Raw genomic sequence first — 41,993 nt, forward strand, 5'->3', positions numbered from 1 at the left:
ACTGACATAAATCCCGATGGTGAGAAGCGCACCCTCTCTGCTGGTCAGCCTGCTCAACCAGGAAATCAGCAGCAGCTTCGACAATCAGGCCTTTCGCCGTCTGGACTGATAGCGCCCCAGCGGGCACAGGATCCGCCAATATAACAAGGCCCCGCAACCTGACAGGTTGCGGGGCCTTCTCGTTGTGGATCAAGTCATTGCAATTCGAAGCGGCTGATCGCCAGACTGAGCCGCCCCGTGTCTTGAGCGAGGCGGGCAACGATGGCCTCCCCTTGCTGGCTATGGTGGCTTGACTGGGCGCTGAGCCCAGCTATCTCCTCCACGGTGCCCGCCACTTCCCGGGCGGTGCGCGATTGCTGCTCAGTGGCCGTGGCGATGGTGGCAAGCTGAAGGCAGAGCGCCTGTACCTGGCCGATGGCCCCCTGCAGGGTCTGACTGACGCTGCCGACCGCGCGGCTCCCCTCCTCCACCAACAGGGTGCCACCGCGCACCGTGGCCACGGTCTGACGGGTCTGCTGCTGGATACTGGCGATGGTCTGGCTGATTTCGGCGGTGGATTGGCTGGTGCGGCTGGCCAACTGGCGCACCTCGTCGGCCACCACGGCGAAGCCTCGCCCCTGCTCACCGGCCCGCGCCGCCTCGATGGCGGCATTGAGAGCCAATAAATTGGTCTGCTCGGCGATGGTGGCGATCACCTCGGTGACTCTGCCCACCTGCTCGCTCTGGGCGCTAAGCCGCATCATGGCGTCATTGGCCTCGGCTATCATGGCGGCGATGGCGCCCATGGTATCCACCATCTGGCCGAGTGCCTGATCCCCGCCCCGGCTCTGCATTTCGGCATCCGCCGCGGCGCGGGCGGCCTGGGCAATGCTGCCTGCGACCCCTTCGCTGGTGACCGAGATCTGGTCAATGGCTGCGGCGACATTGCCCACCCGCTGATGCTGGCTGGCGAGATCCGCCACTATGGTGCGAGTCGTGTGACTCACTTCACCGCAGACCCCCTCCACCTGATTGACCGCGCCCTGGATATCGGCCACCAGCTGGCGCAACTGGGCCGACATCTGGTTCAGAGAACCGGTCAGCCCCCCCAGCTCATCACGGCGGCGCAGCGGCAGTGGTTCGGCGGGCAGGCAGCCGGATGCCACCAGACTGGCACGGCGCTCGAGCAGACGGATGTCCCCCGTCAGATGGCGACTGAGCCAGAGGGCCACCAGGGTGCTGAGCAGCAAGACGGCCAGGGTAGAGGCGATCAACATGGTGCGAATACGGCTACTGGCACCATCCATCTGCGCCCCCATTCGCGCCACCTCGGCATGGGTCTGACTGACCTGATCCGCAAGCTGGCCGGCCAGCTCGTGCAGCGCAGGCTCTATCTCTTTGGCCATCAGATAGTTGGCTCTGTTCCAGTCCGGTGCCTGACGTTTGGCGATCACCTGCCCGACCAGGTCACTGAAGGGGGTCGACATCTCCTCGAACAGCCCCCAAAGCCTCTTCTGCGCCTCGGTGAAGTCGGCAGCCTGCCCCCCGATCTCCGCGACCCGCTGGCGGTGGAACTGGTAGTAATCCTGATACTTCTGACGGTAGTCAGCCTCCCCCGAGATGAGGTAATCACGCAGCGCCGAGAGTGCGTTGGATAGACCGTTATAGGCATCCCCCACCTGTTTGAGCAGGCGGCGTCTGTCTCCGGGCAGCAGGCTCTCCTCGCTCGCCACCTCCTCGTTGGTGAAGGATTGCAGCTGATCCAGGGCAGCCTCCGCCAGGGGACCGGCTTCTTGCAGCATCAGGGTATGGGCAGGCAGGTTGTCATCGGTGTGGGCCAGATCCCACAGCTGCTGCTGACTCAGCTTGAAGGCGGCCAAGCGCTCACCCAGCGCCGGGGCCATGGTCTGCCCCTCGATGCGCTGCCAGGCATCCTGCCACTCCTGCTTGAGCCGCTGTGCCTGGGCGGGATCCTCACCGAGGATGAGATAACCACGCAGGGCTGAGACGGTGGCCACCAGCGCCTTCTGACTCGCCTCATCTCGCTGCAAGGCGGGCAGGGCCTGGTGCATCAGTGCCTGTTCCGAGGCACTGATCTTGTTTTGTTGATGATGAATGAGTACCGCTGACAGCAGGATCAGCAGATTGACGAAGCCGAAGGCGAGTAACAATTTTGCGGCAATTTTCATGAACATCCTTGTTCCGGGGAGAGCGCTTGAGCGCTGCGTCGATGAGTCTGGCGACCAGCGGACGCTACCTGTAGCGAGCTCTGCTGATGGCGGGGCGGCTCCTTGCCAACCAGGTTCGAGACTATCACAGTCACAACTGGCAGGGGCAGCCACTGACCTCACTACCGGGTGGCCCTTCAGGACTTATCGGACCGATGGCGGGGGTTCATGAGGGAAAACACCGGGGAAGATAGAATGATTTTCGGCGAAGCGGGCCCCGGGGGCCCGCTGTTAGCCGGGATGGGGGCAAGGCCCCCATCCATCAGGTTATTCGATTCCCAAGCCGGTAATCGGTTTGGTATTCCCGCTCACGCAGGTGGGAAACCTGCACGGCCTCTCCTTCCAGCCCAATGTCTTTGAGCAGGGCGGGCGAGAGATTGAGCAGGGTACGGCGCTGCTCGATACGGGTGATCCGAAACTCGATGAGGCGCGCGGCGCCACGCAGCAGGGTCAGTTCGATAGACATATGATCTCTCCGTTTGAACGTTGCAGTTCTCCCGAAGAGCGGGGAAATTCACCCGGCGGAAGAACCGCGGGTGATAAATAGTGACAGTGTTACCTGCTCACTCCACGCGGTAAAAGGGTACGAACGGACACACGGTCAGTGCCGTGTCGAGTCGCAACGTTGAACATTGAATGTTGCATATTCGTCTCCTTAACGTGAAAAGTGGAACAAGTGTCGAGAGTGTAAAAAAGCAGCGGATTCAATTCAAGCGTCCCCCTGGCCCTCACCCCCATCTGGGGAGGGAGACCACTTAAACCTGTCACTGCGGGGATGACCGCCTCAGATGCCGGAGAGCAGCCGGTACTCCTCCAGCACATAGGTATCCGTCATGCCGCTGACGTAATCGAGCAGCAGCCGCATCCGGTAATACCACTCCTGCTCGGCGCGACTCTGGAAACGCGCATCCAAGCTTGCCACCGCCAGGCGGTATGCCTTGAGGTGGCGCGCCGACAAGCGGTGGAACAGGCGACGGGCGAAGAAGAGTTCGGCCCCCCCTGCTCCTGCCAGCAAGCGGGCAAACTGGGGCTCTGGCAAGGCCAGCAGGCAGGAGTAGGTCGACAGCACGCCACGCAGGGCGGCATAGCCTTCAAGCTCCAGCGCCTCCACTTCCGGGCGCATGAACACCTGTTCACGGGCCACTTGCTTCAGGGTCTCGAGCACCCGGGCCGCCGGGGCCTGGCCACTGAGCAGCGCATGGGGGTAACTGCCGCAGAGGATAGCCTCATGCTCGGCCAGATAGGTCTGCGCCGCCAGGGCCACCAGATCATCGGTCAGCCGCTGCCGGAAATGAGGGAAGAACCCCTCGGGCGCCTGTCGGGATTCTTGCAACAAGGCCTGCATATACTCCCCCTCGTCGGCCCGCGCCAAGGCGCGCCTCAGCTCGCTCTGGCTGAGGATGCGCCTGTCCACCGCATCCTCGAGATCCGCGATGCAGTAGGAGATGTCATCCGCCGCCTCCATGATGTAGACCAAGGGGTGACGACAGCCAGGGGCCAGCCCCAGGCTCAAGCTCAACTGTGCATAGAGGGGTTGCTCACTGAAGAAGATGCCGCGCTTGGTCGCCCAGCCATGATGCTGGGCCTGGCCGCCGGCGTGGCTGAGCTGCTCCGGGTATTTGCACAAGGCAGCCAGCTGCCCTAGGGTCAGGTTGAGCTCATGCAGGCTGTGCACCAGGCGCAGGCTCTGGGCATTGCCATCAAAGCCGAGCAGGTCGGCGCGCAATAGCGGCCACTGCTCGCTCCCCTGCCCCACGGCCATCGCAAACAGAGGATCGAGCTGTTCGCCGAGCCACTGCCCCATCACCTGCTCACCAAAATGGCCGAATGGCGGGTTGCCCACGTCATGGAGCAGGCAGGCCATCTCCACCAGATTGATAAACGACCAGGGGCAGACGGCATCCAGGGGCAGTGCCCCTAAAATTTGGCGACTGATCTGGCGGCCGGTCTCCTGCACCTCCAGGGAGTGAGTCAGCCGGCTACGCACCGAGGCCTTGACATCAAGAGGGAACACTTGAGTCTTTTGCTGCAGGCGGCGCACCGGCGCCGCCTGGACGATGCGGGCCCGGTCAAACTCGGTCGCCGCCAGCAGGCTCTCCTCCCCCTCAGGCAGGATCCGGGGATGGATGCGCAGGGCCGGGATCAGGGTCTGGTACATGGGGTCACTCCTGCAGCCAGCTGCGTAGTCGGGCTATGTCGCCGGGATAGGCAAGGCGCAGCGATTCAATCCAGTCTTCCACATTCTCCCACCAGGCGGGCTGATCCGGGGTCTGGATAAGTTGGGCCAGCTGTTGCAGGCGACGCAGGCCGATGGAGCCGGCGGCCCCCTTGATCTTGTGGGCCTCCTCCACGACTCCCGCCTGATCCCTGGCAATCATGTTCGAGTCGAGCACGGCCATGTAGTCCGGCATCATCTTCTCGAATAGATCCACGCTCGACAGCAGGATCGGCTTGCCGACCGTGTCGGCGTAGTCAGTCAAAAAGCCCAGATCCAGCAAGTCGTTCTGCAGCGTCTGCTCGGTGGCGGCCTCAGCCTCCTCGTCGGTCAGATCGGCAAACAGGTGAGCGATCACGGCGCGCACCGCCTGGGAGCGCAGCGGCTTGTTGATCACATCCTGCATGCCGCGCGCGAGGTAATACTGGCGATCGCCGGTGACGTTGGCGGTCAGCGCCACCATGGGGGGCAGGCTGTCGCCATACTGGTCCAGCAGGGTACTGGCGACATCGAATCCGGTCATGTCAGGCAGCTGGATATCGAGCAGGATCAGATCGAAGTCATCCGGATTGGCCATGGCGATGGCCTCACTGCCGGTGCGGGCCACCTTGACCTCATGCCCCAGTTTACCGAGCAGGGCGCAGGCGACGGTGACATTGAGCTCGACATCCTCCACCAGCAGTATGTCGAGGGTGAGACCACTGTCGGGGGACTCGGGTTCGCTCACCGGCTCGACGCAGGCCACCTCCAGCTCGGCGGTGAAGCAGGAGCCCTCCCCAACATCGCTGTCCACATAGAGCTGACCGCCCATGGATTGCACCAACTGGCGGGAGACCGCGAGACCGATACCGGTGCCGGTGGCATGCTTCTGCCCCTCCACCTGGTAGTACATGGCGAAGATCTTCTCCTGCTGGGGACGGGGGATGCCGATGCCGGTGTCTTCCACCTCGAAGTGCAGTGCCAGCTTGCCCGGCGCTTCGGCCTCATGGGCGAGGCAACGGATGGTCACCCCCCCCTCGTCGGTGAACTTGACCGCGTTGCCCACCAGATTCCACAGCACCTGACGCAAGCGGGTGCCGTCGGCCATGACGAACTGCGGCATGTCGCCATCCCGGTCGAAATGCAGATAGAGCCCCTTCTGCTCGGCCTGGATGCGCGACAGGGTCTCCAGCTCATCGAGGAAGGCGGGCAGGTCAATGCGGGTCGGTACTATCTCCAGCCTGCGCCGGTCGAGTTTGTCGAGATCGATGATGTCGTTGAAGATGTTGCCGAGGGTCACGGCGCTCAGGTGGATGGTCTTGAGCTGCTGGTGCTGGGCGGGAGAGAGCGGCGTGTCCATCAGCATCCGGCTCAGGCCCACTATGCCATTGAGGGGGGTGCGCAGCTCGTGGCTGATGGTGGCGATGAAGGTGGTCTTGTCGCGACTCGCCTTCTCCAGCTTGTCCTGATACTGCTTGCGCTCGGTGATGTCACGGCCAAAGCCGAGCAGGCCGAGCCGCTTGCCGAAACGGTCGAAGAAGGGCACCTTGCGCAGTTCGAAGTAAGCCTTGCGGCCATCGGGATATTCGAGCCACTGCTCATAGGTCATGGGTTCATTGGTGGCGAATACCTGTCGGTCGGTCTCCACCACTTTATTGGCGATATCCAGCTTGTAGACATCAAATGGCGTCAGACCGATCAGCTCAGCCTCGACCCGGCCGGTGAGCTGCTCCATGGCGGTATTGCAGCCGGAGAACTGCTCGTCCTCGTTGCGGTAATAGACCAGATCCGGGGAGCAATCGATGAAGGATCGCAACAGGGCGGTGCGCTCCCCCAGGTGCAGCTGGGCCTTCTCGCGCTGAAACACCTCATTCTCCAGATCTTCGATGGCCTGCTGGCGCAAGGTCTCGGCCCGGTTGGTCTCGGCTATCTGGACGTTGAGACGACTGATGTTCTCCTGTAGCTGGCTGTTGAGTTCGAGGTCGCGCTCGCGCATCTCTTGCAGCTTGCGCACCATACGGCTCAGCCGTTGCCGGGAGTCCTCGAGTTGATCCACCACGATGGAGAGAAAGTAAACGGCCCAGGGGGTGACCAGCAGACCGAAGAAGACGGAGCGCACCAGATCGACCACATCGATGGTGCCGCGCAGAAACAGGGTCACCCCCATCTGGATGGAAACCGCCAGCACTATGATGGCCGCCGCCAGGAACATGCTGAATCGCACCAGTCCCAGCTTGGTCATCAGATCCACATAATACTGGGCCCAGGATTTAATCTGCTTCATCTCGTTGTTTTCTCCCCGTTATTCGCTTCCCAGAATACCAGCCTCAACGCCGGAACGCTTGCCCTCCCTCACGGGGATGGCGCCTCGCCCCCGCCTTTGTGAGCCAAGCCCCACTGGCGTCCATGCGGCGATCTGCTCCTGGTCAGCCCCGGAGGAAGCAAGAGCCCGGCTCCCCCGCCCTTTACCTGACAAAAAACTCAGTAGAATGGGGCATCACGCCTCGGCCAAAACAGCCTCCATTGGCGCAGACAGCCGCCCATCAGCGCCCTATAATGCCCATCGCTTATTAGTTTGAAACGTTCTCGTTTGAGGAGTGAGAAATGCACAAGAGTCTGTTGCTCGGTCTCGGCTTGTTGGCCGCAGGTCCCCTTCATGCCGAGATCATCGAGATCCCGGCACAGTCTGGTTTCTCCGGCTTCCTGCTCGGTGGCATCAACGCCAGCAGCTACGAATCCAACTTCTACAAGGGACATGACAGTCATGACCGCATCGACAACCTGGGCTCGGCCGAGCGCTCCGATGGCCTGACCCCCCTGATCAATGCGGATCTGCGTTACACCTTCGCCGACTCCCGTACCCAGTTGTTCCTCGGTAACCTTATCCAGGATGCGGTGCGTTTCGACTTCACCCAGCAGTTCGGGGTGCGGCAGCAACTTGGCGACAAGGGCATCATCGCCGGCTCTTACGTGTTCAGTGCCCTGCCCACCGAACAGTGGCAGGATCCCTTCGCCACCGGGGTAGACAGAGAGACTACGGATCGCAGCTCCCGCGGCATACGTCTGAGCTGGGACAAGATCTGGGGCTCGAATTTCAACGGCAAGGCGACGGTGCGCAAGATTGATATCGACAACGAACACAGCGGCGAACGCTATGGCCACGATGTCGCCCAGCAGCTGGATCGCAACGGTCATGAGTATGCATTTGAACTCGGTTACCTGTGGCGCTTTGCCCCGGGTCAGCTGCTCGAGCCTGCACTGGTCTACAAGCAGGCGGATCTCGATGGCCGCGCCGAGAGCTATGACAGCACAGGTGTGCAGCTGAGCTATGGCGTCAAGGGCAGCCAATGGTCTCTGGTCAGCAACCTCTATCTGGGCCAGCGTGACTACGATGCCGTCCAGCCCATCTTTGGCCGACGCGCCGATGCCAAAGAGTTCGCCCTCGGTGGATCCTTCTTCTGGCACCAGCTGTTCGGGGTCGCCCCCCTGTCCGGAGTGGTGAGCGCCAGCTATGCCAAGGCCGATTCGGACATCAGCTTCTATGACAGTAACGCCAGCTCCCTGAGCGCCGGCCTGCTCTACAACTTCTGAGTGCTGAGCTCATAGCAAGAAGGCCACCCTGGGGTGGCCTTCTTGCATCAGGGGTGGGCGGTCGGCCCACGCTGGCGAGCACTCGCTAACCCGGAACTAGAGGCCGAGGGAGTCGAGCAGATCGTCATGATCGTTGGCCATTGCGGCCTTGGGAGCGGCGCTCGGCGGCGCCACCTGGCCCTGTTTGGTGAGGGCAATCAGCTCGTCCGGGCTCAGCTCCTCCTGATCCCGTCCCTCATTGTGCAGACGGATGAACTCCGCCTTGTCCATCGCCAGCTCCAGATAGAAGATGTTGTTGCGGGCGGTGAAGAAGGTGACACGGCGCGACTCAGGATTATCCAGGTTGGTATCGACGCTCAACATCACCTGCTTGTTCAGGGCCAGCATCTTGGGCTGGTTCTGGGTGATGTGAGTCTCCAGATCGCGACCCACCTTGTGGGTGAAGTTGCCGACTATCTGGTTCATCAACTCCCCCATCACGTTGCTCACCTCGTCGGAGGTGTGGGAGATGGCGAGATCCGCCTTGGAGAGGCCCATGCTCAGCATGTAGCTCTCGTAGAGCTCCATGGCCGCGGCGGCAGAGAAGTTGATCACCACCAAACCGGAGAAACCGCCGTCGAACAGCACGAAGCAACCGATGTCGGGCTTGAGACAGGTCTTGCTTATTTTCTGCACCATGCCGGAGAAGCGCACCTGACTCTGGCTGGCGGCACTCAGCACCTTGGTGACCGAGTTGCACAGGCTCAGTAGTACATCTTCCGTGGTCAGCACGGTATCGTCATCGGCTCTCGTTACTATCATGATCTCTTCCTGAACGGCGAAAATGGGCTTATCTATAGCACAACTCGGCGGCGCGCACTGCTCCTTGCCATCAGGCTGGGAGCCAGAGCCCTCTTGAGTCACTCATCAGCATTGACTGGAGTGAAATCGGCGAGGGTGGCGAGCGCCGTCCGCCATGTATCGGCCTCGCTCGCCAAAACTTGTGGATCATAGGCGATGACCGGGTGAGCCCCCCAGATGGGACCCGGCCAGGCCTTGTCGGCGATGAAGCGCGCCACATGATGCAGGTGCAGTTGGGGCACCAGATTGCCGAGGGCCGCCACATTGAGTTTGTCAGGGCGCAGGCGCTGCTCCATCAAGGTCGCGACGGCGCAGGACTCCTGCATCAACTGCTGCTGCTGAAGGGGAGCCAGATGATGGATTTCCCGCAGATCGGCAACCCTGGGCACCAGGATCAACCAGGGATACTGACTCTCTTTGGCGAGCAAGACACGGCACAGGGGCAAGTCGCCGAGCACTCGGGTGTCGGCGGCCAGGCGGGGATGCAGTTCGAACATGAAAACCTCGGCGCGGTTAAGGGGGCACTGATGTGGGCCCACCTTACTGTATGCGCTTTGGCAAGGAAAGCAGGAGAGCGGACGGCAAGCGCGCTCTCCTGCTCGCCACGACACTAGAGCTGAGGAACGGCCCAGCCGATGAAGCGCTTGCGCAGCGCCGGATCGGCCTGCAGGAACAGTTGCTGCAACTGGGCTTCCAGGCCGCTGGCGCTCAGCGGCCGAGGGCTCACCCCCTGCACGGCCTGCGCCGGGGCGATCAGTGCCAGCGCCGCAACCCCGCCATCCCGGTTGTAATCGGCCAGGCGCTCGGGCCAATCGATGCCCAGTTGCAGACCCTGGCTGGCCAGCTCATCCTGAGTGAAGGCGACCGGCTGGCCCTGACCATCGTCCAGGCTAAGCTTGGGCGCCTTGGCAAAGGCGGCCATCTGCTCGCCACTGTTCAGTGCACCGGCGGCGACATCCGGCAGCAGTTGCAGCTGACCGCTGTGGCGTTCGACCCGAACCACCTGCGGCTCCGAAAGATGATGGGTGTCGTTGTCGCTGCTGGTGCGGCTCTCTTCCACCCCGTCATAGCGGATCAGCAGCTGAGCGACCCCCTCCTTCAAGGTGGCGCTGTGCTCATCGAGGATCTTGCCCTCTTGCACCGCCAGCAGCTGAAACGGCGCAGGCACCGATACCCTGATCTCGGCCAGCGCGGCCGCACTCCATGACCCTGCGCCCAATAACAGGGCAAGGCCCCATGCTCTGTTCATCTTGTCATCCATTATCTGTTGCACTCATGGCCCGCTACCTTAACGAGCCTTTGTGACAGGCAGATAACAGCCAGGAGTGGCCATCTGGCCGGGGGGATTGTTATTTGAGCACTGTGCGGCGGATATCCTCATCCCCCCTGTTTTACCCAACGCTTGCGCGCCCTCACACCAGATAGTGCGGATGCTCTTGAAACCACGCCTGCAACAGTTGCTTGAACAGTTTGATCTTGCGCGGTACCCGCCGCCGCTGGGCATGGAGGATGTGAATGGGATGCAGCGCGCTTTGCCAGTCGGGCAGCAGCAAGCTCAGTTGGCCCCGATCCAGCAGGGGCTCGACCAGCATCAACGGGCACTTGGTGGGCCCCATGTCGGCCACCGCCAGTTGCACCAGGGTGCTGTAGTGATTGGCGCGTACCCGGCCCTGCACCAGTATGCTGACCTCCTCCCCTTCCCTGTTGAAATGCCACTGCTCCCAGGCAGGATTATGATCCTGCAGCAAACAGGAGTGGGCGGCGAGTTCATAGGGGGTCGTCGGCAGACCATGGCCCGCCACCCAGGCCGGGCTCGCCACCACCACATCCCTGAGCCGTCCCAGAGAGAGGGCGACCAGATTGTCCGGGATCCGCTCCATGGCACGCAGGGCGATGTCATGTTCCCCCTGGCGCATGTCGAGGGCGGTATTGGTGAAGTTGAACTCGACCGTCACCCCGGGACAGAGGCGCGCGAAGCGCTCAAGCAGCTCGGCCGCCATCCTGTCTCCAGTGCTGACCGGGCAGGTGAAACGCAATCGGCCGCTGTCCTCTTCCGTCAGTGCCTGTATGTCCTGCTGAGCCTGCTGGGCCAGGGCAAAGATCTGACCCGCCTGCTGGTAGAGGGTCTTGCCTGCCTCGGTCAGGCTGAGCCTGCGGGTGGTACGCTGCAACAACTGGGCATTGAGGCTGCGCTCCAGGCTGCTGACATGGCGGCTGAGCATGCCTTTGCTCACCCCCAGTGCGTCGGCTGCCGCCGAGAAACTGCCCCTCAGTACCACCTGATAGAAGCTCGATAGATGGCCTATCTCCACTTAATTAACTCCAAAATGACAACAATTGGTTTATTTTAAGCGCTTTTTATTCTTTTTTGGCGCGCTATCATCAACACATCCCAACAAGGAGTGCAGCCATGAAAATAGTGATTGTCGGTGCCAGTGGCACAGTCGGTTCCGCCGTCAGCAGCCTGCTGGCAACTCAACATGAGATTGTCCGGGTCGGTCGCAGCCAGGGGGATGCCACCGTCGACATGACGGATGGTGCCTCCATCGCCGCCCTGTTTGCAGGCATCGGCCGGTTCGATGCCCTGGTGGTCGCCAGCGGCAATGTGGCCTTCGCCCCTCTCACCGAGCTGACCGATGAGCAGTGGCAGCTCGGCCTGGAGAGCAAGCTGATGGGCCAAGTCAAACTGACCCGCGCCGCCATTCCCTATCTGAACGAAGGGGGTTCCATCACCCTGATCAGCGGCATATTGAGCGAAGAGCCCATCAACTGGGGCTGCAGTGCCACCACCATCAATGGCGCCATAGAACACTTCGCCAAGGCGGCCGCCTGCGAGCTGCCCAAAGGGCTGCGCATCAATGTGGTGAGCCCGACCCTGTTGACCGAGTCGATGGATAAGTACGCAGCCTTCTTCCCCGGCTTCGAGCCCGTGCCGGCCGCCCGAGTGGCTCTGGCCTATCAGAAATCCGTGCTCGGGGTGCAGACCGGTCAGGTGTTCAGGGTCAATGCTTGATCCCTGCGGCCTCGCTGCCAAGCCAGATCAGCAATAAAAAACGGGCCCCGCAATGGGGCCCGTTCATTTATCAGCTGGTTGCTTTCATCGCCAGCAAACGTTTGTTTTTCGGCGATAAAAAAGCGTAGCCTCAGTCGATCAGGCCGTACTGCTCACGCAGCACCTCGATGATCTCCTGCTTGGGATTGGCACTGCGCACCAGCTTGTGGCCGATGATCTTCTCGGCGATACCCACGTAGGTGTTGGAGATATCCATCATCACCTCGGTGGGCAACTTGTTGTCCCGAGCCAGGGCAAAACGTTCCGGCATGCGGTGCTTGTTGAGCAGTATGTCCGGATCCGGGAAGTGGTTCAGCAGCCACTGACGGAAACCCTCTTTGGATTTCTCGATGATCTCGCCTTCGCGCAGGGCCGGGCCGTCCCAGATGCGGGAGCTGTCCGGGGTGCCCACTTCATCCATATAGATGAGCTTCTCGCGGCCTTCGGCATCATGGACGTAACCAAACTCGAACTTGGTGTCGACAAAGACCTGATCCAGCGCGGCCAGGGCATCGCTGATGACACTGAAGCCTTCCTTGAGCAGCACTTCGTAGCGATCTATGTCATCCAGACTGCTGAAGTTGAAGCCCTGGTAGTGGCGCTCGATGTCGGCACGGGAGACGTTGACGTCATCGGCCTCGGGCACCCCTTCCAGACCGGTCAGCACACCCTTGGTAGAAGGGGTGATCAGGGTCTCAGGCAGCTTCTGATCCTTATTCAGACCTTCCGGCAGTGTGATACCGCAGAATTCGCGCTCGCCATTCTTGTAGGCACGCCACATGGAGCCGGTGATGTACTGGCGGGCAATGGCCTCGATCATCACGGGACGGGCTTTTTGCACTATCCAGACGAAGGGGTGCGGGATGTCCAGGATGTGGCTGTCGGCCAGTCCCTTCTCCTTGAACAACTTGAACCAGTGGCTGGAGATGGCATTGAGTGCCGCGCCCTTGCCCGGTACGCCGTTCAGTCCGTCCACCCCCTGCCAGATGCAGTCGAAGGCAGAGATACGGTCACTGATCACCATGATGGCCAGCGGCGCATCGGCCGGCACATCATAGCCTTTCTCTCTGATGAGCCGGGCACTGTCTGCCTGGGTCAACCAGTAGACGCTGCGCACTTTGCCGGAATGGACAGGTTTATCGGTACGGATCGGTAAATCGTCATTCACCGCCAATACTTGATCTGCAAGACTCATGGCTTTTAACACTTCCTGTTGTGGGGGTTGATAAAACACACATGCCAGGCCCCTGTTGCTGGGGACTAGCCAAACACACGCACCAAGCAAGCCCCCAGTTTGTAGGGGATTAACCTAATAAAACAGGGGCACTAGGCCCCTGTTTCTATTCTGCTGTTGCTGCGGCTTGATCGGCCTGGGCCTTGGCGAATGCCTCGGACAGACTGATATACATCTGGGAGATAGTCCCGGACGACACAGGTTTTTTATCCTTGTCGAACAGGGTGATGGAGGTCTTGCCCCCCGCCATCTCGCCGAGCTGGAAGCGGTATTTATCCTCCTCCAGCTTGAAGGGCTCAGCCCCCTTGGCTTGCCAGAAATCGCTGCCCGGATCGTCATACTCGACGTCGATCCAGCCCAGAGACTGTTGGGTATCCTTGATGACGAAACCGTAGCCAGGCAGGATCTGGTTGAGGCGACGCCACACCTGATCGAAGGATCCCCCGGCAATCCAGGCGCTCAAATCGTTGTTGTCCAGACCGAGCTGCAACGCCATGCCATCGCTAGATTTGTGCTGCTCGCGCGCCTTGAGCTCTTTGTCGTAATAGAGGGAGAACTGGTTCAGGGCGCGGGTCGCGTAGCGTTTGGCCTCGGCTGGCGTCAGGCTGGTCGTGGTCTCACCGTCGAGGATCTCTTCATGATCGACCACCTTCACCGACATGTTGACCGCATGGCGCTGGAGATCATTTTTCAAGACGAACTGGTAACGCTGACGGATCTGATAATCGTCATCTTCCTCACCCCAGCCATCGAGCGCCAAGGTGTTGTCGAACCAGCCGGTCTCCAGTACACCGCTCTGGCGATCCAGCGTCTCGGTAGTGACCTTGTATTTGGCCAGGAAGTTCATCAGGAAGGCCCAGGTATCATTCTGAATATCCTGCTGGGTGCTCAGGGCATAGAAAGAGACCGTGGGGTCGGCCGCATTGGCCACCACCTGGCTACCCGGTACCACAGTCAACAACTGGGCGGGTGGACGCACGTCCACCTTGGCACCAATGGCGCCTTCGCGGCTGCTCTCGGGCAGGGCGGGGATATTGAAATCGCTGTTAAAGGCGGGGCTCTGCAACCCGGCAGGTATCAGGAAAGCGCGGCCTTCCAGGCGGGCTTCCTCATACTCGAAACCACGGTTGGCCATCTTGCGTTCTGCCGGTGAGCTGCAACCGGCCAGTACGGCCAGGGTCACCACACTCATGGCCAGACGCACTGCACTTCCCTTTCCGTTTGTTTTAAACACTCGCCATCAACTCCGCAGTCGTCAGAGCCTGCGTCATCGCCTGTTCGCCCTCGGGGGTGAGGTCGGTCAGCGGCAGACGCAGGGTCGCCGTCGCTATCAATCCCAATCGGGCACAGGCCCACTTGACGGGGATGGGACTCGGCTCGCAGAACAGAGTCCGATGCAACGGCATCAATCGATTGTTGATGTCATGGGCCAGACCGGCATCGCCAGTCAGGGCAGCACGACACATGTCGGCCATCTGGGCCGCCGCAATATTGGTGGTGACGGAGATGACCCCATCGCCCCCTTGCAGCATAAAATCACATCCAGTCGCATCATCGCCACTGTAGAGAAGAAAATCGGATCCACACAACTCGCGCAGCAGCGGCGTGCGCGTCAGATCGCCGGTTGCCTCTTTCAAGCCGATGATCCCCGGCACCTTGGCCAGCCGAGCCACTGTCTCGGGTTTGAGATCGCAACAGGTGCGCCCCGGCACATTATAAAGAATTTGAGGCAGACCACTAGCCTCGGCGATCGCACAATAGTGACGATAGAGACCTTCTTGGGTCGGTTTATTGTAATAAGGGGTGACAGAGAGACCCGCTACCACGCCAGTTTGGGCGAGACGTTGAGAGAGTGCGATAGCGTGAGCCGTGCTGTTGGAGCCACAACCGGCGATGACAGGCACGCGTCCGCCAGCCAGGGCCACGGTCCTTTCCACAACGGCGATATGCTCCTGCTCACTCAGGGTAACCGACTCCCCCGTGGTGCCGACCGAGACGATGGCCGAGGTCCCGGCAGCCACGTGGTACTCGACAAGACGGGCCAGACTGGCCCAATCGACTTCACCTGAAGCCAGCATAGGGGTGACAAGAGCGACAAGACTACCGCGTAACATGGATATTTCTCCCGATTTTCAGGGGCGTAATGGTAAAGCTGACCCCTTTGAAAAACAAGGGAGGCAGGTGGCAAGCCGTGTTACCATCCGCCACAAAACGGCGCTATGTCCGCAATGGTGTTCCCCTGCGTGGACCCCGGCTCACCCGAGCCTTCTTGCGCCAGAATAATGAATGGACGAGAGAGGACTTATGACGCATTACCTGGTCGTAACGGCCATCGGCACGGACAGGCCTGGCATAGTAAACGAAGTGACTCGCCACGTGAGTGGCTGTGGCTGCAACATTGTCGACAGCCGCCTTGGCATCTTCGGCAACGAATTCACCTTCATCATGCTGCTGTCCGGTGACTGGAACAGCCTGATGCAGCTCGAAATAAGCCTGCCCCTGCGCAGTCAGGAGTGGGATCTCATCACCATGATGAAGCGCACCGAGCGCCACCACTCCCTGCAATATGACACCAATGCCAGTGCCGAGATCCTGATCCGTGACGAGCCGGGCATCGTCAGTCAGTGCACCCAGTTCTTCATTGATCACGGCTGGGACATCCAGGCCATGCAGACCGAAACCCGGGAGCAGCAGCCTTACAACCGTTTCAAGGCCGCCTTTCAACTCAACCTGACCCGCGCGGGCGAGGTCACCGATTCCGAGGCCGCCTTCGCGACCTTTTGTCAGAACCTGGGCGCCGAGTCGTTCGAATTTATCATCCACCGCAAGCATGCTTGAGGTGGGATCCCCCGATTGCCCGCTTCACCAAGGAGCCAAGATGTCCGCCATTGAACCCATCAACCCCTTGTCAGCCGGTGCCATGGCACCCGATTTCACCCTGCAAGATCAGGATGGCCAACCAGTTCGCCTGAGCGATCTGCGCGGCAAGAAGGTACTGGTCTACTTCTATCCCAAGGCGATGACCCCGGGTTGCACCACCCAGGCCTGCGGCCTGCGCGACGTCAATGCGGAGCTGACCGCCCTCAATGTGGAGGTGCTTGCCATCAGCCCGGATGCCAGCACGCGCCTCAAAAAATTCGCACAGCGCGACAGCCTCAATTTCCGGCTGCTCAGCGACGAAGACCATGCCGTGGCAGATGCCTTCGGGGTCTGGGGTCCGAAGAAATTCATGGGCAAGGAGTATGACGGCATCCATCGCCTGAGCTTCCTCATCGACGAAGAGGGCAAGATTGTCCACCGCTTCGACAAGTTCAAGACCAGCAACCACCACCAGGTGGTGCTGGACTTCGTCAAGGGCTAAGCCCATCCCCGCAACCGGGGCTGTCATCCCAGCCATGGCTGGGATGAGACAGATGAAACAAGAGAGGGCCCGGGGCCCTCTCTTGCTGTGTGCCGTTGTGCCGCACTCTCTTTGATGCCCCACGTTGGGCACGGCCCGACTCACCGCCAGGTTTTTTGACGACAACTCCCCTTCGAGATCAAAAAATTCATCTGATATCTGGGTTAACTTGGTGCCAGTTTCATCTTGCAGCGAGAAAACCCATGAACATGAGCCACACCGAGCGCCTGATCCTCAGCAACCAGTACGAGATCCTGGCCAAGCTCAACCCGGAGCGAGCCGCCCACTATCAGCGCGCCAGTACCATCATCGAAAAGGGTTACTGCCTGCAGATCCTCGAGCTGGAAAAACACTTCGGCCACCTGGATCTGGCCACCTGCCAAGGGGTGCTGGACACCCTGGAGCTGCACCATGCCCTGGCCATCTCCTGGGGGAACCTGGATCCGGTCAATCAGGGGGAGATAGCAGCCAGTCGACTGCGCTTCAACGGCTACAGCCGCAGCCAGGAAGCCGCCCTGGCAGACTATGTCTGCTTCCTGCTCGAGGTGGACAAGCGCTTCCCCGAGCTGGACTGCCCCTGCGACGAACTCTCCAGCGACATTGCCATGGGTGACAAATACCAGCGGATGCTGGCGGTGTGGCGCCAGTGTCCACGTCAGTACAAGCTCTCCATCCAGGAGATCCGCAAGATCCTGGCCGCCTGAGGGTACCGCCGATGCACAACCCGACCGATAAAAAAGGCGCCCCGGGGCGCCTTGATGCATCAAGCTGGGCTCACTCGTAGAGGAAGGATTTATCGAGCTGCTTGAAAGCGGCGTTGAGGGTATCGGCCAGCTCTTCATAGCGAGGCTGGGCCACCAGCTGACGGCGGCCGCCCTGCTCGTTCATCTTGCTATTGATCTCCCGGTACCAACTGGCCAGAGAGGGCGGCAGGCGGGTGGCGGCACGCTGGCCGAGCCAGTAATAACCTTGCAGCGGCAGGCTGAGCAGGAAGAGCACGCTGGTGATGACCGAAGGCCAGTAGTAATCCTGACCAAACTGGAACTGCAGCATGATGCTGAGCACGGCCAGGGCCGGGATCACCTTGAGGGCAAACTCGGTGGCGCGGATGACACGGTTTTCAGGAAACAGCGGATTGAGCTCGGGACGGCGCGGCCAAATCGTCATATAATGTCGGCCTTGCTGTAACTTAGTTCCAAAAGAATTCATGCTCATATTACCTCCGAGCTAATTTTGAACGTATTAACGGCAAAACCGCGTAAAAATTTGATGGAACATAGCAAAGGTTTAGGATGACTTTGTTATTTTTCAACAATGAGGTTATCCTTTGTCCGCCTATTTTTACCGCCAGTGGCCCCTCGGGCACCCATCGGCAGGCGTCAGGATTTCGGGTCTTGTATCACTATACAAGGGGCAAGCAACAGATTGCCAACCCTCATAAGGATAAGTTGAAGATGTTGGACGCCTTTGCGTCCGTGCAGTCCTCCTACACAACCCAATCTGCGATAGGATTTATTCATGAGTAAGCTGGTTCTTGTACTTAACTGTGGTAGCTCTTCCCTGAAGTTTGCCGTGATCGATGCCACCACAGGCGACGACCTGCTGTCCGGCCTGGCCGAGTGCTTCGGTCTCGACGATGCCCGCATCAAGTGGAAGCTCAACGGCGAGAAAGGCAGTGCCGATCTCGGCGCCGGTGCCGCCCACCAGGAAGCGCTGGACTTCATAGTCAACAAGATCCTGCCCCTGAATCCGGCCCTGGCCGAGAACCTGATCGCCGTCGGTCACCGTGTGGTGCATGGTGGTGAGAAGTTCACCTCCTCCGTGGTCATCACCGACGAAGTGGTCCAGGGCATCGAAGATTGCGCCACCCTGGCCCCGCTGCATAACCCGGCCCACCTGGTCGGCATCCGTGCCGCCCTGAAAGTGTTCCCGCATCTGGCCGACAAGAACGTGGCCGTGTTCGACACCGCTTTCCATCAGACCATGCCCCAGGAAGCCTTCCTGTATGCCCTGCCGTACAAACTCTACCAAGAGAACGGCATCCGTCGCTACGGCATGCACGGTACCAGTCACTACTACATCAGCCTGGAAGCGGCCAAGATCCTGAACAAGCCGGTCTCCGAGCTGAACATCATCAACTGCCACCTGGGCAACGGCGGCTCCGTCTGCGCCATCAAGAATGGCCAGTCCGTCGACACCTCCATGGGTCTGACCCCGTTGGAAGGTCTGGTGATGGGTACCCGTTGTGGTGATATCGATCCGGCCATCATCTTCCACCTTCATGACAATCTGGGCATGAGCGTGGCCGAGATCAACACCATGCTGACCAAAGAGTCCGGTCTGCAGGGTCTGACTGAAGTCACTTCCGACTGCCGTTTCGTCGAAGACAACTACGACAGCAAAGAAGAAGCCAAGCGTGCCATGGACGTTTACTGCTACCGCCTGGCCAAGTACATCGGCGCTTATGCTGCCGCCATGGATGGTCGTCTGGATGCCGTGGTCTTCACCGGTGGTATCGGTGAAAACTCCGCTCCTATCCGTGAGATGGCCCTGAACAAGCTGGCGCTGCTGGGCTTTGACGTCGACCACGACGCCAACCTGAAAGCCCGCTTCGGCAAGGGTGGCGAGATCTCCAAGGCTGGCTCCACCAAGGCCCTGGTTATCCCGACCAACGAAGAGTGGGTCATTGCCCACGACGCGCTGGATCTCGTCGGCGCATAATTTAGCTGTAGAGCAAGGCCGCCCCAGGGCGGCCTTTTCCTGATCCCAAAAAATGAACAAGGGGTAATAAGTGGCACGCACTATTATGCTCATCCCGGTCGGCACTGGTGTCGGCGTAACTTCCGTGAGTCTTGGCGTGGTTCGCGCCATGGAACGTCACGGTGTCAATGTCAGCTTCTTCAAACCGGTTGCCCAGCCGCGTCCGGGCGAGATTGGAGCCGAGCGCTCCACCGCCGTGATCCGCGCCGCTGCCAACATCAACCCACCCGAGCCCTTCGCCCTCTCCTACGCCGAGAACATGATCACCACCAGCAACACCGATATCCTGCTGGAAGAGATTGTGGCTCGCTTCGAAGAGCACGTGAAAGCCAGCGGCGCCGAAGTGGTGGTGGTCGAGGGCATGGTGCCCACCGACAAACAGCCCTTTGCCAACAAGCTCAACTATGACGTGGCCAAGGCGCTGGACGCCGACATGGTATTCGTCACCCACCCGGGTCATGACTCCAGCCAGAAGCTCAAAGAGCGCATCGAACTGGCCTGCTCCAACTTCGGTGGCGTCAACAACCCCCGCATCGTCGGCTGCGTGATCAACAAGGTGGGCGCACCGGTGGACGAGCACGGCGTGACTCGCCCCGATCTCACCGAGATGTTCGAGGCCCATCACCACACCACAGATGCCGCCCATAACCTGGAAGTGCTGCAGGTGTTTGGCAAGAGCCCGCTGCGCATCCTGGGTTGCATCCCCTGGAACACCCAGCTGATCGCCCCGCGCGCCAAGGATCTCTCCAAGCACCTGGCCGCCAAGATCCTGCACAAGGGTGAACTGGACAGCCGTCGTCTGCAGACCGTGACCTTCTGTGCCCGCTCCATCCACAACATGGTTGAGCACTTCCGTCCGGGCAGCCTGCTGGTTGCCTCCGGCGATCGTTCGGACGTCATCGTCTCCGCCTGTCTGGCCGCCATGAATGGCGTCAAGCTCGGTGCCCTGCTGCTGACCGGCAACTATCACCCGGAACCGCAAGTGATGGCCCTGTGCCAACAGGCCATGGCCACCGGCCTGCCGATCATGATCACCGGCACTAACACCTGGCAGACCGCGGTCAGCCTGCAGAACTTCAACGTCGACATCCCGGAAGATGACCGCGAGCGGATCGAACTGGTGCAGGACTATGTGGCTGGCCACATCGACAAGCACTGGATAGAGTCTCTCTCTGCCAAGTCCACCCGTTCTCGTCGTCTGAGCCCGCCTGCGTTCCGTTATCAGCTGACCGAGCTGGCCCGTCAGGCCAACAAGCGCGTCGTGCTGCCGGAAGGGGAAGAGCCGCGCACCATCAAGGCTGCCGCCATCTGTGCCGAGCGTGGCATCGCCCGTCCGGTGCTGCTGGGCAACCCGGAAGAGATCCGCCGCGTCGCCGAACAGCAGGGTGTGGTGCTGACCGATCGCGTCGAGATCATCGACCCGCTGGAAGTGCGCGAGCGCTATGTGCCGCGTCTGGTCGAGCTGCGCAAGAACAAAGGCATGACCGAAGTGGTCGCCCGCGAACAGCTGGAAGACAACGTGGTGCTGGGCACCATGATGCTGGAGCGTGGCGAAGTGGACGGTCTGGTTTCCGGCGCCGTGCACACCACCGCCAACACCATTCGTCCGCCGATGCAGATCATCAAGACTGCCCCGGGTTCGTCGCTGATCTCCTCCATCTTCTTCATGCTGCTGCCTGATCAGGTGCTGGTATATGGTGACTGCGCCATCAACCCGGATCCGAGCGCCGAACAGCTGGCCGAGATTGCCATCCAGTCCGCCGACTCCGCTGCCGCTTTCGGCATCGAGCCGCGCGTCGCCATGATCTCCTACTCCACCGGTACCTCTGGCGCCGGCGCGGACGTCGAGAAAGTGCGTGAAGCGACCCTGCTGGCCAAGGCCAAGCGCCCCGACCTCATCATCGACGGCCCGCTGCAGTACGACGCGGCCATCATGGAGAACGTGGCCAAGTCCAAGGCACCGAACTCACCGGTTGCGGGTAAAGCCACCGTGTTCGTGTTCCCGGATCTGAACACCGGCAACACCACCTACAAGGCGGTACAGCGCTCCGCCGAGCTGGTCTCCATCGGCCCCATGCTGCAAGGCATGCGCAAGCCGGTCAATGACCTGTCCCGTGGCGCCCTGGTGGACGACATCGTCTACACCATCGCCCTGACCGGTATTCAGGCAGCCCAGGCAGAGGCCGAGTAATAGCCCCGCTCTGCCATCTTGCAAAAACCCGCCTCCTGGCGGGTTTTTTTATGGCTGGCGGGCATTATGTTGATCCCGAAGATCAAATCCGGATCCGGTCAGATCTCGCCCCAGCGCCTAGAGCCTTCGCCAATAGTGGCGCAGCGCCTGAGCGAACACTCACATTCGCGCCAGGGGATTGAGCAATTGCACTCCAGTCGAGATCAGAATGAAATACTCTTTTAAGATCAACTAACTAACGCTAGACACACCGCTAATCTACAGACTTTTCCACAGCTTTTGTGGATAGTTTCTGGATCATTTGAAAGAAAACAACAGATGCAGATGGTGCCTCTTGGTGTACCTTGCCTCATGCTCATGGCTTGTTCATCCCTTGCCGACTCACTAGAGTAGAGCCAGACAGAGAGGGGAAGACGAGATGAAGATACTGATCACGGGGGGGACAGGTTTTATCGGCCGCAAGTTAGTCGCCCACCTTAAAGTACAGCATCAGGTGGTGGTATTGAGCCGTCAGGGGAGCCATGCGTATCAACTGCTCGGCCACGATGTGCAGCTGATTGACTCCCTGGACCGGCTCGACCATCTCAACGACATCGATGTGGTGATCAACCTCGCGGGGGAGCCCATCGCTCAGGGGCGCTGGAACCCGGTTCGCAAGCAACAGCTGTGCGATAGCCGCTGGCTGCTGACCGAACAGCTGGTCGATCTCATCAAGCTCTCCACCACCCCCCCCAAGGCACTGCTTAGCGCATCTGCCATCGGCTGGTACGGCCGCCAGGATGACAAGCCACTGGATGAGGGGTGCGATCACCCCAGTCTCGAGTTCACCCATCAGCTCTGCAACCGGTGGGAATCCCTGGCCCTGGCGGCCAGCAGTGAACAGACCCGGGTCTGCATCTTGCGCATTGGCCTGGTGCTGGGGCTAGATGGCGGCGCCCTGCCCAAGATGCTGCCGCCCTACAGGGTCGGGCTCGGCGGCCCCATGGGTGAAGGGCAGCAGGTGGTCTCCTGGATCCACATTCAGGATCTGGTGCGCGCCTGGCTGTTTCTGCTCGAGCATGACGATTGCCAAGGCATCTATAACGGCACGGCACCCACCCCGGTCAGCAACCGGGAGTTTAGCCAGCAACTGGCCAAGTCGTTGAAGCGCCCCCACCTGATGCGCATTCCCGCCTGGGCGCTGCAGCTCATGATGGGCGAGGCCGCCGACCTGCTGCTCACCGGGCAAAGAGTCCTGCCGAAACGGCTGCAGGACGCAGGCTTTCATTTCAGCTTCCCGGCCCTGCCCCAGGCGCTTTGCAATCTGCTGGAACGCCCCCCATCGAGCCCGTAACCAGAGATCCTCAAATAAAAACGCTTCATCCGGGCGGATGAAGCGTTTTTTCTTTTTCTCCGGTATCTACCTGGGTGAGCCCTTAGAGCAGCCCCTGACCCAGGCCCCGTAATCGATCGCTCAGGGTGCCCGCCAGCAACTGGCGCTGCATCCCCTGTCCGGCCAAGGTGACCAGCAAGGCACCCAGCACAGGCAAGCCCAGCCAGATGAACCAGTGGAACTGCCACTGCCCTTCAAACCAGAGCAGTTGCAGAGCCAGGGAACAGATCTCCACCACGGCCGCCCCGCACAATCCCGCCAGCAGGCCCGTCGCCACCAGCTCCCAACGCAGCATGCGCTGCAGCAGCTCACTGCTCGCCCCCAGGGTGCGCATCAGCAGCAGCTCCCTGCGTCGGCTCGCCATGCTGGCCTGGGTCTGGGTCAGCAACACCAGCAGGGCCGCCACCGTCACCAGCCCCAGCATCAAGGCCAGGGCCCGGCTCACCTGTTGGGAGACCTGGGTCAGCCGGGCTATCAGATCATCCACATCGATGAGGGAGACGGTGGGGTATTGACGTATGAGCGCCACTTCGGCGCCCTTGCCGCTGCTTGGCAACCGATAGCTGCCAAGCCAGGTCGGCGAAAAGTCAGTCAGCAGATCCGGCGAGAAGATCATGTAGAAGTTGGGACGCATGTTGTCCCACTTGATATGGCGCAGGCTGGTGACGCTCGCCTCGAACTCGCGCCCCTCGATGTTGAAGCCCAGCTGGTCGCCCAGCTTGATGCCCAGCCGCCCGGCTACCTCATCATCCACGGAGACCTCGCCTTTGCCCGCCAGCCAGCGCCCCTGGGTGATGCGGTTATCGGCAGGCAACTGCGCCGTGCTGGTGAAGTTGAGTTCCCTGTCGATTCCCTCCCGGCCATTGGACCCGATGACGTCGCCGGCAATGCTGGTCAGGCGGCCACGCACCATGGGGTAGAAGTCCGAGGTGACGGCACCCGCTTCGCCGAGGGCTGCGAGTATGGGAATGCGCTCCTCGCTGCTGATGTTGACCAGGAAGCGATTGGGCGCATCGGCGGGCAAGCGGGCGGAAAACTCGTCGAGCAGATCGACCCGGGCCGCCCACAGCAAGCCAAATAACATGAGTGCAAGGGCGAACCCCGCCAGCTGGAACAGACCGGCACCTCGCTCCCTGGAGAGATGCGCCAGGGCCAGACGCAAGGCGTGGGGACCCTGGAGGCGGCCGCCGAGCCTGAGCAGGCCCGCTGCCATCACGGCCAGCAATCCCATCAGCAGCCCCATGCCCGCGACCAGCCCCAGGGACAACCCCAGCTCGGCGGTGAAGCCCCACACCAGGGCGAACAGACCGAGCAGACCCACCGGCAGCGCCAACCAGGGAGGGACGCTCGCCGACAGCTCACGGCGCAGGACCCGCAGCGGCGGCACCTTGAGCAGGCGCAAGAAGGGGATGAAGGCGAGCAACAGGGTGATAAAGAGCGCCACGGCCACCCCCAGGGCGAATGGACGCCAGGAGGGGGGCGGCAGATCCGCAGGCAAGAGGCCACCAAGCAGATGCAGGGTAAGCCACTGCATGGCGCTGCCCGCCACCAGGCCAAGCAGAGCGCCCACCAGGGTGAGGCAGAGCAGCAGGGTGCCCATCAGGCGCCAAAGGGTTCCTCTCGAAGCCCCAAGTGTCTTGAGCAGGGCCACCATGCTAGTCTGGCGTTCGGCAAAATGCCGCACGGCTATGCCCATGGCCAGGGCACCGAGCAAGACCCCCGCCAGGGACGCGAGCCGGAAGAAACGCTCGGCATTGGCCAGGGAGCGCCCCACCTGTGAGCCTTTGTCATCCGGGGTGACCCACTTCTGCCCCGTCACCAGCTTGGGTTTTATCCAGGCTTCGAAGCGGCTGATGTCGGCCCGCGAGCCCTGAAACAGGTAGCGCCACTGCTGACGGCTGCCGGGCAGCAAGGCGCCGGTTGCCCCTATGTCATCACTGTGGATCAAGGCACGCGGCGCGAGCAGGAAGGGGCTAAATCCCTGATCCGGCTCACGGCCAAGCAGGCCCGCCACCTTGAGATGGGTATTGCCCACCTCAAGCGCCTCCCCCACCTTGGCATCGAGCAGTTGCATCAGCCGTGGCGACAGCCAGATCTCGCCCGGTTTGGGGGCTTGCTGAGGGGTCAGCTCCAGGGTGCCATAGAAGGGGAAACCACTCGGTACCGCACGAATAGAGGCGAGCTGAAACGCCTCGCCGTGAAACAGCATGCTGTTGAAGCTGACCGTGGCTTGCACCGCCACCTTGTCCTGCTGCGCCCTGGCCAGCAGATCGGGACTCAGGGCCCGGCTCGTGCCCAGGGCTCTGTCTGCCGCGATAAAGTCACGACCCGAGGCCTTGAGGCCAGCGTCCAGCCGATCGGCGACCAGGGCCACACTCAGCACGCAGGCGACGCAGAGCGCCAGCGCCAGTACGAACCAGCGCAGCTCGCCACTGGCCCCTTCCCGGCGCAGCAGACGCAGCGCCAATCGTAAATGCATCATTATTGGGGCTCCCTCACTGTCTGACGCTCATGCCATCCTGACCGCATCATTGCGATCTCCTCATGCGCTGACATCCTGTTAACTGGGTCATGACTGCTCTCTATCGACATAAAACCGGATCCCGGGGCCAGCATCAGGCACGCACGGCGCTGCTGTCATCGCGGTCATCGCGGTCATCGCGGTCATCGCGGTCATCGCGGTCATCGCGGTCAGCAGCATGGGACTCCTCGCCCGGGCTGCCCTGCAAGCGGCCACTTGCCATGGTCAGTTGGCGCTGGCAACGCTGAGCCAGTGCCAGATCATGGGTGACCACCACTAGGGTGGTGCCATGGGTACGGTTGAGTTCGAACAGCAGCTCGATGACGGTATCCCCCGTCTTGCTGTCGAGGTTGCCGGTCGGCTCGTCTGCCAGCAGCAGGCTGGGTCTGGTCATGAAGGCGCGCGCGATGGCGACCCGCTGCTGTTCGCCACCAGAGAGCCTGGGGGGCAAGTGATCCAGCCTGTCTTTCAGGCCGACCGCCGCCAACAGCTCGCGGGCCCTGGGTTCGCAATCGCGCTCGCCACGTAACTCGGCAGGCAGCATGACGTTTTCCAGGGCGCTCAGGGTCGGCAACAGCAGGAAGGATTGGAATACGAAGCCGATGTGATCGGAGCGCAAGCGGGCGCGCCCCTCTTCATCCAGCTCGCCGAGGGAGTGACCCTGAATGCGGATCTCGCCGCTACTGGGCAGATCCAATCCGGCCAGCAGGCCGAGCAGGGTCGACTTGCCCGAACCTGAGGCACCGACCAGAGCCAGAGTCTCCCCCGCCTTGACTTGCAGCGAGATCCCCTCAAGGATGGTCAGATTGTCACTGCCAAGGCGCACAGACTTGCCGAGGTTGCTAATCGAAATGATGGGAGTTGAAGTCATGGCGCGTATCCTGTTCGCCTTAATGTGGGTGATGGCCTGTGGCCAGTTGCAGGCACAGACACTGTTGGTGCTGGGCGACAGCCTGAGTGCCGGTTATCAGATGCAGGCCGAGCAGAGCTGGCCTGCCCTGCTCCAGCAACAGTGGCAGCAAGCCGGTGGCCAGCATCAGTTGATCAACGCCAGCATCAGCGGCGAGACCACGCAAGGGGCCCTCACCAGACTGCCTGTCTTGCTCAAGGAGCACAAGCCGGACTGGCTGCTGATCGAGCTGGGGGGAAATGATGGCCTGCGCGGTTTCCCGCCCGCCATCACTCGCCAGAATCTGGCCAAGATGTTGACCATGGCCAAGCAGCAGGGGATCCACACCATCCTGACCCAGATCCAGCTGCCCCCCAATTACGGGGCCCGTTACCTGCGCCAGTTCGAAACCATATTCCCGGATCTTGCCAAGGAGAATGAGCGACCACTGCTGCCCTTCTTCCTCGATGATATTGCCACTCGCCCTGAACTCATGCTGAATGATGGCATCCACCCCAAGGCCGAGGCACAGCCGCTCATCCGCGACAAGGTGGCCCGCTTCGTCGAGCCCTTGCTGACTCACTGACAGGCTCTTGTAGAACCAAAAAGGTCAGCAGATGCTGACCTTTTTGGTTGCTGAACCATCCCGATAGTCTGTCAACCCAGCAACTGACGCAGCCGCTCCTGGGCGACCCCCACCAACAGGTCCGGCTGGAACTTTGAAATGAAGCGGTCACAGCCGACCTTCTTGACCATGGCCTCGTTGAAGTTGCCACTGAGCGACGTATTGAGGGTGATGAAGAGATCCTGCATACGCGGGTCGCTGCGCACCTCGTGGGTGAGGCGGTAACCATCCATCTCCGGCATCTCGGCATCGGTGATCATCAGCAGTATTTCGTCGGTCACTCTCTTGCCCGCATCGCACCAACTCTTGAGCAAACGCAAGGCCTGCAGGCCATCCTGGCATTCGATCACTTCGAGTCCGAGTTGCGCCAGGGTATCGCGGATCAGGTTGCGGGCCGTGCTGGAATCATCGACGATCAACACCTTGCGCCCCTGCATCTGCGGCAGCAGTTCTCTATCCAGCACGGCGTCGGAGATGCGGATGTCGTAGGTGATGATCTCGGCCAGCACCTTCTCCACGTCGATGATCTCGACGATCTGCTCGCTATCGCCCTCCCGCAGGCGGGTGATGGCGGTGAGGTAGTTGGCGCGACCCGCCGAGCGCGGCGGCGGCAATATGTCCTTCCAGGTCATATTGGCGATGTTGGCCACCTGGCCGACCAGGAAACCCTGAATGGTGCGGTTATATTCGGTGATGATGAGGTTGGCCTCTCCCTCCTGGGCTTGGCCGCGCATGCCGATGGCGCTGCGCAAATCGATGACGGGGATGGAGACACCGCGGATATTGGCCACGCCGCTGATGTTGTGATGAGAGCCCGGCATCTTGTTCAGGTGGGGCAGTTTCACCACCTCGCGCACCTTGAACACGTTGATGGCAAACAGCTGACGGGAGCCGAGTCGAAACATCAGCAACTCCAGGCGATTCTCCCCTACCAGCTGGGTACGTTGATCCACTGAATCCAATATGCTCGCCATGATTGCCCTTCTCTCCCAATCCGAATGCGGTCCAGTATAGGGACTCGCCGATCCCGGTACTATGGCCATTACTATGTTATGTCGGCCGCCACCGGGGTTTTCTTGATAAAAAAACGGGGCCAGAGGCCCCGTTTGCATTGTTAATCTCTCTCTCAGTAGCTGCAAACCAGCTTCCAGCTACCATCACCCGCCTTGGGCTCGGAGCTGGTCCACCAGTTCGCCTGCCAGACCGCACTGCCATTGGTCATGCGATCGTTGCCATTGGCATGGTCCCCTTGCGGCCAGCTCGGGTAGGCCGGATAGGCCGCCGGATTGACGCTCTGGGAGCTGCAGGTCGTGCCGCCCGGGCCAGGGTTGCTGCCGCCACCGCCCAGTACCGCCTCGGCCAGGGCCGGGAAGTCGGACTTCAGGCCTATGGTCTGGCTACCGCTGACGAGGCGCACGCCACTTGGCACACCGGCTGCCGGCAGGTAATAGGTCATGGCGACTTCAACATCCGTCCCCGGTGCCCAGGCCTTCCAGCCCGGCAGGGTCAGGGCCACCTTGTGGAAGTCCTTCTCATTGGCGATGCCGTCGGAGTTCTGGTTGCCACCGCTCTCGACCACTGTCAGCCCCATACCGCTCTGATCCGTGATGGTGTCAGAAGTGGAGGTGGGCATCAGGAACTCGATGCGGGTGCCGCCCGGAATGGTCTGGGTGGAGTTGTTGGTCAGCTTCAGGGTCGGATTGATGGGATAGTTGGAATCCCCCTCCTTGAAGCCAGTCAGGCTGACGGCAATGTCGAGCTGAGCGGCCGGGGCCGGCAGATCATTCTGCTTCAGGCTAGCTTTGCTCGCCGTGGCGAACTTGTCATACGCCAGACTGGTGAGGGTGCTGCCCATGACATATTCGTTCTTGGCGGGATCGAAATCATAATCCCCCGCCATCTCCCAGAACATGACGCCACCCAGACCGCGCTTGATGATGTAGTCCAGCTTGTGACCCATGGACTCTTCATCTTCGGTGGAGAGGAACACTTTCTTCTCTTCGTTCCACAACCAGGGCGCATGGGCCTTGTCATCGTAGTAACGCACGTACTGACCCTGGATCACGTCAGCCGGGTTATTGGCATCCAGCCCCCAAGCCGCGCCGTAGCTGGGCAAGGTAGTGATGCCGAGGCTGGCCGCATGCTCCAGGTTCTTGGCATGCCACATGGGCACGGCGCCGCCACCTATCTCATTGCCGTTCTTGTCCAGATCGTGCCAGATGTTGTCGATACCGACCGCGCCATTACCACAAGGGATGGTGCTGCCCCCGGTACCCGGTTGGCAGTCGCTCTGGCTTGGCAAGGCTGCCTTGCCATTGAGACCATGGGTACCACCGGTCACCCCTTGCCAGCCACGGGTGTAATAAGGAACACCCACGTTGATCTTGCCAGCCGCCATGGCACCACGGAAGTAGTGCGCCGCCCAGGCTGCGTTCAGATAGCCGATGGCACCGAACTGAGCCTGGTTATAGACACCCCACTGGGCCAGTTCCGGATCTGCCTTGTTGTCGAACAGCGCGGCATTATGGGCCACGAAGTTGTTCCAGGCACCGTGGAAGTCATAGGTCATCAGGTTGACGTAATCCAGATACTGGGTGACCTGGAAGTTCTCCATGCCACGCAGCAGATAGGCCGACGCCGGCGACGCTATGGTCAGCATGTACTTGCGATCGTCTTCGGTGCCCGCGTTGTCGAGCCGCTCGCGCAGCGTCTTCATCAGCACTTCATAGTTCGCAAACAGCTTGCCCCGACACAGATTGGAGAGCGGGAAATCATTGGGGTTACCCGCATCCTTCATGGAGGTCGGATATTCGTAATCGATATCCACCCCATCGAAGCCGTACTGGCGAATGAAACTCACCGCCGAGTTGGCCAGCGCATTGATGCCAGCGGTATTGACCGAGCAGTCACCCTTGGTGGTGGCAGCATAGAAACCACGGGTATCGGCCCAGCCGCCCACGGAGATCAAGGTCTTCACGTCTGGATACTGTTTCTTGTACTTGGAGAGCAGGTTGAAGTGGCCCTGATAGGCAAACTCCGGATCCATTTCGGCGCCCGGCACCCCTTCCCAGGTCAGCTTGGTGGCGGCGTCATCCACCTTGATGAGGTGACTCTGCTCATCCACGGCGGCGAACGCGTAGTTGATGTGGGTGATCTTGTCCCAGGGAATGTCGTTTACCAGATAGGAAGGCAGCCCGTTCTTGCCGGTACGCCAGGAGGTGAAGTAACCGATGACGCGGCGGCCATGGTCATCCCCCATGCACTCGCTGCCATCGGCGCGATAGATCTGGCGAACGTCGCAGGAGAGATTGCCACCGGTGGGCGGCAAGGCCGCCTCTTCGATACTGACCGACACCGGGGCGGACTCCCCCGACAGGTTCTGGCTGTCTACAGCGACCAGGGTCAGCGCGGCGCTCCCCTTGGTCTGCGGCGTCCAGCTCAGCTGCCAGGGCGCACTGCTGTCCTCACCCGCCTTCTTGCCATCCACATAGAGCTCGACCCTGGCCACATCGTTATTGGCATCGGTGACATTGCCGGTCACTGTGACGGCGCGACCCAGGGTGAGTTTGGCCCCGGCGGCCGGGCTGGTGATGCTGGCCTTGGGTGCCTCGGGGGCAACCACGGCCGTCACCGTCACACTGACCTGAGCTTCATCCAGGTTCTTGCCATCCTTGTCCAGGGCGCGAGCCGTGATTTGATGAGCGCCCACTCCGCTGGCAGCCCAACTGGCTGACCAAGGGGCAGAGGTCGCGGCAGCCACCTGACTGCCATCGACCAGATAGACCACCTGGGTCACGGCGCTGCTGCTACCGGCCAGGCTGACGGCCAGAGCCAGTTCTGCACCCACGCTCACCGAGCTGCCCGCGGCCGGGGAAGAGAGTGTCAGGTCCAGTGCAGGGGGAGTCGTATCCTGATACAGCGTCCAGGCATCGGCCCAGACAGTACCTGTGCCCGGGGCGTAGTGAGAGCTGGCACCGCTGCACCAGCCGGAGTAGGGGAATGCTTTGCATTGGTAGAGGCTACCGACGTTGCTGACGATGTCGCCAGCCTTGTAGGCGGTGCCTGCCTGATAGGCGGGGTAGGCCGCGAGTGCCCAACCGGGCAGGGACGCGAGGGCGACCAGCATGGCTAGCCGACTTGGTCTTAAGAGTTGTTGCATCTTGTTATCATCCTTGTTTTTTGTCTTGGCAAAACGCTGACCAAGGCAAAGCACAACCGCAACAGGTACGACGAAGAAGACAAGTGACGATGGACGCGTCACTGACTCTTACCTGGGTAACCCCGCTATCCTGGACCCTGGAGTCGGTAGACCGGAGGCTTTGCGTCCCGGTCTTTCAACCGGTTTGCTCTTTACCTGGATTCCATCTGGAACGGCCCGAGTATAGGAAGTCGCCCGCAAATGCTCAATCTTCATTCACAAAGGAAAATATGTTTGGGCGGAACACAATAAACGCAGAAAAAGCAGCCAAAATGCCGCGAACAGCTAGCAATTAACACGATTATCAGCACAAGCATCGACACCGACATGCCCGAAACCGCTGATATCATGCGCTGGAACTGTGAGCCACCTCATGACTAGGACGCCATACGATGACTGATGAGACGACAATTCACGTCGGGAAGGGGAGCGAAGAGCGGATGCGCATAGCAAAAAGGCCACCGCGATGCGGTGGCCTTTAGCTTTCTTGTAACAAGAAATTGGTGGAGCTACGCGGGATCGAACCGCGGACCTCTTGCATGCCATGCAAGCGCTCTCCCAGCTGAGCTATAACCCCGAAATCTTTACTCTTTAGACAATCGGTTCTGGTGTCCGTTTGCCTTACTGCGAAATAGTGGTGGAGCTACGCGGGATCGAACCGCGGACCTCTTGCATGCCATGCAAGCGCTCTCCCAGCTGAGCTATAACCCCGAAATCTTTACTTTTTAGACAATCGGTTCTGGTGTCCGTTTGCCTTACTGCGAAATAGTGGTGGAGCTACGCGGGATCGAACCGCGGACCTCTTGCATGCCATGCAAGCGCTCTCCCAGCTGAGCTATAACCCCACAAAGGTCGGCCTGGGTGATACACACCGCACTGCCCTGGGTATTCGTCAATCAAGAATCTGGTGGAGCTACGCGGGATCGAACCGCGGACCTCTTGCATGCCATGCAAGCGCTCTCCCAGCTGAGCTATAACCCCTTAGATTCCAGATTGTTCGAGGAGAATTTGGTGGAGCTACGCGGGATCGAACCGCGGACCTCTTGCATGCCATGCAAGCGCTCTCCCAGCTGAGCTATAACCCCAACTCACCTCGGTGCTACCAAAGTTATCTCCGGCAACGGAGGCGCATGATAGGCATCGACCGCTTTGCTGTCAACCCAAAAATACCCCGCGTCGATGCGTTTAGTCAAAATTCAGGCAGTTAGCTGTTTTTACCGGCGACCCTGTCGCTATCTTGCTGTTTTTGGTCACAAATCACTCTTGGGTACAAACAACAAGGGCCCCCGAACGGGAGCCCTTTTTCTATGGCAATGAATCGACTTATTCGGCGGCCATGCGTGCTGCGATGTACGCCAGTATGAGGTCGATACGAGCCAGCACCCTCTCCTTACCGACCAAGGCCATCACGGCGTCGATACCCGGGGAGAGATTATCCCAGACCGGTGACGGCAATGTCCGGCGGCAAGCTTACTCGGCGGCCATCCGCGCTGCGATGTAGGCCAGGGCGCGGTCGATACGAGCCAGCACCCGCTCCTTGCCGACCAAGGCCATCAAGGCGTCGATACCCGGGGGAGATTATCCCAGACCGGTGACGACAATGTCCGACGGCAAGCTTACTCGGCGGCCATACGCGCTTCGATATAAGCCAGCGCGCGGTCGATGCGGGCGAGCACCCGCTCCTTGCCCACCAGCGCCATCACGGCGTCTATGGCCGGGGACTGACCCAGACCGGTGACGGCGACGCGCAGCGGCATGCCGACCTTGCCCATGCCCTGGCCCAGCTCGGCGGCAGTGGCTTCAATCAGCTCGTGCAGCGCCTCCGTGGTCCAGGTCTCCAGGGCCGCCAGCTTGGCCCTGGCCAGGGTCAGCGGCTCGGCCGCGACGCCGCGCAGGTGCTTCTTGGCGGCGGCTTCGTCCAGCGCTTCGTACTCTTCGAACAGATAACGGCTCTGGGCGGCCATCTCCACCAGGGTGTTGCAGCGCTCGGCCAGCAGGGTCACCACCTCAGGCAAGGTCGGCCCCTTGCTGGTGTCGATGTTCTGGGCGGCCATGTGCCATGCCAGATGCTTGGCGACATAGGCCGGATCCAGGCTACGCATGTAGTGGTTGTTGAGCCACAACAGCTTGTCGGTGTTGAAGGCGGATGCCGACTTGGAGATGGCATCCAGGCTGAACAGCTTGATCATCTCGTCCAGGGTGAAGATCTCCTGATCGCCGTGGGACCAGCCCAGACGCACCAGATAGTTCAGCAGGGCTTCCGGCAGGTAGCCGTCGTCGCGGTACTGCATCACGGACACGGCGCCGTGGCGCTTGGAGAGCTTGGCACCGTCGTCGCCCAGGATCATGGAGACGTGGGCAAACTCAGGCACAGGCGCGTTCAGTGCCTTGTAGATGTTGATCTGACGCGGGGTGTTGTTGATGTGGTCTTCACCACGCACCACGTGGGTGATCTCCATGTCCCAGTCATCGACCACCACGCAGAAGTTGTAGGTGGGGGCGCCGTCGGTGCGGCGGATGATGAGATCGTCCAGCTCGCTGTTGGCGAACTCGATGCGGCCACGAACGTGGTCATCGAACACCACTGAGCCTTCGGTCGGGTTGCGGAAGCGAATGACGTGGGGCGCATCGGCCGGGTGATCGTGAGCGGCATCCCGGCACTTGCCGTCATAGCGCGGCTTCTCGCCGCTGGCCATCTGACCTTCACGCAGCGCGTCCAACCGCTCCCGCGAGCAGAAGCACTTGTAGGCGCGGCTGTCGGCCAGCATCTCGTCGATCAGGGCGTTGTAGCGATCGAAACGCTTGGTCTGGTAATAGGGACCCTCATCCCAGTTCAGCTCCAGCCATTCCATGCCCTCGATGATGGCGTCGATCGCCTCCTGGGTGGAACGTTCCAGATCGGTATCCTCGATACGCAGCACAAACTCGCCACCCTGGCTTTTCGCATAGAGCCAGGAGTAGAGCGCGGTACGGGCACCGCCGACATGCAGAAAGCCGGTCGGGCTGGGAGCAAAACGGGTTTTGACTTTCATCTTTAAGCCTTGTGTAGAGGGCCTTGGGCCAATGCGTTAGAAAAACCGCCGCATTTTAGCACTCCCGCCCCCGGATGGGAAAACTGGACATTGATCACCCCCTTCAAGATGAGCAACCCGGATATGCAACAGGCTCTCCCCCGGGAGAGTCGAACCTAAATCCCAGCAACGGGGCCGAACAACAGGACGGTAACGCTCAGCGCTCCCAATGGGGAAATCTGGGCCTGCGCAGGGCAAGCATGAATCCCTTTCTCCCCGGACATGAGGAGGATCGCAAAACATCTCGCTATTTTCGGCTCTACTGCTAACAAAAGCTGGAGCTTTCAGCTAATCCGCCGATATTTCAGCCAACTTCACCCTACAACAAGGAACGCATGATGCAGTTTCGTTCTATTTCACACCGCATACTGGTGATGGCTGGGATCGCCATGACCCTCGCACTGGTGATCCTCATCTTGCAGACCCAATATTCGGGCCGCCAGACTCAGCAACTGACCGTCAGTTCCAGCCGCGAAGCCCTGCAAGAAGAGGCATGGCAGAAAGTCAGTGCCGAGGCCCGCGCCGAGGCGGCCGCCATCACACAACTGCTGCAAAAGGGGCTCTCTTACACCCAGCAGATGGCCAGTGTACTGACCCTGCAACAGGAGGGGCGGCTCAACCTCAGCCGTCCACAGGTCAATGATCTGCTCAAGGCCCAGCTCGCCCTCGAGCCACAGCTCTATGGTGCCTTCGCCGGTTTCGAGCCCAATGGCTTTGCTGGCGATGATGCCCTTTTCGCCGGTCAGACTGAACTGGGCAGTGACCCCCAAGGGCGCTTCGTGCCCTACTTCTATCGTGATGGCGCCAAGATAGGCTCGGATCTGCTGCTCTCCATCGAGAAAAGCGACACAGACAGCTTCGGCAACCCGGCCAACGACTACTATGCCTGCCCGAAACAGCAAGGCCAGGCCTGCCTCATCGACCCTTTCAAGGTCGACATCAACGGTCAGCAGGTGCTGGTGAGCACCATCACCAGCCCCATCATGGTCAAGGGTCAGTTCAAGGGGATAGCGGCACTGGATCTGACGGTAGACTCCATCAATCAGCAGGCCAGGCACCTCAACAGCAACATCTATGACGGCAAGGGTGAGACATTGATCGTCAGCGCCGCCGGGGTGATCACCGGCACCAGTGGCGATGCGGCCCTGCTCGGTGGCCCGGCCGCACAACGGCTCGGTCAGGAGTGGCGTCAATACCTCAAGCCAGAGGTGCAGCGCCAGGAACTCAACGAGGCATTTCGGATCTCTGTGCCCATTCAGGTACCTGGCATGCACCGCAACTGGGCCATCATCGTCACCCTGCCCTATCAGGTGGTGCTGGCCCGTGCCGATCAGCTCGAAGCTCAGCTCAACGACCTGAACCGTGCCGCCATGAGCCAGCAGCTGATAGGCGCCCTGCTGGTGCTGGGCTTGGCCCTGGCCGCCATGCTGTTTATTGCGCGCAGCATCACGGGTCCTATCCGGCAGATGGTCAGCCTGGTGGATGACATCGCCGATGGCGAAGGAGACCTGACCAGGCGACTCCAGGCTCACTCAGTCGACGAACTGGGGGATCTGGCCAAGGGCATCAACCGCTTCATCGACAAGCTACAGGGGTTGCTCGGCGATGTCCTCGGTACCGCCAGCGAGGTGAACCGTCACGCCGGTGATACCGATCGCATCGCGGGTCAGACGGATCGCAACCTGCAATCTCATCAGGCGGAGATGGAGCAGATGCTGACCGCGGTGCAGGAGATGTCCTATGTCAGTCAGGAGGTAGCGACCCATGCCAACAACACCGCCGACTCCGCCAAGCAGGCCCAGAGCGCGGCCGATGAGGGCAAGGTACGCTTCCAGCAAGTGATCCAGTCGATGCACAAGGTCGCGACGGAGGCTGGCCGGGGGGCCGAGGTGGTCGAAGGGCTGGCACGGGACAGCGAGCAGATCACCAGCATTCTCACCGTCATTCAGAATATTGCCGATCAGACCAACTTGCTGGCACTCAATGCCGCCATCGAAGCGGCCCGGGCCGGGGATCAGGGCCGTGGCTTTGCCGTGGTGGCCGATGAGGTGCGCCAGCTGGCCCGCAACACTCAGCAGGCGGTACAGAACACTCAGGAGCTGCTCGAGAAGATACGTCACAGCTCGACCAATGCCGTCTGTGCCATCAGTCTCAGCCAGCAATTGACGCAACAGGCCGTGACAGAGGCGGATCTGGCAGAGGCCGCCCTTGGCAGCATCTATCAGGCCATCGCCACCATCAATGACATGACCTACCAGATAGCCTCCGCCGCCGAGGAGCAAAGCTCTGTCTCCGAGACGGTCTCTGGCAATTTGGCCCAGACCAACGTCCTGGCAAATGACATCGCCCAGGATGCAGCCGAGACCGCCAACGCCAGCCAGGCGCTGCGTCAGGCGGCGGAACGATTACAGCAATTACTGGGACAATTCCGACTGCGCTGATAATTTTCCTGTCACGGGCTCTCCCCCTCGGGGACGAGTCCGTTTACCATAGGCGCCTGATTTGCCTGATGGCAGGCAATTGTAGTGAGAGGTAACTGCCGTGCCCACCCCGGATCGTCGCCCCCGTGGCCATAACAGACGAGCACAGCGTCATAAAGACGAGTCTCAAGGATCCCTGCTTGAACGTATCAACGCCGCCAGCCTGCCCCTGCGCCAGCAACTTGGCCAGACTCTGGGGCAGCTGAGAAACCGGGATGCCAGCCGGCCCAAGACGGATCAGGGCCGCAAGTGGCAAACCCCTCTGCCCCGCAAGCACTGCATCGCACTGCTGATCCTGGTGCCAGTCTGGTTGATCCTGCTGGCCTGGGAACCTGCGCCCAGCGCGCCGCAAGCAGCCCCCTCCGGCGTGCTCAGCGTGCCCGTCGCCATCCCGGTCCAAACCCAGAACGCGCTGCGACAGCCGCAAAATCAGGCAAAGGTTGCCGTCGAACCCGAACCGGTCAATGGCAAGTGGCTGCGGCACAAGGTGGCAGCGGGCGAAACCCTGTTCTCCCTGTTCCGCCAGTTTCAGTTACCCGGGGTCGAGTTGAGCCGCCTCATTGCCATTGAGGGACCGGACAGACCGCTGACCCGGATGCAAACCGGCAAGTCACTCAACATCCTGGTCGGAGACGATCAACGGATCCAGCGTGTCGAAATCCGGGACGACTTCCAGGTACTCTATCGTTACGATCGCCAGGGCGAGGGTTTTGCGCTCAAGGAGTAAGGCATTCAAGGCGCCGAACAGAAAAAGGAGGCTTGATGCCTCCTTTTTCATGCTCAATCCCTGCCGACAACGGCTTGATTGACCAATAGTTTTACCTTGCTCAAAAAATGAATCCTCGAAAATTGACAAGGATCCGCGCTCACGTACAATCGTTTTTGCTTTAAACAGGGACTGTTGAGCACGACTGAGACGGTTAAACAGGTCAGTCATGCCCTCCCCCTGTCTTCTAGGCAAACCCTGCCTGTACCAGGCGTTAGTTTCATTTTGTTATAGATAGGACTTACACATGTCTGACATTCGCACCGGCCAAGTCAAATGGTTCAACGAGACCAAGGGTTTCGGCTTCATCGAGCAATCCCAGGGCCCGGACGTTTTCGTTCACTTCTCCTCCATCCAGAGCACTGGTTTCAAGACCCTGGCCGAAGGCCAGAAGGTTCAGTTCACCGTGACTCAGGGTCAGAAAGGTCCGCAGGCTGAGAACGTTACCCTTCTCTAAGCAGCCGCCTTGCTAGGAGGAGATCTCTCCTCCTATTTTTCTTCTATTGCCTTCCTATATTGCCTTCCGACTCCCCTCTTCTACCTGATGCTGTTCCTTGCCATGCAAGGCTCAAGTCACTGCTGCTCGCTCTCTCTTCCTGCTTGGCACCATGAAAAACGGTGGCCTGAGCCACCGTCTTGATACTTGCGGATCCAGCAGAGCCTTATTTATCGATCTCCAGCATATGGTTGTTCAACATGAAATCGATCACCTGGGTCGAGGTCGCGCCCGCATTGCCCGTCAGGGTATCGAAGCTGTGATTCATCAGCACTATCTCCTGAGTCACCGGCGCCGCGCTGCTCTCCTTCACCTGCAGGTGCACCCCTTCGCTGTCCTGGAACACAGAGAGCAGGCTCTTCAGGGAGCTCTGGCTCTTGCTGCCATCGCTGTCGAGCAGATCGCTCAGGTCCAGCTTGTCCCCTTCGGACTTGGAGAAGTCGAGCACATAGTCCTTGGCGACCGAGCCTGCGACCGTATCCCCCTTCAGCCAGGTGAAGGCATCTGATCCCGCATCCCCCTTCAGGATGTCGTTGCCGAGGCCCCCAGTCAGGATGTCATTGCCCAAGCCGCCGCTCAGGGTGTCGTTGCCGGTACCGCCATAGAGGGCATCGTTGCCAGCGTCACCGGAGAGTTCGTCGTTACCTCCCTGGCCGAAGAGGATGTCGTCTCCCAGGCCACCATACAGCTTGTCGTGCCCGCCACGAGTATCACCTGCGACATCAAATGACTTGGCATTGCCCTTGATATATTCGTACAGCTCTACGGTGCTGGGGGCATAGCCGTTCTTCAAGGTCAGGAACTGGGTCAAGCCATCCAGTCCCTTGCCATTGACCCAGTCCGTCGGCTTGGCCGGATTGCCCGCCGCGCCCCAGGGCAGATAATCGGTGTTAATGGCATCGCCAAACAGGATGTCGCTGCCTGCACCGCCATTGACCGTATCCGAACCAACCTCTGCGGGAGTATTCGTCACCGAGCCACCCACAAGCACGGCCTGGAGATCCTCGGCCTTGGTGATAATGTCGGGTTGACCGATCGGCGGATAGTCCGTCACCTTGGCGAGGTTATCTATCACCAGCGTGGCCGACGTGTTATCCCAACCCCGACTCCAACTCCAACCGTCATCTATATCATTCAATGTAAAGACATAGCGATAATCGGCAGCGACTAAAGGACCACTGTCTATCATTCCGGTCGTATTTAAAGCACTACCGACATTGACCCAGCTCGAGCCATTCCAGCGCTGTAATTGCACCGAGAAACTGTCACCGGAAGAAAAATCGCTATCTGTAGACAAATCAAAGCGGATGCCATTACCCGCCGCCACCGCCAGTGTTGCACTGGTAAAGATCGACGCACTGGAAGAGGCTTTATCAGTTAACTCAATCTTGTCGTTGTCTCTCACAACGGTGCCGGAGCTATCACCAGCTTTACCCCAACTGCTCGCTCTCCACACACCACTATTACTCGAGAAGTCATTCAGTATTTGCGACTGGCCATATTGACTGCTCGCACCGGCCACCTGGGTATTGTCGAAATACTTCAGGTTACCCTCCGTCACACCGGTACCTATGCCAATTGCCTTGACCTCGCTCAATCCCGACAGAGATGTAAAAGCGTCGATGGCCTTCTGCATGTCGGCATCATTCGTGGTACCACCAGACGAGGAGTCGCCGTTGTGCACAGTGGGATCGCCGTCGGTCAGGAAGTAGGTCAGGTTTTCGAATTTCAGGCCTGTCCCGCTCCCCGGCTTGGTATTGAACCACTCGGTCGCCTTGATGAAGGCATCCTCGTAGTTGGTCGCCCCATTGGCAGACAGGGTAGTGATCTTGTTGATCAGCGTCTGCAGGTTTGCCGAGTTGAGATCTTCGATCTTCAACATATTGCTGGCCGACCCGGCGAAACCGATCAGCGTCACGTTGACCACGCCATCGTGGCTGGCCAGCTGGTTGGCCAACACTTTCAGTGCATTGATCGTCAATGTCATCCGATCCTGACCTGAGCTGGGATCCTGATTCCCATTCAGGCCATATTTCATACTGCCTGAGGTATCCACGATCAAGGCGACATTGTAATTCTTGCCAGGCTCGACCGACGTCTTGATGCCACCTATATCCCCCAGCAGCACATCATCACCACCGCCGCCATCAAGGGTGTTGTCACCATTCGGATTGGCCGGTTTAATCATGAAGCCGGCGTCTGCCTCGGTAAATTTCACTTCACCCGAGATAGGTTGACCATTCATGTCGTACTCTTGCGAACCCGCCACAACGGTAACCTTGATATTCTGGCTACCGACCGGCAGTTCAACCTGCAGCGACAATTTGCCATCCTGATCCAGCATGCTGGCTGGCACCTTCCAACTGCCGTCAGCCTGCAGAGTACCGCCGGAGACCTCAGCCCCCTGCGGCAGTCCCTTGATGGTCAGCTCGGTAAAGCGCTCGCTACCGTCTGTGTCTATCAAGTCAGCATCTATCTTCAGGGTTGCAAGGTCGGCAACCTTGCTCAGTTGGCCACCCTCAAACTGGTACTTGCCATCTTGCAGATAGAGGGTTTCGACACTGTAGAAGTCATGGTTAGTCACCGCCCCAGTGACAGGGTCCGTATAGACAAGCCGGTAGTCGCAGCTGTTGGGCAAACCGGTCGTGACCAGTTTCAGCGCCTTCATCGAGCCGGGCATGTAGGCAACATCCTGGCCGTCACCGCCGTAATAGGAAGTGGTTGCCTTCAGACTTTGAGAGATAAGCGTATCGTTGCCCCCATCCCCCTGCAGCTTGACCGAGGACGTTGCATTCTTGCCACCGATCAGAATGTCATCTCCGTCACCGCCAATCAGGTGCTCATTGACGCTGGCCCCACCGATCAGGGTGTCGTTGCCAGCCCCACCGATCGCCTGGAAGCTTGTACCGCTGCCGAACTTGATCGTGTCGTTGCCAGCCCCGCCATCTACCCAGCTGCCATTGCTGGACACCAGATAATCATTCCCTCCGGTCGGGTTCGATGATGGATTTTTGCCTTGCAAGGAGTCCAGGATCTCTTCCACCTTCGCCGCACCCGGGGTCAAACCGCCACTCACCAGCTCAACCTTGAGTGTCACGCCATCAACAACTGGCTTGATATCAATAACGAACTTGGCATTGTCACTGGCATTGACGCCATCGCTGACCTGGTAATCAAAGGCGGCATAATCGCCAAACTTGTTGCCTGGAGTGCCGCCATTGTTGCCCGCAGCCGAGCTCGACTCATGAAGGTCAGGCAAGAACTGCAGCTTGCCTGCATCAATATCCCCCTTGCTGAATGTCAGCCCGCTATTCACCAGAGCCTGTGTCACTGTCTGCCATTTACCGTCAGCATCCTTGTACTGGAGCAAGCCATCGGCTGGCAGTGAAGTGATCCTGATCGACAGCTGAGCATCTGGTGTATCGGCATCGCTGGCCTTGAAATCGCTCCACTTCAGGGAAAGCGGGGTGTCTTCGGCGCCACTGGCGTAGCCGCCGGAAGTGACGGGAACGGCCAATACCAGCGCAGTATCGCTGCCCGGCAGGGAGGTGTTGCCCGCCTGGTCGGTCTGGGTCGCGGTCACCGTCAACGATGTTCCATTGCCCGGCGTCGCTTCAGTCCAGCTGATAACGCCGTTCTGATAGCCATAGCTCTTGCCATTGTTCGATTGCAGCGTGCCATCGGCTTTCAACGTCAGCTCAACCGTACTGCTGACGGCACCATTGTTGATAGTCAGCGTCACCTTGCCGCCCGCAACCAAATCAGCATGGCTGACCCCGGCACGCACCTGGATCTGATCGTTGCCGATCTCGGCCTTGGTCAGCATCTGGTCGTTGTTCACGTCGTCCACGATGACTACCGTCGGCGCACCGGTAGCTGTGGTGTCACCCATGGTGGCACTGTCTTTGCCTTCAGCCGAGACGTTACCGGCGGCATCCACGAGGGTGGCGGTAATGGTAATCTTCTGGCCATCAGCCGGACGGTCAAACTCGTAAGCCACCTTGCCGGCGCTGATGTCGGCATCGCTCAGCACACGGTCAGCCTGGCCGCTCACCTTGAGGGTGTCACCCGCCTTGGCATCGGTCGGCAGGCTGACGTTAACGTCT

At 60.2% G+C, this 41,993-nt stretch carries 30 protein-coding genes, 5 tRNA genes, 2 pseudogenes and 1 riboswitch; of the genes and pseudogenes, 13 read left to right on the forward strand and 24 right to left on the reverse strand.

Annotation, left to right across the window (positions count from 1 at the left end):
• Nucleotides 1-109 (forward strand): annotated as a pseudogene (locus BN1130_RS23095) (transcription/translation regulatory transformer protein RfaH); the annotation flags it as partial.
• A gap of 85 nt (nt 110-194) precedes the next feature.
• Here the strand turns inward: BN1130_RS23095 and BN1130_RS03310 are convergent.
• From BN1130_RS03310 to arcB, 4 genes are all read right to left on the reverse strand, one after another.
• Nucleotides 195-2,168: a HAMP domain-containing methyl-accepting chemotaxis protein gene (locus tag BN1130_RS03310; protein WP_042040315.1), complete on the reverse strand. Its 1,974-nt coding sequence runs from the start codon at nt 2,166-2,168 to the stop codon at nt 195-197.
• 301 nt (nt 2,169-2,469) lie between these two features.
• Nucleotides 2,470-2,673 carry a YjiS-like domain-containing protein gene (locus tag BN1130_RS03315; protein WP_005892507.1) on the reverse strand — a complete coding sequence of 68 codons (204 nt, stop codon included), beginning with the start codon at nt 2,671-2,673 and terminating at the stop codon, nt 2,470-2,472.
• Between the two features lie 318 nt (nt 2,674-2,991).
• Nucleotides 2,992-4,365 (reverse strand): dGTPase, encoded by a 1,374-nt coding sequence (gene dgt, locus BN1130_RS03320; RefSeq protein ID WP_042040316.1) that lies wholly within the window; start codon nt 4,363-4,365, stop codon nt 2,992-2,994.
• A gap of 4 nt (nt 4,366-4,369) precedes the next feature.
• Nucleotides 4,370-6,685, reverse strand: a complete 2,316-nt coding sequence (gene arcB, locus BN1130_RS03325; RefSeq protein ID WP_042040317.1) for an aerobic respiration two-component sensor histidine kinase ArcB — start codon at nt 6,683-6,685, stop codon at nt 4,370-4,372.
• Between the two features lie 320 nt (nt 6,686-7,005).
• Here arcB and BN1130_RS03330 point away from each other — a divergent pair, with 320 nt between their 5' ends.
• Nucleotides 7,006-7,992: a DUF2860 family protein gene (locus BN1130_RS03330; protein WP_042040318.1), complete on the forward strand. Its 987-nt coding sequence runs from the start codon at nt 7,006-7,008 to the stop codon at nt 7,990-7,992.
• A gap of 96 nt (nt 7,993-8,088) precedes the next feature.
• Here BN1130_RS03330 and BN1130_RS03335 read toward each other — a convergent pair whose 3' ends face one another.
• The 4 genes from BN1130_RS03335 to BN1130_RS03350 form a co-directional block, all read right to left on the reverse strand.
• Nucleotides 8,089-8,793, reverse strand: coding sequence for a DUF3334 family protein (locus BN1130_RS03335; RefSeq protein ID WP_042040320.1), 705 nt, complete (start codon nt 8,791-8,793; stop codon nt 8,089-8,091).
• A gap of 98 nt (nt 8,794-8,891) precedes the next feature.
• Complete coding sequence (locus tag BN1130_RS03340) at nt 8,892-9,329, reverse strand: HIT domain-containing protein (protein WP_042040321.1); 438 nt, start codon at nt 9,327-9,329, stop codon at nt 8,892-8,894.
• A 113-nt stretch (nt 9,330-9,442) separates the two neighbouring features.
• On the reverse strand, nt 9,443-10,081 hold the full coding sequence (locus BN1130_RS03345; RefSeq protein WP_042040352.1) for a DUF2057 domain-containing protein: 639 nt from the start codon (nt 10,079-10,081) through the stop codon (nt 9,443-9,445).
• 163 nt (nt 10,082-10,244) lie between these two features.
• Nucleotides 10,245-11,144, reverse strand: coding sequence for a LysR family transcriptional regulator (locus BN1130_RS03350; protein ID WP_042040322.1), 900 nt, complete (start codon nt 11,142-11,144; stop codon nt 10,245-10,247).
• A gap of 98 nt (nt 11,145-11,242) precedes the next feature.
• On the opposite strand from BN1130_RS03350, the gene BN1130_RS03355 reads away from it, so the two are divergent.
• Nucleotides 11,243-11,845 carry a short chain dehydrogenase gene (locus tag BN1130_RS03355; RefSeq protein WP_042040324.1) on the forward strand — a complete coding sequence of 201 codons (603 nt, stop codon included), beginning with the start codon at nt 11,243-11,245 and terminating at the stop codon, nt 11,843-11,845.
• Between the two features lie 130 nt (nt 11,846-11,975).
• Here BN1130_RS03355 and BN1130_RS03360 read toward each other — a convergent pair whose 3' ends face one another.
• The 3 genes from BN1130_RS03360 to dapA form a co-directional block, all read right to left on the reverse strand.
• Nucleotides 11,976-13,079, reverse strand: coding sequence for a phosphoribosylaminoimidazolesuccinocarboxamide synthase (locus BN1130_RS03360; protein ID WP_042040325.1), 1,104 nt, complete (start codon nt 13,077-13,079; stop codon nt 11,976-11,978).
• A gap of 145 nt (nt 13,080-13,224) precedes the next feature.
• Nucleotides 13,225-14,352, reverse strand: a complete 1,128-nt coding sequence (gene bamC / locus BN1130_RS03365; protein WP_157013878.1) for an NlpB/DapX family lipoprotein — start codon at nt 14,350-14,352, stop codon at nt 13,225-13,227.
• Nucleotides 14,345-15,232, reverse strand: coding sequence for a 4-hydroxy-tetrahydrodipicolinate synthase (gene dapA / locus BN1130_RS03370; RefSeq protein WP_042040328.1), 888 nt, complete (start codon nt 15,230-15,232; stop codon nt 14,345-14,347). The genes bamC and dapA overlap by 8 nt, the downstream gene beginning before the upstream one ends.
• Before the next feature lie 190 nt (nt 15,233-15,422).
• Here dapA and BN1130_RS03375 point away from each other — a divergent pair, with 190 nt between their 5' ends.
• From BN1130_RS03375 to BN1130_RS03385, 3 genes are all read left to right on the forward strand, one after another.
• Nucleotides 15,423-15,956, forward strand: a complete 534-nt coding sequence (locus BN1130_RS03375) for a glycine cleavage system transcriptional repressor (RefSeq protein WP_042040329.1) — start codon at nt 15,423-15,425, stop codon at nt 15,954-15,956.
• Between the two features lie 58 nt (nt 15,957-16,014).
• Nucleotides 16,015-16,479, forward strand: a complete 465-nt coding sequence (gene bcp, locus BN1130_RS03380; RefSeq protein WP_042040353.1) for a thioredoxin-dependent thiol peroxidase — start codon at nt 16,015-16,017, stop codon at nt 16,477-16,479.
• A 242-nt stretch (nt 16,480-16,721) separates the two neighbouring features.
• Complete coding sequence (locus tag BN1130_RS03385; RefSeq protein WP_042040331.1) at nt 16,722-17,222, forward strand: YfbU family protein; 501 nt, start codon at nt 16,722-16,724, stop codon at nt 17,220-17,222.
• 70 nt (nt 17,223-17,292) lie between these two features.
• Here BN1130_RS03385 and yfbV read toward each other — a convergent pair whose 3' ends face one another.
• Nucleotides 17,293-17,733, reverse strand: coding sequence for a terminus macrodomain insulation protein YfbV (gene yfbV / locus BN1130_RS03390; protein WP_042040332.1), 441 nt, complete (start codon nt 17,731-17,733; stop codon nt 17,293-17,295).
• A 303-nt stretch (nt 17,734-18,036) separates the two neighbouring features.
• On the opposite strand from yfbV, the gene BN1130_RS03400 reads away from it, so the two are divergent.
• The 3 genes from BN1130_RS03400 to BN1130_RS03410 all read left to right on the forward strand — a co-directional run bounded on the left by BN1130_RS03400 (nt 18,037) and on the right by BN1130_RS03410 (nt 22,802).
• Nucleotides 18,037-19,239 (forward strand): acetate kinase, encoded by a 1,203-nt coding sequence (locus BN1130_RS03400; protein ID WP_042040335.1) that lies wholly within the window; start codon nt 18,037-18,039, stop codon nt 19,237-19,239.
• 70 nt (nt 19,240-19,309) lie between these two features.
• Entirely contained in the window at nt 19,310-21,469 is a 2,160-nt protein-coding gene (pta, locus tag BN1130_RS03405; protein ID WP_042040337.1) for a phosphate acetyltransferase, read from the forward strand.
• Between the two features lie 418 nt (nt 21,470-21,887).
• A complete protein-coding gene (locus tag BN1130_RS03410) occupies nt 21,888-22,802 on the forward strand; it encodes a TIGR01777 family oxidoreductase (protein WP_042040339.1) in 915 nt (304 codons plus the stop codon).
• 82 nt (nt 22,803-22,884) lie between these two features.
• Here BN1130_RS03410 and BN1130_RS03415 read toward each other — a convergent pair whose 3' ends face one another.
• Together BN1130_RS03415 and BN1130_RS03420 are read right to left on the reverse strand one after the other, a co-directional pair.
• A complete protein-coding gene (locus BN1130_RS03415; protein WP_042040340.1) occupies nt 22,885-25,323 on the reverse strand; it encodes an ABC transporter permease in 2,439 nt (812 codons plus the stop codon).
• A gap of 133 nt (nt 25,324-25,456) precedes the next feature.
• Nucleotides 25,457-26,233, reverse strand: coding sequence for an ABC transporter ATP-binding protein (locus tag BN1130_RS03420; protein ID WP_232301919.1), 777 nt, complete (start codon nt 26,231-26,233; stop codon nt 25,457-25,459).
• Here BN1130_RS03420 and BN1130_RS03425 point away from each other — a divergent pair.
• The gene (locus BN1130_RS03425) at nt 26,232-26,837 is read left to right on the forward strand and encodes an arylesterase (protein WP_042040341.1); all 606 of its coding nucleotides are present in this window, start codon (nt 26,232-26,234) and stop codon (nt 26,835-26,837) included. The two genes, BN1130_RS03420 and BN1130_RS03425, sit on opposite strands and share 2 nt — an antisense overlap.
• A 71-nt stretch (nt 26,838-26,908) precedes the next feature.
• On the opposite strand, the gene BN1130_RS03430 is transcribed toward BN1130_RS03425, so the two are convergent.
• From BN1130_RS03430 to gltX, 9 genes and pseudogenes are all read right to left on the reverse strand, one after another.
• The gene (locus BN1130_RS03430) at nt 26,909-27,850 is read right to left on the reverse strand and encodes a chemotaxis protein CheV (protein WP_042040342.1); all 942 of its coding nucleotides are present in this window, start codon (nt 27,848-27,850) and stop codon (nt 26,909-26,911) included.
• Nucleotides 27,851-28,002: 152 nt separating this feature from the next.
• Nucleotides 28,003-31,035, reverse strand: a complete 3,033-nt coding sequence (locus BN1130_RS03435; RefSeq protein WP_084218113.1) for a glycosyl hydrolase family 18 protein — start codon at nt 31,033-31,035, stop codon at nt 28,003-28,005.
• 112 nt (nt 31,036-31,147) lie between these two features.
• A riboswitch (cyclic di-GMP riboswitch) is annotated at nt 31,148-31,234 on the reverse strand.
• Nucleotides 31,235-31,575: 341 nt separating this feature from the next.
• A tRNA-Ala gene (locus tag BN1130_RS03440) sits at nt 31,576-31,651 on the reverse strand.
• 58 nt (nt 31,652-31,709) lie between these two features.
• Nucleotides 31,710-31,785: transfer RNA gene (locus BN1130_RS03445), tRNA-Ala, on the reverse strand.
• 58 nt (nt 31,786-31,843) lie between these two features.
• Nucleotides 31,844-31,919: transfer RNA gene (locus BN1130_RS03450), tRNA-Ala, on the reverse strand.
• Nucleotides 31,920-31,979: 60 nt separating this feature from the next.
• Nucleotides 31,980-32,055 (reverse strand) — tRNA-Ala (locus BN1130_RS03455).
• A gap of 28 nt (nt 32,056-32,083) precedes the next feature.
• Nucleotides 32,084-32,159: transfer RNA gene (locus tag BN1130_RS03460), tRNA-Ala, on the reverse strand.
• 238 nt (nt 32,160-32,397) lie between these two features.
• Nucleotides 32,398-32,533 (reverse strand): annotated as a pseudogene (locus tag BN1130_RS23150) (glutamyl-tRNA synthetase); the annotation flags it as partial.
• Between the two features lie 157 nt (nt 32,534-32,690).
• A complete protein-coding gene (gene gltX, locus BN1130_RS03470) occupies nt 32,691-34,106 on the reverse strand; it encodes a glutamate--tRNA ligase (protein ID WP_042040347.1) in 1,416 nt (471 codons plus the stop codon).
• A gap of 377 nt (nt 34,107-34,483) precedes the next feature.
• On the opposite strand from gltX, the gene BN1130_RS03475 reads away from it, so the two are divergent.
• From BN1130_RS03475 to BN1130_RS03485, 3 genes are all read left to right on the forward strand, one after another.
• Nucleotides 34,484-36,586: a methyl-accepting chemotaxis protein gene (locus BN1130_RS03475; protein WP_042040349.1), complete on the forward strand. Its 2,103-nt coding sequence runs from the start codon at nt 34,484-34,486 to the stop codon at nt 36,584-36,586.
• 100 nt (nt 36,587-36,686) lie between these two features.
• Nucleotides 36,687-37,352 (forward strand): LysM-like peptidoglycan-binding domain-containing protein, encoded by a 666-nt coding sequence (locus BN1130_RS03480; RefSeq protein WP_042040351.1) that lies wholly within the window; start codon nt 36,687-36,689, stop codon nt 37,350-37,352.
• Nucleotides 37,353-37,638: 286 nt separating this feature from the next.
• Nucleotides 37,639-37,848 (forward strand): cold-shock protein, encoded by a 210-nt coding sequence (locus BN1130_RS03485; protein ID WP_005317918.1) that lies wholly within the window; start codon nt 37,639-37,641, stop codon nt 37,846-37,848.
• A 205-nt stretch (nt 37,849-38,053) separates the two neighbouring features.
• Here BN1130_RS03485 and BN1130_RS03490 read toward each other — a convergent pair.
• The coding region (locus BN1130_RS03490) for a type I secretion C-terminal target domain-containing protein (RefSeq protein WP_157013880.1) at nt 38,054-41,993 on the reverse strand (3,940 nt) is incomplete at its 5' end.

Source organism: Aeromonas rivuli, from assembly GCF_000820045.1.
Lineage (GTDB): Bacteria > Pseudomonadota > Gammaproteobacteria > Enterobacterales > Aeromonadaceae > Aeromonas > Aeromonas rivuli.

Bases quoted from the DNA above. Each gene is read 5' to 3' on its own strand.
- BN1130_RS03310 (WP_042040315.1), bottom strand. From the start codon at position 2,168: ATGAAAATTGCCGCAAAATTGTTACTCGCCTTCGGCTTCGTCAATCTG.
- BN1130_RS03315 (WP_005892507.1), bottom strand. From the start codon at position 2,673: ATGTCTATCGAACTGACCCTGCTGCGTGGCGCCGCGCGCCTCATCGAG.
- dgt (WP_042040316.1), bottom strand. From the start codon at position 4,365: ATGTACCAGACCCTGATCCCGGCCCTGCGCATCCATCCCCGGATCCTG.
- arcB (WP_042040317.1), bottom strand. From the start codon at position 6,685: ATGAAGCAGATTAAATCCTGGGCCCAGTATTATGTGGATCTGATGACC.
- BN1130_RS03330 (WP_042040318.1), top strand. From the start codon at position 7,006: ATGCACAAGAGTCTGTTGCTCGGTCTCGGCTTGTTGGCCGCAGGTCCC.
- BN1130_RS03335 (WP_042040320.1), bottom strand. From the start codon at position 8,793: ATGATAGTAACGAGAGCCGATGACGATACCGTGCTGACCACGGAAGAT.
- BN1130_RS03340 (WP_042040321.1), bottom strand. From the start codon at position 9,329: ATGTTCGAACTGCATCCCCGCCTGGCCGCCGACACCCGAGTGCTCGGC.
- BN1130_RS03345 (WP_042040352.1), bottom strand. From the start codon at position 10,081: ATGAACAGAGCATGGGGCCTTGCCCTGTTATTGGGCGCAGGGTCATGG.
- BN1130_RS03355 (WP_042040324.1), top strand. From the start codon at position 11,243: ATGAAAATAGTGATTGTCGGTGCCAGTGGCACAGTCGGTTCCGCCGTC.
- BN1130_RS03360 (WP_042040325.1), bottom strand. From the start codon at position 13,079: ATGAGTCTTGCAGATCAAGTATTGGCGGTGAATGACGATTTACCGATC.
- dapA (WP_042040328.1), bottom strand. From the start codon at position 15,232: ATGTTACGCGGTAGTCTTGTCGCTCTTGTCACCCCTATGCTGGCTTCA.
- BN1130_RS03375 (WP_042040329.1), top strand. From the start codon at position 15,423: ATGACGCATTACCTGGTCGTAACGGCCATCGGCACGGACAGGCCTGGC.
- BN1130_RS03385 (WP_042040331.1), top strand. From the start codon at position 16,722: ATGAACATGAGCCACACCGAGCGCCTGATCCTCAGCAACCAGTACGAG.
- yfbV (WP_042040332.1), bottom strand. From the start codon at position 17,733: ATGAGCATGAATTCTTTTGGAACTAAGTTACAGCAAGGCCGACATTAT.
- BN1130_RS03400 (WP_042040335.1), top strand. From the start codon at position 18,037: ATGAGTAAGCTGGTTCTTGTACTTAACTGTGGTAGCTCTTCCCTGAAG.
- BN1130_RS03410 (WP_042040339.1), top strand. From the start codon at position 21,888: ATGAAGATACTGATCACGGGGGGGACAGGTTTTATCGGCCGCAAGTTA.
- BN1130_RS03415 (WP_042040340.1), bottom strand. From the start codon at position 25,323: ATGATGCATTTACGATTGGCGCTGCGTCTGCTGCGCCGGGAAGGGGCC.
- BN1130_RS03425 (WP_042040341.1), top strand. From the start codon at position 26,232: ATGGCGCGTATCCTGTTCGCCTTAATGTGGGTGATGGCCTGTGGCCAG.
- BN1130_RS03420 (WP_232301919.1), bottom strand. From the start codon at position 26,233: ATGACTTCAACTCCCATCATTTCGATTAGCAACCTCGGCAAGTCTGTG.
- BN1130_RS03430 (WP_042040342.1), bottom strand. From the start codon at position 27,850: ATGGCGAGCATATTGGATTCAGTGGATCAACGTACCCAGCTGGTAGGG.
- BN1130_RS03435 (WP_084218113.1), bottom strand. From the start codon at position 31,035: ATGCAACAACTCTTAAGACCAAGTCGGCTAGCCATGCTGGTCGCCCTC.
- gltX (WP_042040347.1), bottom strand. From the start codon at position 34,106: ATGAAAGTCAAAACCCGTTTTGCTCCCAGCCCGACCGGCTTTCTGCAT.
- BN1130_RS03475 (WP_042040349.1), top strand. From the start codon at position 34,484: ATGCAGTTTCGTTCTATTTCACACCGCATACTGGTGATGGCTGGGATC.
- BN1130_RS03485 (WP_005317918.1), top strand. From the start codon at position 37,639: ATGTCTGACATTCGCACCGGCCAAGTCAAATGGTTCAACGAGACCAAG.